Source organism: Sanguibacter sp. TS_SC_8 (assembly GCF_055361235.1).
This window is the reverse complement of the sequence record NZ_CM143955.1, coordinates 2,568,805-2,625,552: the sequence shown is the minus strand read 5'-3', so window position 1 is coordinate 2,625,552 and position 56,748 is coordinate 2,568,805. Positions and strand designations below refer to the sequence as shown.

Below are 56,748 nucleotides of genomic sequence, written 5' to 3'. Positions count from 1 at the left end.
GCCAGCCGGGTGTTGCGCGCGACGTCGGCGGCCAGGCTGGGGCCCACCCCGAGCGTCTCGAGCGCGGTGCGGCGGGCGCTGACCCGGGCGAGGGCGCGCAGCACGGTGGTCCGGTGCCGGGTGAGGGAGGGCGCGCTCAGCGCCGCCAGGTCGACGGGGCTGCCGGAGGTCGCGGGGGTCTTGCCTTCGGACGGGGGCAGCAGGATGAGCACCGGAACAGTGTAGGTGGCGCCCTTGCAGGCATCAGCGCGCGACGGGTAGGTTCGTCCCCCATGGGCCAGTTCAAGGTGTATGCCAGGCGGTCAGAGTGGATCGACCGGCGGGAGGCGCTGAGCGACCAGCTGCACGCTGCCCTGGTCAGTGCGTGGCAGTTCCCCCAGGAGAAGCGCTTCCAGCGCTTCCTGTGGATGGACGACGACGACCTGGTCGCCCCCCAGCGTGGCCCGGGCTACCTCGTGGTGGAGCTCGTGGCCTTCAGCGGCCGGTCGCCCGAGGCCAAGCGTGAGCTCATCCGGGAGGTCTTCACCCGGGTGTGCGGAACCTTCGACCTGCCGGTCGCCGACCTCGAGCTGGTGATCCTGGAGAGCCCGCGGATGAACTGGGGGATCCGCGGCGTGAGCGGGGACGAGCTGACGCTGGGGTACACCGTCACCGTGTGAGGGTCGCCGGACGGCGAGAGAGGCCGCGGGCCCGGACTGGGATGTCCGGCCCCGCGGCCTCCGTCGCCGCTTCCGGGCGGTGCCGCCCTACGGCATGTCGTTCCCGGCCTCGCGGCGCCGACGGGCCACCAGGACCGTGCCCGCCGCCAGGAGCAGCGTCGCGGTCAGCGCGACCGCGAGCACGTTCGAGCCGGTCTCGCTGAGCCGTTCGGCCCCGCCGGTCCGGGGAAGGGCCGGTGCGGTCACACCGGTGACACCGGTCACCGTGGTGACGGGGACCGATGGTGCCTGACCAGGTACCTGACCGGGCGCCTGACCGGGCACCTGACCAGGTGCCTGACCGACCGGGGGGACCGCCGGGGGAACGGTCGGCTCTTCCGGGACGGTGGGAACCACGACCGGGATCTCGACGAGGGCCGCCAGGGCGCCGGTGACCAGCATGATCGCGGCGTCGACGTCGCCCTGGCCGGCGCGGGAGCCGGCCAGGACCACGTCGGCGGTCTCAAGAGCGAGGTCGAGGCCGGCCAACGACGCGGAGGTGTACAGCGCGCGGTCGACAGCCCGAGCGCTGGTGACGGCGGCCTGCAGCGCCGCCGTGTCGGCGGCGACACCCTCGACCCGGGTGAGCCGGAGGTCGTCGAGGTTGCCCCAGGCCCCCGCGCTCAGCGTGTAGGCCGCGTTGATCGTGACGATGCCGTCGTCGCCGACGACCACGTCACCTGTCACGGCGGTCGAGTAGACCTGCCACCCGCCGAGCGTGATGGGCGTCGAGGAGACCACGCCGCCGCTCGTGGCGCTCAGCGTCAGCTGGTCGGTCGCCCCGACCGATCCGCCCTGGCTCGTGGCGGAGAGCCGGTAGGTGCCGGCCGGCACCCCGGTGAGGGTCTGTGCCACAGCGAAGGAGTAGCCGGTCGCGGACCAGAACTTCAGCGCCCTGGCGCCGTCGGAGGCGTCGGAGTCGGCAGTCACGGCCGCGCCGGTCCCGGTGATCGTCCACATGGACAGGTCGGCGTCCTCGAAGCTGGGGTTGCGCACGGGGTTGACGGCCACGACGGTGACGGTCGCGGTGACCGGCAGGTCGCCGACGGTCGTGCCGGTGATCGTGTAGGTGCCGGGTCCGCGGATCCAGTCCACGGAGCTGCGCCACGTGACCGGGTGCGCCTCGACGGCTCCGTCGTTGTAGGTGACGCCGACGGTGCCCGGGAGGGTGACCGGCGCGCCGTCGGGCACGGTGAGGGTGACCGTCTCGATGCTCGTGACCTCGCGCGGCGCGATCGCGCCGGTCCGGGCGTAGGCGAAGACGTTGAGCGACTCGAGCGGGTTCCCGGCGAAGTCGAACATCGCCTGGTTGTCCCACGCGGATCCCCCGTACCACTGCCCGGCGTCGACCGGGTCGTACTCCGCCGCGAAGCTGGAGGCCCAGCCGGAGCCGTCCCGCTCCCACAGGAGCTTGTTCTCCTCGAGCTGGCTCGGTGTGCCGACCGGGAGCCAGGCGGGCTCCCAGTAGAAGACGCCGAGGCCGGCGGGGCCGACGTCGGCGACCGCCTCCATGACGTCACGCACCGCGGTCGCCTGCCCCTGGACCGAGGACGGGTACTGGGTGAAGCCCGACGTCGGCTTGATGACGTTCTCGTGGCCGTCACCGTCGGCGAGGGTGTAGTTCCAGGACGTCTCGGCGACCATCACCAGCTTGTCGTAGTCGGTCGCCACCTGCGTCAGGACCGTGGTGAGGTTGTCCAGCGACCCGTGCCAGAAGGGGTAGTACGAGCTCGCGAAGACGTCGTAGTCGACCCCGTAGGTCTCGAGGCTGCCCGCGATCGAGGCGTAGGAGCCGGCCCGCTCGGGGTTGGTGAAGTGGACGGCGACGAGGGCGTCGGGGTAGACCGCGCGTACGGCGCGGCTGCCGGCGTCGAAGATCTGGGCCATGTTCGCGAAGCCGGTCACCCCGGCGACGCCGTTGTTCGTCTCGTTGCCGACCTGGACCATGCCCACGTCGACTCCGGCGTCCTTGAGCTGGGTGAGGGAGTCCGCTGTGTACGCCTGCGTCGCGGTCGCCTTCTCCGCGACGGTCATCGCGGACCAGTCCTTGGGGGCCTTCTGCTTGCCCGGGTCGGCCCAGAAGTCGGAGTAGTGGAAGTCCACGAGCAGCTTCATGCCGTGGGCGGTGGCGCGCGTGCCGATCGCGACGGCCGCGGCGATGTCGTTGTCGCCCCCGCCGTAGCCGTTGCCGGCGGCGTCGACGGGGTCGTTCCAGACCCGGACCCGCACGTAGTTGACGTCGGCCGCAGCGAGGACGTCGAAGATGTCCGCGGTCTGGCCGGCGAAGTCGCGGTAGGTGACCCCGCTCTCCTCGAGGGCGAGGATCGAGGAGATGTCCATGCCGTTGATGAAGTCGGCGGGCAGGTTGTCGATCTTGTCGACGACGATCCCTGCGTCGACCGGTTCGGTGGGGTCGGCGGCCAGGGCCGGTGTGGTGAGCAGGGGAGTGAGGAGCACTGCGGCGGCAGCTGCCGCCGCCGTCAGCCTCAGGGGGAGGCGTCGTCGTGCTGGGAGCATCAGGTCGGTTCCTCTCGAGCGTCTTTGTTCGAAGGTGAGCTGGGGGTGATGGTTGTGGACTGTACACGCTCCCAGTCCTCTATGACGAGAAGAATGAGTGAGGAGAACGGCTCTGGGGGGTCGGGTGTCGGACGGCTCAGTCCGACACTGTGCACGCGCACAGTCTTGCTCGGCGAACTGCACACAGTGTCCCGGAGCGTGGAGGTGGCCGCGGGGCTGCCCGGGGCGCGACGACTGAGGCGTGCGACTCAGGTGCGTATCGTGCGGATCGCGGCTAGTGCACCCGGCCGAGGGCGATCGCCGCGTACATGAGCGCCGCCACGGTCTCGCCGTCGGTGATCGTGCCGTCCTTGACGAGGTCGAGCGCCGCGGCCCACGGCACGCGGCGCAGGCCCACGATGCCTTCCTCGGCCTGCTCGTGCGGAGCGTGGGACTCACGCAGACCGCGCGCCAGGAACACGTGCTCGGGGGCGTGGCACACGCCGTTGAGCGTGAACATGTCACCGATCCGTTCCCAGGAGTCCGCGACCAGCCCGGTCTCCTCGCGCAGCTCGCGCTGCGCCGCGAGGAGCAGGTCCTCCCCGTCCGAGCCGCCCGCCGGGACCTCGAGGGACACCGCGCCCGTCGTGTACCGCTCGACCTCGACCAGCACCACCTCGCCCGCCTCGGTGACCGGGACGATGAAGACGGCCGGGTGGCGGATCTCGACCACCCCGTAGATCCCGTCGGACCCGTCGGGGCGCACGACGGAGTCCTCGCGGACGCGGATCCAGGGGTTCTCGTACCTGGTCGTGGAGCCGAGCGTGGTCCAGGAGCTCATGGTGCCTGTCTCGTCGAAGGGAGGTGGGCCGTGCCGGGGTGGTCCCGGGACGGTGCGGCGACGGTCTCCCGGTCGGCCAGGGTGACCTCGAGCGTCACGCGCCGGGCCCCGGTGCCGGCGGTGCCGGCCGGGTCACCCGGGTCACCCGGGTCACTCGGGTCGGCCGGCTCGGCGATGAGCGCCAGCAGGATCTCGACGCTCGCTCGTGCCTTTCCTGGGACGTCCTGGTGGATCGTCGTGAGGGTGGGGGTGACGTGCCGGCACTCGGCCAGATCGTCGAAACCGATGATAGACATCGCGTCCGGGACGTGCCAGCCACGGTCACCGAGGCCCTTGAGCAGCCCGATCCCGATGATGTCGGCCGTCGTGAACACGGCGGTCGGAGGCTCGGGCATCGTCACGAGGTGTCCGGCCAGCGCGTGGCCGCCCTCGAAGGTCGTCGCGCACTCCAGGACGAGTGCGGGGTCCAGCTGGCACCCTCCGTCCCGCAGCCCGTCGAGGAATCCGTCGTACCGGTGCCGGACGACCCCGTCCTCGACGAGGGGCGGCCCGACGAAGGCGATGCGGGCGTGCCCGTCCTGCGTCAGCCGCTGCGCGGCGAGGTAGCCGCCCCGGGCGTCGTCGATCCCGACGGTGTGGACGTGGGGGGAGCGGGAGTGGCTGTCGACGAACACCATGGGGATGCCGGAGCGCGCCCGGAGCTCGTCGGCCTGGTGCCCGAGGGTTCCCAGGAAGATCGCTCCGTCGACGTTCCAGGTGCGCAGGTTCGCGGCGGTGCTCATGACGTCGATCGCGGCATGGATCATGAGGTACCTGCCCGACGCGCTCACCCGGCGTTCCACCTCGCCGATGAACACCGAGTCGTGCGGGTTGGACAGGGCCGGCGTCCCCTCGGCGGCCTCGTGGTAGACGAGGGCGACGATGCCCGAGCTCTTGGCGGACAGGGCGCGTGCCGAGGCGTTGGGCACGTAGCCCAGGCGGGTGGCGATCTCCTGGATCCGGTCGATCGTGGCGGGCGAGACCCTGCTCCGGCGGCCGTTGATGACGTTGGAGACGGTCATGATGCTGACGCCTGCCTCGGCGGCCACGTCACGCAGCGTCGTCATGGGTTCTCGTCTCTCGTGTGCTGTCCGACCGGGGTGGTGCCCCAGTCGCTGCCTGCATTGTGCCATCATAGGTTTAGCGCTAAAGCAGTCAGACCACGACGGAGGAGCGACGCATGACCCAGGAACCCGCCATGACGACCGGTGCCGCAGACGCGCGTGCGGTCGTCGAGGGCCCGAACTTCCGCATCACGGTGCTCACCAGCCGGCTCCTGCGGATCGAGCACAGCATCGACGGTGTGTTCGAGGACCGCCCGACCCAGCTCGTCCGTCGTCGACGCTTCGACGTCCCGGCGTTCACCGTGCGCGACGGCGCGGACCAGCTCGAGCTGTGGACCGACCACCTCCACGTGCGCTACGACAAGGGCCCGTTCAGCGCGTCGGGCTTGTCGATCTCCATGCGGCAGCGGGCCCAGGACGCTCACTTCACGACGTGGACCTACGGCGACTCCGCCTGGGGGAGCGGGACCTTCCCGACGAACCTCGGGGGGACCGCGCGCACCCTCGACGACGTCGACGGCGCCACCGACCTGGAGCCCGGGCTGCTCTCCAAGGACGGGTACTCCGTCGTCGACGACTCGGCCAGCCTGGCGCTGGGCGAGGACGGGCGGCCGGCACCGAGACCGCGCGCGGAAGACCTCTACTTCTTCGGCTACGGTCGCGACTTCGACGCTGCGCTTACCGACTTCTTCCGGCTGACCGGGCCGAGCCCGATGCTTCCCCGCTGGACCCTGGGGAACTGGTGGAGCAGGTTCCACTCCTACACGGCCGACGACTACCTCGACCTGATGGACCGGTTCACCGACTCCGGGATCCCGTTCTCGGTCGCCGTCGTCGACATGGACTGGCACGTCGTCGAGATCGACCCCGCCCTCGGCACGGGCTGGACCGGGTACTCCTGGAACCGCGAGCTGTTCCCGGACCCGGAGGCGTTCCTGGCCGCCCTGCACGAGCGCAACCTGCGGGTCTCCCTCAACGTGCACCCGGCGGACGGGGTCCGGCGCCACGAGGACGCCTACCCCGCCATGGCGCAGGCGCTCGGCCTCGACCCGGATGCCGGGACCGCGATCGCCTTCGACATCAGCTCGACGGCCTTCACCGACGCCTACCTGCGCCACCTGCACCACCCGCACGAGGCCCTCGGCGTGGACTTCTGGTGGCTGGACTGGCAGTCGGGCCATCACAGCCGGATGCCAGGGCTCGATCCGCTGTGGGCGCTCAACGACATCCACTACCGCGACTCGGGACGGTCGGGTGAGCGACCGCTCACCTTCTCCCGCTACGCGGGCCTGGGCAGCCACCGCACCCCGATCGGCTTCTCCGGGGACACCGTGGCGACGTGGGAGTCCCTCGCCTTCCAGCCCTACTTCACCTCCACGGCGGCCAACGTCGGCTACTTCTGGTGGAGTCACGACATCGGCGGGCACTTCGGAGGTGCCCGGGACGACGAGCTGTCGACCCGGTGGTACCAGTTCGGGGTGTTCTCCCCGATCAGCCGCCTGCACTCGTCGAAGAGCCCCTTCGGCTCCAAGGAGCCGTGGCGGTTCACCCATGACGCCGAGCAGACGATGACCAGCTTCCTCAGGCTGCGCCACCAGCTCGTGCCCTACCTCTACACGGCGATGTGGCGCTCGCACACCGACGGCGTCGGTCCGGTCCGCCCGATGTACCACGACCACCCGCGCGAGCCGCGCGCCTACCAGACGCCCGACCAGTACCTCTTCGGCGCCGACCTGCTCGTCGCACCGGTGCTCACCCCGATCGACGACCGGACCCGGCTGGCCGCGACCCCGGTCTGGTTGCCGCAGGGCTCCTGGTACGACTTCTTCACCGGACGCCGGTACGCCGGCGGCCAGGACCTCCTCGTGCACCGGAGCATCGAGGAGATGCCGGTCTTCGCGCGGGCCGGGTCGATCGTCCCCCTGGCGGCGGACACGATGGCCGACGCCGGTGCGAACCCGGCGGCGCTCGTCCTGCGGGTCTTCCCCGGGGCCGACGGCTCGTGCCGGCTCGTCGAGGACGACGGCCGCGGGGCCCCGACGGTCCAGGACGCCTGGGAGACCCTCATCAGCCAGTCCTGGGGACGTGCGGACCGTGCGGGACTCGTCGACGGCGTGCTGTCGATCACTGCACCCTCGGGGGTCGGGGGGTTGGTGCTGCGACAGGTGAGCGTCGAGATCATGGGCGCCGCGGCGGTCGGTGCGGCCGCCCTGCGTCGATCCGCTGACGGCGCCGCTGACGCCGTCACGGTGCACCCGGCGCCCGGCGACGGCCGGGTCGTCATCGACCTGGGGGCTGTCGACCTCTCCCGTGGGGTCTCGCTCGAGCTGTCCGGGGTGGGTCCGGCGTCCGAGCCGCTCGCCGAGGCCGTCCATCCGATCATCGACGCCGCGCAGATCCCCTACGACGTCAAGAACGCCGTCATGGACGTGACCGGGAGGGTGTCCGGGACTCGGCTCGTTGCCGCGCTGCACGCGCTGGACCTGCCCGGCAACCTCTTCGGGGCGCTCGTCGAGCAGGTGGCGATCCACCCGGTCGGGGACGTGGCAGGGGCCTGACGCTGTACGCTGGGGACTGCGGATGAGTTGGCTAGACGGCCGCGTCAGGGCCTCGGCCCTGCCGAGGAACGTCCGGGCTCCACAGGGCAAGGTGGTGGGTAACGCCCACCCGGGGTGACCCGCGGGACAGTGCCACAGAAAACAGACCGCCGGAGCGCTTGCGCATCCGGTAAGGGTGAAACGGTGGTGTAAGAGACCACCAGCGTGCCGGGTGACCGGCGCGGCTAGGTAAACCCCACCTGGAGCAAGGTCAGACAGAGTGTGTTCGAGGGCTGCTCGCCCGAGCACTTGGGTAGACCGCTGGAGGCGTGCGGCAACGTACGTCGTAGATGGATGGTCGTCGCCCGCGCGTGGGTAACTGCGCGCGGGAACAGAACCCGGCGTACCGGCCAGCTCATCCGCACCCACCCTCGTCGCTGGTCACGGCTGTGTCGTGACTCAGCCACGACGATTGAACAGGCAACTAAAGTATGGCCTTGGTCAAGATATTGCCAAGGATGTCGACTGCTGCCTAGACTCGGCCGGAGAGGCGCGGCGGGTCGACCCATCTCAGGGTGTGCGCTCGGGGGCGCGCCTCACAGCACGAGAGTGCGAGAGCGGAGTGGCATGGACGAGCTGAGCACAACTGCAAGTGGCATCCGGCTGCAGGAAGAGCCGACCTGTTCCGTCGTCGACGTGTGGGGTGAGGTCGACGGAGCGCTCCGGCCCGAGGCGAGCGCCGCCTTGGCCAGCGCCCTCGACCGTGACCTGCCGGTGATCATCGACACCTCGCGAGTGACCTTCATCGACTCCACCGGGATCGCCTTCCTCGTCCAGCTCTACACGATCGGCCGGGAGGAGGGTCTCGCAGTCACCCTGCGCAACCCGCCCGCCGTGGTCAGCGACGTCCTGGCGATGCTCGGTGTGGACGACTTCCCCGTCCTGCACGACGTGGTCCCTGCCTCGTAGCGCTGGACCACGTCGTCGCAGGACAAGGTCGTCTCTGGGCGGCTCGCGCTTCAGTGGGGCGGATCCGTGGGGCGGGTCAGTGCACCTGCGCCGCCAGGGCCGCTGCGCCGACGATGCCCGCCGCGTTGCGCAGCGTCGCCGGGATGATCCGTGCGTTGAGGTCCAGCAGCGGCAGGAACTTCTCGTGGTTCTTGCTCACCCCGCCGCCGACGACGATGAGGTCGGGGGAGAAGAGCAGCTCGATGGTCTCGAAGTAGCGCTGCAGGCGCTTGGCCCACTGCGCCCAGCTGAGGTCCTCCCGGGAGCGGGCACTGTCCGCGGCCTGGCTCTCGGCGTCGAACCCGTCGATCTGCAGGTGACCGAGCTCGGTGTTGGGGACCAGGTGCCCGTCGACGAGCAGCGCGCTGCCGATGCCCGTACCGAGCGTGGCGACGAACACGACCCCGTCCACGTCCTTGGCCGCGCCGTACGTCGCCTCGCCGACACCGGCTGCGTCGGCGTCGTTCACCCCGACCGCCCTGCGGCCCAGCGCAGCGGAGACCACCTTGTCGAGGTTCACCCCGGCCCAGGACTGGTCGAGGTTGGCGATCGAGGGAACCACCCCGTGCAGGATCGGGGCCGGGAAGGCCACCCCGACCGGGGTGTTGGAGGGCAGGTCGAAGGTGGCGACGAGCTCGGCGATGACCGCCGTGACCGCCTCCGGCGTCGACCCCTCGGGGGTGGGGATGCGCAGCCTGTCGGCGGCGAACTCGCCGGTGCGCAGGTCGACGGGAGCACCCTTGATCCCGCTGCCTCCGACGTCGATGCCAAAGGCGTAGTGGTTCTTCTTGCGATCGTGGTTGCTCATGGCAGGGTCAAGATCTCCGCTCCGGTTTCGGTGACGACAAGGGTGTGCTCGAACTGCGCCGTGCGGCGCCCGTCCGCGGTCACGACGGTCCAGCCGTCGTCCCACGTCGTCCAGTCATAGGTGCCCAGGGTGAGCATCGGCTCGATGGTGAACACCATGCCGGGCAGGATCACGGTGTCATAGTTCGGTGCGGCGTCGTAGTGCGGGATGACCAGGCCGGAGTGGAAGGCCTCCCCGACGCCGTGCCCGGTGTAGTCACGGACCGTCCCGTAGCCGAAACGGTCGGCGTACTTCTCGATGACCCGGCCGATGACGTTGACCTCACGGCCCGGCTTGACGGCCTTGATCGCCCGGGCCAGTGCCTCACGGGTGCGCTCGATCAGGAGGGCCGACTCCTCGTCGAGCTCGCCGACGCCGAAGGTCGCGTTGTTGTCGCCGTGCACGCCCCCGATGAAGGCGGTGATGTCGATGTTGACGATGTCGCCGTCGAGCAGGACGGTGGTGTCCGGGATGCCGTGGCAGATGACCTCGTTGATCGAGGTGCACAAGGACTTGGGGAATCCGCGGTACCCCAGCGTCGAGGGGTAGGCGCCGTGGTCGAGCAGGAACTCGTGCCCGATCCGGTCCAGCGCGTCGGTCGTCACACCCGGGGCGACCTGGCGGCCGACCTCGGCCAGTGCCTGGGCGGCGATCCTCGAGGCCACCCGGATCCGTTCGAGCACCTCGGGCTCGACGACGTCACGGCCCTCGTAGGGCGTGGGGCCCTTCTTGCCGACGTACTCGGGCCGGGGGATCGAGGCCGGGACGGGCAGGACCGGGCTGACGATCCCCGGGGTGAGGGGTGGGGCAGATGCTGAAGCCATACCCGCAGTCTACGGACTCGCCGCGGAGGTCACGGTCGCCAGGCGCCCGAGCTCACCGTGACCGTGGAACGATGGCTGGGAACGTCGCGCGGTCCGCGCCGCGGCACAGGGTCGAGGAGGAGCCACATGGCCGGGGAGTTCTACTTCAACACCAAGACCGGCGAGGTCGAGGTCGGCAAGCCGTCGAGCTGGAGCCACCGGATGGGCCCCTACCCCACCCGCGAGGCGGCCGAACGCGCCCTGCAGACGGCGCACGTGCGCACCGAGGCCTGGGACGAGGAGAGCGCCGCCGACGACGATGCCGACGACGCCTGACCCAGCGGCTGCTAGCGCTCGTACTGGTGCTCGGCGGCCGGGAAGGTCTGTGCCTGGACCTCGGTGACGTAGGCCTGCGCGGCGCCGGCGAGGGCCGCCCCGACCTGGCCGAACTGCTTGGCGAACCGCGGCGACCAGTCGCCCATCCCGGCCATGTCGGTCCAGACGAGGACCTGGCCGTCGACCTCGGCGCCGGCGCCGATGCCGATCGTGGGGATCCGCAGGATCTCCGTCGCCCGGGCCGCGACCGGGGCCGGGACCATCTCGAGCACGACAGCGACCGCTCCGGCCTCCTGCAGGGCGAGGGCGTCCTCGCAGAGCCGCTCGGCCGCCTCGTCGGTGCGGCCCTGGATGCGCTTGCCGCCGAGCATGTTCTCCGACTGCGGGGTGAAGCCGAGGTGCCCGAACACCGGGATGCCTGCCTGGGTCAGCAGCTCCACGTGCCGGGCGATCCGGGCCCCGCCCTCCATCTTGACCGCCTGGACGCCGGCCTCCTTGAACATCCGCACGGCGCTCGCGAACGCCAGCTCGGGGGAGGACTCGTAGGAGCCGAAGGGCAGGTCGGCGACGACCATCGAGTGCTTGGCGACGCGGGCCACCGAGCGGGCGGCGACCACCATCTCGTCCAGCGTGACCGGGATGGTGTTCTCGTAGCCGAGGACGTTGTCCCCCATCGAGTCGCCCACCAGGAGCATGTCCACCCCGGCGGCGTCGAAGATCCGCCCGGTGATCGTGTCGTAGGCGGTGAGCATCGTCAGCTTGCGCCCGGCCACCTTGTGCTCGATGAGGTGCTGCACCCGGAACCGCTTGCGCGGGGCCGCGCCCGGGGTGCCCGGCGTGGTGGAGGACGGCTGCGAACCGGGGATGGACTGCTGAACCATGGTGTGTGCCTCTATCGCGGGTCGGGTTCCGGGATGGTCGGTGGGTGCGACGACGGTCAGGGCCGGGGCTCGCGCCACCGGGAGGTGATCGGGATGCGTCGGTCCCGCCCGAACGCGAGGGCGGTGACCTTCGGCCCGAGCGGGTACTGGCGCCGCTTCCATTCTGCCCGGTCCACGAGGGTGACCACCTTGTCCACGACGTCGGCGTCGAACCCGCGGGCCAGCAGCTCCGCGCGGCCCTCGGCGTTCTCGATGTAGGCGTCGAGGACCTCGTCGAGCAGGTCGTAGGGCGGCAGGGAGTCCTGGTCGACCTGCCCCGGGCGGAGCTCGGCCGAGGGCGGCTTGGTGATCGAGCTCTCCGGGATGGGGGGCAGCTCACCGCGGTCGATCGCGGCGTTGTTGCGCCACCGGGACAGCGCCCACACGAGGGACTTGTCGACGTCCTTGAGCGGGGCGTATCCGCCGACGGCGTCGCCGTAGATGGTCGAGTACCCCACCGCGAGCTCGGACTTGTTGCCGGTGGCCAGCACGAGGTGACCCTCGGCGTTGGACAGCCCCATGAGGATCATCCCGCGGACCCGCGCCTGCAGGTTCTCCGCTGCCACCCCCTCCAGGTGCAGCTCGCCCTGGAAGGCGTCGACCATGGGGGCGATCGCCTGCACGCGGTAGTCCGCGCCGATCCGCTTGGCGAGGTCGGCGGCGTCGTCCTTGGAGTGGTCGGAGGAGTAGACCGAGGGCATCGAGACGCCGTAGACGTTCGCGCCGCCGATCGCGTCCGCGCTGATCGCCGCGACCAGCGCGGAGTCGATCCCGCCGGACAGGCCGAGGACGACGGAGGTGAACCCGTTCTTGCGCACGTAGCCGGCCAGCCCGGTGACGATGGCCTGGTAGACCTCCTCGTGGGGGTCCAGCGCGGGGGCGAGCTCGCCGCGGTGGGCGGGAGCGTCGTCGTCGGCCAGGTCCCACACGAGCAGGTGCTCCACGAACTGCGGGGCGCTCGCCAGGACCGACCCGTCCACCCCGACGACGAACGACCCGCCGTCGAAGACGAGGTCGTCCTGGCCGCCGACCATGTTGACGTAGGCGACCGGGGCGTCGACCTCACCCGCGCGGCGCGCGGCGAGCTCGGTGCGCAGGTGGCCCTTGCCCTGCTCGAAGGGTGAGCCGTTGAGGACGAGCAGCAGGTCGACGTCGGCGGCGTCCATCTGCGCGACCGGGCCGCCGTCCTGCCAGATGTCCTCGCAGATGACGATGCCGATGTGGCGCCCGGACACCTCGATCACGCAGGGCTGGGAGCCGGGGGCGAAGATCCGGAACTCGTCGAAGACCCCGTAGTTGGGCAGGTGGTGCTTGCCGTAGACGGCGCGGACCTCGCCGCCGCTGAGCACCACGGCGTCGTTGGTCGGGCGCAGGCCCGGGCTGCTGGGGGAGGACTGGGGGGCCCCGACCGACCCGACCACGACGGTGAGGTCGCCGAGCCCGGCGGTGACCAGCGCGGCGGCGATCCGCGTGATCGCGTCCCGGGCCGCCCGCTGGAAGGACGCCCGCAGCGCCAGGTCCTCGATCGGGTAGCCGGTGATCGTCATCTCGGGGAAGGCCACGACGTGGGCGCCCGCGGCGGCCGCGCGGGTCGACCACGCGAGGATCGCCTGGGTGTTCTGTTCGATGTCGCCGACACAGGTGTCGACCTGCGCGAGCGCGATCCGGATGTCCATGCGTCTCACCCTATTGCCTGCCATGGAGACCGACGCCCGCCGTCGCTACAGTGGGGCGTTGCAAGGATGGATTCAGCTCAGGCGGACCCGACGTGCGTGCCGCACCCTGTGAGGGTGCGGCATCAGGCAGGATGTACTCATGGACAGGCAGCAAGAGTTCGTGCTCCGCACGGTCGAGGAGCGCGACATCCGCTTCATCCGTCTCTGGTTCACCGACGTGCTCGGGATGCTCAAGTCGGTCGCGATCGCGCCGGCTGAGCTCGAGTCGGCCTTCTCCGAGGGCATCGGCTTCGACGGCAGCGCCATCGAGGGGCTCACCCGCGTCTACGAGGCGGACATGATCGCCCGCCCGGACCCGACGACGTTCCAGATCCTGCCCTGGCGCGGCGAGACGCACGGCACCGCGCGGATGTTCTGCGACATCCTCACCCCCGACGGCGAGCCGTCCATCGCCGACTCCCGCAACGTGCTCAAGCGCGCGCTGGCCAAGGCCAGCGACCAGGGCTTCACCTTCTACACCCACCCCGAGGTCGAGTTCTACCTCTTCGAGCCGCCGACCAAGGACGGCCCGCTCGTGCCGATCGACCACGGCGGGTACTTCGACCACGTCGCCCGCACACAGGGGCACGACTTCCGCCGCGCCGCGATCACCATGCTCGAGTCGATGGGCATCTCGGTCGAGTTCTCCCACCACGAGGCCGGCCCCGGGCAGAACGAGATCGACCTGCGGTACGCGGACGCGCTGACCACCGCCGACAACCTCATGACCTTCCGCACGGTGATCAAGGAGGTCGCGCTCGAGCAGGGCGTGTTCGCCTCCTTCATGCCCAAGCCGCTCGCCGACCAGCCCGGGTCCGGGATGCACACGCACCTCTCGCTCTTCGAGGGCGACCGCAACGCCTTCCACGAGCCCGGCGCGCAGTACGAGCTGTCCAAGACCGGTCGCCAGTTCATCGCCGGGCTGCTCATGCACGCCGCCGAGATCACCGCGGTGACCAACCAGTACGTCAACTCCTACAAGCGGCTCTGGGGCGGCGCCGAGGCGCCGAGCTACATCTGCTGGGGGCACAACAACCGCTCCGCGCTGGTGCGCGTGCCGATGTACAAGCCCGGCAAGGGCAACTCGAGCCGCATCGAGTACCGCGCGCTGGACACCGCCGCGAACCCGTACCTGGCCTTCGCGCTCATGCTCGCGGCCGGCCTCAAGGGCATCGAGGAGGGCTACGAGCTGCCCGACGCGACGTCCGACGACGTGTGGGAGCTCACCGACGCCGAGCGCCGGGCGATGGGCATCAAGCCGCTGCCGCAGTCCCTCGACGACGCGATCGCGCTCATGGAGAAGTCCGAGCTGCTCGCCGAGACCCTCGGTGAGCACGTCTTCGACTTCTTCCTCAAGAACAAGCGCCAGGAGTGGGACGGGTACCGCTCGCAGGTCACCCCCTTCGAGATCAAGCGGCTCCTGCAGGTCCTCTGACGGTCACCGGACCGTCCCACGTCGCACGAACCGAGCTGGAGCAGCGCAACCATGGTGAGCACGAGCCGGACCACGTCGTTGACCGGCAGGCTGACCAGGGTGGGGTTCGCCGACGCCCGGCGAGCCGCGCAGCTGTGCACCGACTCCGACCTCGTCGCGGTCGTGGGGGAGGTCACCGAGGACTCCGGCCTCGTCGTCGCGCTCGGCGACGCCGCGGACCCGGACCTGGCGCTGCTCGCCCTCGTGCGGCTGTGCTCGGCCCTGCTGTCGGAGGACTCGAGCGAGGCCGTCCGGCGCGGTGAGGTGGTCGCCCGGTGCCTGAACAGCACGATCTGGGACGGTGACGAGGCGGGGGTGCTCGCCCGGCGCCGGCTCGTGGCCGTCCTCGGCGCCTCGATCGCGCTGGGGGACGAGCTGGTGCGCCACCCCGAGCTCGTCGACGTCGTCGCCGACCCCACCTCGGCGGTGGGGGTCGACGCGCGGGCGGTGCGGGCGGAGATGCTGGCGGCTGTGGGAGCCGACGCCGACGCCGCCGTGCCGGTCGCCTCCGCCGTCGGCCCCGAGGTGACCGACGCGCTGCGCCGGGCCTACCGGCGCCGGTTGCTGCGGATCGCCGCCACCGACCTCACCTCGCCCCAGCCGTTGTCGATCCTGCCGGCCGTGGCCGCAGCCCTGGCCGACCTCGCGGCAGGCGCCCTCGAAGGCGCCCTCGCGGTGGCCCGTGCCGAGCTGGACGACCATGGCTGTGGTGTCCGCCTCGCCGTGATGGGCATGGGCAAGTGCGGGGGACGCGAGCTCAACTACGTCAGCGACGTCGACGTCATCTACGTCGCCGAACCGGTCGAGGGGTTCACCGAGGACTACTCCTCCACGGTCGGCGCGCGCCTCGCTGCGGGGCTGACCCGGGTGTGCGGGGGCCCCAGCGGGGAGCCCGCGTTGTGGCCGGTCGACGCCGCGCTGCGTCCCGAGGGCAAGAACGGCCCGCTCGTGCGGACCCTGGCCAGCCACGTCTCCTACTACGAGCGCTGGGCGAAGACCTGGGAGTTCCAGGCGCTGCTCAAGGCCCGCCTGGTGGCCGGGGACGCCGACCTGGCGCGCGCCTACGTCGAGGCCATCACACCGATGGTGTGGTCGGCGGTGACCCGGGCGAACTTCGTCGAGGACTCCCAGGCGATGCGCCGCCGCGTCGAGGAGCACGTGCCGGCCGCCGAGGCGGACCGCCAGCTCAAGCTCGGCAAGGGCGGGCTGCGCGACGTCGAGTTCACCGTCCAGCTGCTGCAGCTCGTGCACGGCCGCTCCGACCCTTCGATCCAGAGCTCGAACACCCTGACCGCCCTCGCGGCGCTGGCCAGCGCCGGGTACGTCGGCCGCGAGCACGCCGCCCAGCTGGCCGTGTGCTACCGGTTCCTGCGGGTCCTCGAGCACCGGATCCAGCTGTTCCACCTGCGCCGCACCCACCTCATGCCGACCGCCGACGACGACCTGCGCCGGCTGGCCCGGTCGGCCGGGCTGCGCCTGGACGGGCCCGAGGGCCTGCTCGCGCGCTGGCGGACGGTCCGCCGCGACGTGCGGACCCTGCACGAGGAGCTGTTCTACCGCCCGCTGCTGCCGGCGACCGCCCAGCTCTCGGCCGAGGAGGCGAGCCTGGCTCCCGCGGCAGCTCAGGCGCGCCTCGCGGCGATCGGCTACCGCGACCCGGCCGGGTCGATGCGGCACATCGCCGCGCTGACCGACGGGGTGAGCCGGCGCGCGGCGATCCAGCGCCAGCTGCTGCCGGTCATGCTCGGGTGGTTCGCCGAGGGGTCGGACCCCGACTCCGGGCTGCTGGCCTTCCGGCGGCTCTCCGACGAGCTGGGCACCACCCACTGGTACCTCAAGCTGCTGCGCGACTCCGGCTCGGCGGCCTACCGGCTCGCGTCGTTGCTCTCGACGTCGAAGTACGTCGCGGAGGCGCTGGGCCGCTCGCCCGAGTCGGTCAAGTGGCTCGCCGACGAAGCAGATCTGCGCCCGCGGGGGCTGGCCCGGCTGCTGACGGAGTCGGACGCCTTCCTCACCCGCGCGGACGACCCGCAACGGGCCATCACGGTGCTGCGCGCGCTGCGCCGCCGCGAGCTGGCCCGGATCGCCTGCGCGGAGCTGCTCGAGGTGAGCGACCCGAGCGAGTCCGCCCCGAGCATCTCCGACGCTGCGGACGCCCTGCTCATCGGCGGGCTGCGGATCGCCCGGCAGGTCGTGTGCGACGAGATGGCGATCTCCCGCGACGCGGCGCCGGCGACGATGTCCGTCATCGCCATGGGCCGGCTCGGTGGGCGCGAGGCCGGCTACGGCTCGGACGCCGACGTCATGTTCGTCTACACCCGCGCCCACGGGGCCGACGACGCGACGGCGCAGACCTACGCGAAGAACGTCGCCCAGCGCATGCGTGCACTGCTCGGGGGAGCCAACGAGGAACCTCCCCTCCAGGTGGACGCCGACCTGCGGCCCGAGGGCCGCAACGGACCGCTCGTGCGGTCCTTCGACTCTTACGCGGAGTACTACGGACGCTGGTCGGCCGCCTGGGAGAGCCAGGCTCTGCTGCGGGCGCGTCCGGCCGCCGGCGACCCGGCGCTCGGTGCCGCGTTCGTCGACCTCATCGCACCGCTGCGCTACCCGGAGGGGGGGATCGACGCCGCGACGGTGCGGGAGATCCGCCGGATCAAGGCCCGCGTGGAGGCCGAACGGCTGCCGCGCGGGGTGGACCCGACGCGGCACCTCAAGCTGGGCCGTGGGGCGATCAGCGACGTCGAGTGGACCGTCCAGCTGCTCCAGCTCCAGCACGGCTCCGCCGTCCCGGGGCTGCGCACCACGGAGACGCTCACCGGGCTGCGCGCCGCCAGCGAGGCCGAGCTCATCACCGCCGACGACGCCGAGGTCCTCAGTGCGGCCTGGCAGCTGTCCTCGAACCTGCGCGACGCCCTCGTGCTGTGGTCAGGGCGGATCGGTGGGGCGGCGGCCGACGTGCTGCCCTCCGACCACCTGGCCCTGCGTGGGCTCGCCCGCGCCCTGCACTACCCGGGCACCGGCGGAGACCTCGAGGAGGAGTACCTGCGCACCGCCCGCCGGGCACGCCTGGTCATGGAGCGCCTCTTCTACGGCGAGGACGACGCCTGACGCTCCTCCGACACCGGACGACTCCCCACACCCGTCCCAGGGTGCCCCCGTTCCGCTGAGTGCGGCTGATAGGCTGCCCAAACCGGACACCGGACAGCCTTTCGACCGCACTCAGCGGGTCGCCGGGGGCGGTTGGGGTTTCGGATTCGGTCGATGCGTCCGACGGGGGAGAACGATGAATCACGATGGGTCTGCAGGTCTGGTCAAGCCGAACTCCTTGGTGACCGTCCCGCTGGAGACTTCGGCCTCAGCGGCGGCGGCCCGGGCCGCCCGCCCGTCGCCGCTGCGCCAGGTGTGGTTCTGGTGCTACGTCCTCACCGCGCTGTGCGCGGTGGCCTTCGGGGCCTTCGCCATCCACGAGGGGTTCGCCTCCGACGCCGAGTTGCGGGGCGCGAGGTGGACCTCAGGGCTGACGGTGACGCTGGTCGCCGGGCTGGTCTTCGCCGTCGTCGGTGTGGTTGCCCAGCGCCGCGCCACCCGCGCCGCCCACCGCTGAGGCGTCCGCCGCCCCCTCCCCACCCGCTGAGTGCGGTCAAACGGCTGCCCACAACGGACATCGGGCAGCCGTTTGACCGCACTCAGCGGAGGTTGTCAGGGGGTGGTGGGCGCGGTCCTCGGCTCTGGGGGTGTGTCGTTCGCGTCCTCGCCGTCGGCGTCGTCGGGCTGCTGCGACTTGGGGTCACGCAGCATGTGGGAGTCGACGAGCTCGTGGCGGCGCATGTACGTCGTGGCGACCGCCTGGATCGTGGCGGCGATGGGCAGGGACAGGAACGCGCCGATGGCGCCGAACACCGCCCCGAAGGCGAGCACCGTGACGAAGGCGACCGCCGGGTTCATCTGCAAGGCTCTGGCCGAGACCTTGGGGGAGAACCACAGGTTCTCGACCTGCTGGTAGGCGACGATGAACGCGAGGACGAGGAGCGCCTTCTTCGGCCCGTCCGTGGTCAGCGCGAACACGATCGGCAGCGCACCGCCGATGTAGGTGCCGATGGTCGGGACGAACTGGGAGACCACGCCGGTGAACAGCGCGAGCGGCAGCGCGTAGGGGATCTGGATGATGGTGAGGAAGATCCCGGTGAACAGGCTCGCCATGGCCGCCAGGATCACCCGGGAGTTGATGTAGTCGGAGATCTTCCGCTGGGTGATCTCCCAGAGCTTGAGCACCTCGTTCTGGTTCCGCGGGCTGAGCCACCCGCAGATCGACGCACGGAACTTCGGCCCGGCCGCGGCCAGGTAGTAGGCGACGAGCAGGATCGTGGTGAAGGCGAACAGCGCCGAGATGACCGATGTACCGATCGCCAGCGCACGGCTGGCCACCTCGTTGCCCCAGTCCTGGATGAGCTGGGCCTGCAGGTCCGCCATCTCAGGGACCTCGACCGTGAACTGCTCCTCGATCAGTGTCGCCACGGACTCGTACGTCCTGGGCAGGGAGGTGATGAGCTCCCCGGCCTGCTCGACGAAGATCTGGCCGAACAGCGCGAGCACCGCGATCCCGGCGGCCAGCAGGCCGAAGAGCACGACGGCGGTCGCCCCGCCGCGCTTCCAGCCGTGCTTGACCAGCCAGACGATCATCGGCTCCATCGCCAGGGCGAGGAACAGCGCGATGATGAGGTTGACGAACAGTGCGGTGAGGGACCCCATCGCCCGCCAGACGAAGATCGCGGCGAAGACGGTGAGCACGGTCAGCAGCAGCGCGCGCGGGAACCACCGCGGCGGGCGCGCGGAGTCGAAGGTCGCGGTGCGCGACGTCGGTATCATCGCCCGAGACTATTCGAGGCCGCGCACACGCACCGACAGGCACGTCACGCAGCCCTCAAGCTTCTCGAACTCGGAGATGTCGACCGTGACGACGTCGTACCCGAGGTCGCTGAGCAGCGCGGCGGTCGCCGGCGCCGAGGCCGACATGAGCAGCGACGCCCCGCCCAGGCACACCACGGCCGTGCCGTGCGGCTCGGGGACCGGCAGGAACCGGGGGAAGACCGAGGGGTCGTCGACGAAGTCGGGGTACCCGATGACCGTGCCGTCGGGCAGCGCGGTCACGGCGGTCTTGAGGTGCAGCACGGTGGTCACCGGCACGGCCACCACCTGGGCGCCGAGCGGGCTGAGGATCGCGCGGAGCTGGCGCACACCCTCGGCGTTGGTGCGGCCACCGCGCCCCACGTAGACCGTCGAGCCGACCTTGAGGACGTCGCCGCCGTCGAGGGTCCCCGGCTCGCGGATCTCGTTGAGCGAGCACCCCAGGTCCTCCACGACCGAGCGGGTGCCGGCCGTCTCGGGGCGCCGGGAGAGCGCACCCGGGTGGGTGGACACGGCCACGTTGGCGTACATGACGACGGAGTCCTCGATGAAGACCGCGTCGGGGCAGTCGTCGGCCGGCTGCACCTCGATCGTGGTCCAGCCGTGGGCATTGAGAACGCCCACGTACGCCTCCCACTGCGCGACGGCGCGCTCGAGATCGACCGGGACGGGTTCGATGTGCTCGACGAGCCCCTCGGGCAGGCGCGGACCAGGACGACGGACGAGTGCGATGGAGGACATGGCGCAAGTCTAGGGCTGGGAACGGTGACGTGGCAGGACGATGACGGGCACCGTCGCGGCGCGCAGCAGCTTGGTGGCGGTGGACCCCAGAAACACCTTCGTCAGCGCGGACTCCGACGACGACCCCATGAGGAGCACGTCCCCGGCCAGCCACCCCAGGTCGGCGACGGCGTGGTCCCAGCTGGGTCCGCTCACCACGACGGACTCCTCGACCGGTGCGGTGTCCGGACGGCCGGCGAGCTCGGCGACGGCGCGGCGCTGGCCGGTCTCGGCCTGCTCCCGCCACGCGTCGAGCACGGAGTCCTCGATGTCGAAGCCCATCTCCGGCGGGAACATCGTCTTGCGCCGGATGGCGAAGGTCACCATCCGCAGCCTCGCCCCGGTGCGGTGCGCCATCCGGGCGCCGGCGGCCAGCACCTCGGCGCTGGACGGGCCCGAGTCCACCGCGACGGTCACCCGGGTCAGGCGGTCGAGCCCGCCGCAGGTGAACCCGCGCGGCGCGATCGCCACGGGGACGGGGGAGGAGTGCAGCACGCGGTCGGCCACCGAGCCGACCGCGATCCGCCCGCGCACCCCGGCCTCGCTCGAGCCGAGCACGAGGACGCTTGCGGCGTGCTCGGTCGCCGCCTCGTGCAGGGCGGGCGGGACCGACCGGGCCAGGCGGACGTCGTCGGCGGCCGAGACGCCGGTGGGCAGCAGGGAGCGGGCGGTGGCCAGGAAGGACGTGGCCGCCTGCCGCTGGGCGGCGGCGTGGGCCGGCGTCGGGCCGGTCCAGCGGTGCTGGAGCACCCCGCACACCACGAGGTCGGTCCCCAGGGAGCGGGCGAGCAGTCCGCCCAGGGCGAGCGCGCCACGGTCGCTGGTGTCCAGCGCCTGCCCGACGACGATGGTCATGACGTCTCCTGCGGGGTGTGGGCGGCGAGGGTCTCCAGGACGGAGTGCTTGATGGACCAGCTGAAGTAGAAGACGAGCGCGGCGCCGGTCCAGATGACGAAGGCGACGAGGGTGACCGGGTCGAGCCCCGTGATCACGTAGACGCAGGCGAGGATCGACAGGACGGGGGTGACCGGGTAACCGGGGACCTTGAAGCCGCGGGGGAGGTCGGGCGCGGTGTGGCGCAGCACCATGACACCGACCGAGACCAGCGAGAACGCGACCAGCGTGCCGATCGAGGTGAGGTCGGCGAGGATGCCGAGCGGGACGACCCCGGCGAGGATGCCCACGACCACCCCGACGATGATCGTGTTGGTCATCGGCGTCTGGGTGCGGCGGTCGATCCGGGCGAAGGTCTGGGGGACGAGGCCGTCACGGCCCATCGCGAAGAGGATGCGGGTCTGGCCGTAGAGGCAGATGAGGGTGACCGAGAAGATCGAGATGACTGCGCCGGCGGCCAGCACCAGCCCGGGCCAGGGGGAGCCGGTGAGGTTCTCCAGGATCGTGGCCAGGCCCGCCTTCTGGCCCTCGAACTCGCCCCACGGCTGTGCTCCCACCGCGGCGACGGCCACGAGCAGGTAGACGACGGTGACCACGGCGAGGGACGCCATGAGGGCGATCGGGATCGACTTCTTGGGGTTGTGCACCTCTTCGCCGGCGGTCGCGATCGCGTCGAGACCGATGAAGGAAAAGAAGATCGAGCCGGTCGCGATGGACACCCCGGCGAAGCCGAAGGGCGCGAACTGGGAGAAGTGGTCGGCCTGGAAGCCGGTCAGCCCGACCGCGACGAACAGCACGAGCACGCTGACCTTGATGATCACCATGATCGAGTTGGCGCGCGCCGACTCGCTCGCCCCGCGCAGCAGCAGCAGGACGCACAGGGCGACGAGGATCATCGCGGGCAGGTTGATCACGCCGCCGCTGTCCGGGGCGAGGGACAGTGCCTCGGGGAACTGCCACCCGAGGGTCCCTTCGAGGAGCAGGTTGAGGTACTCCGACCAGCCGACGGCCACCGCGGCCGCCGAGACCCCGTACTCCAGGACCAGGCACGCGCCGACGACGAAGGCGACGGCCTCCCCGAGGGTCGCGTAGGAGTAGGAGTAGGACGAGCCCGACGACGGGATGGTCGAGGCGAGCTCGGCGTAGCACAGCACGGTGAGCCCGGCCACGATCGCGGCGAGCAGGAAGGACGTGATGACCGCCGGGCCGGCTTCGGGGACCGCCTCGGAGAGGATGAAGAAGATCCCGGTGCCGATCGTCCCGCCGACCCCGATCATCGTCAGCTGGAAGGTCGAGATCGACCGTCGCAGGTGACCCTGGGGGGTGGGGCCGGTGCCGGGAGCGTCTGCGCCGGTGAGGGTGTCGGCGGGGAGGCTCTTGCGGAGCATCCGGTGCACGAGGGTGTCGGTCATGAGAGTCGTGGCTCCGAGGGTGGGCGGTGGCCGTAGGGATCGCCCGGGGCCAGTGGCCATCGTATCGGTGCGCGCCGGCCGGTCGACGGGACCACGGGCGGTCCTCGACGCCGCGGTTGATCCCGGACGTGCCCTACCGGGTCACGGACGGGGTCGGCCGGTCCTCGGAACCCTCCTGATGCGGCGTCGCGTACCCCGCGGAGAGTTTCGTCGTGGGTGCTGTTGCGACTTGCTGATCGTGGACGAGGGTGGGTGCGGGTCGGCGTGCGCGGTTGGCGACGGCGGCCCCGAAGGCGACGACGACCCACCCGGCGACGACGTCGATGATCCAGTGGTTGCCGGTGCCGACCACGATGACCGCGGTGATGCCCGCATAGCCGACGGCGAGGTACCCGACCCATCGAGGGGCGCAGACCCACACCGCGATCGCGACCCACAGCGCCCACCCGGCGTGCATCGAGGGGAACGCGGCGAGCTCGTTCGCGATCCCGCCCAGCCCGCCGTCGGGCCCGTGCGCGGCCCCCCACCAGCCCGCCGACGCGGTCTCGGCCAGCACGTCGTGGAACGGAGGCCCGAGCAGCCGGGGCGGGGCCGTGGGGAGCAGCAGGTACAGGACGAGCGCGACGGAGGTCGCCAGGACGAGCGCGTTGCGCAGGGCTGCGTACTGCGTCTGGCGTCGGAAGTAGATCCAGAGCAGCACACCGCCGGTGACCAGGAAGTGGAGCGAGGCGTACCAGAAGCTCATGGTGAGCGCCAGCCACCCGTTCTCCGAGACGAGATGACTGAACCCGGCCTCGATGTCGAGGTGCCAGGCCGCCTCGAGGCGCCGGAGCTGGTCGGCGACCTGAGCCGCCCCGGCGAAGGAGTCGTCGGCCAGGGACCGGGTCAGGCTGTACATCGCATAGAGGCCGGCGAGCAGCGCGACCTCACGCAGCCCACGCACGAGGCGGAGACTGAGCAACGGGCTCGCGATGGTCGAGATGACCGTATGGCCGTGCGAACCCGGGTATGTCACTGGCAGGCCTTTCGCGTGGTGGGTACCGTTCGGGCACCCGCAGAGTCCTGAACAGGCTACTCGCTCCGGGGGGCTCCGGCCCTCGGGCGGCCCGAGGCCTCCCAGGCCACCGTGGGTGCCTGGTGCGACCGTGCACAATGTCGGTCATGGATGAAGCTCCGCAGACGCCGCAGGCCCTGACCTCACCCGAGCTCGCCGTCGCCCGCGCGTCCGACGACGACTGGGCCGCCATCCGCGAGCTGCGCCTCGCTGCTCTGGCGGACTCGCCCTCAGCCTTCGGGTCGACGGTGAGCCGGGAGCGGGAGTTCGGTGAGAGCCGCTGGCGGGGCTGGGCGACCTCGGCTGCGGTGTTCGTCGCCACCGGGGACGGGGAGCCGTGCGGCATGGCCGTGGGTGTCCCGGGGGACACCGGCGAGGAGCGCATGCTCGTCGCGGTGTGGGTCCAGCCGCAGTGGCGTGGTCGGGGGGCGGCCGGGCTGCTGCTCGAGAGCGTGGAGCAGTGGGCGCGCGGTGAGGGTGCGGGGCACATCCGGCTGTGGCTCACCCGGGGCAACGGTGCTGCTCGCCGCCTCTACGAGGGTCGCGGCTACGTCGACACCGGTCAGGTCAAGGCGCTCCCGAGCGCCCCCGAGATGCTCGAGGACGAGATGGTGCTCGCCCTGTCCGCGTGACGGCGAGGCCTGACGCTGCCGCCGGCCGGTCAGCGCGTCGGGTGCGCGAGCCCAGCTTCGAAGGCGAACACCACCAGCTGGGCACGGTCGCGGGCACCCGTCTTGAGCATCGCCCGGTTGACGTGCGTCTTGGCCGTCGCCGGGCTGATGAAGAGCCGCGACCCGATCTCGATGTTGGACAGTCCGGCGGCCACGAGCGTGGTGATCTCACGCTCACGGTCGGTGAGCTCGGACATGCCGGGCACGAGGCGGGGAGGTTGGGGGGCGGGCTCCTTGACGACGCGCTCGATGAGCGACCGGGTCGCGGCCGGTGAGAGCAGCTGCTCACCCTCGGCGACGGTGCGGATCGCCTCGATCAGGGCCGCCGGGTCGACTCCCTTGCCGAGGAAGCCGCTGGCCCCGGCTCGCAGGGCCGCCACGACCAGCTCGTCGGTCTCGAAGGTGGTGAGGATGAGCACCTTGACGCCTGCGAGCGACTCGTCGGCGCAGATGCGCCGGGTCGCCTCGATGCCGTCCATCCCTGGCATGCGGATGTCCATGAGGACCAGATCGGCCTGGGTCGACCGCGCCTGGGAGACGGCTGCGGCGCCGTCCGGCGCCTCACCGACGACGGTGATGCCGGGCACTGAGTCGAGCAGCAGGCGGAAGGTCCCACGCAGCAGGGCCTGGTCGTCGGCGAGCAGGACGCGGATGGTCATGTGCGGATTCCTTCGTCGGTGATGGTGGGGAGAGCGTGAGCTCGGGGGTCGCACCAGGTGGGGAGCGTGGTGACCACTTCGAACCGTCCGTCCGAGACCGGGCCGGCGCGCAGCTGGCCACCGGCGGCGAGGGCACGTTCGCGCATCCCGATCAGTCCGTGGCCGGTGCCCGGCGGGCTCCGCCGCTCCCCGGTGGGCAGGGCGAGGTTGACCACGCGGATCCGCACTCCCGACGCCGACCACGCCAGCAAGACCTCGACCGGCATCCCCGGTGCGTGCTTCGCCGCGTTGGTCAGGGCCTCCTGCACGATGCGGTAGGCGGCGAGGTCCGCATGCTGGTCGAGGGTCCCTGGCGGGCCTGACGCGCGGACGTCGACCTGTGCGCCCGTGGACCGGTGGGACCCGACGAGCTCGTCGAGGGCCGCGATCCCGGGAACGGGGCGCATGGCTGCGTCGGGGTCGCCGTCGCCGTCGCTGTCGCCTGCGTCCGTGTCGGCGTTCCGCAGCAGCCCGATCGTCGCTCTCAGCTCGTCGATCGCTCGGCTGGTGTGCCGGGTGATGTCGCGCAGCGCCTCCGCGGCGGCCTGCGGCTGGGTCTGCAGGAGGTATTCGGCGACCCCGGCCTGAGCGTTGACGAGGGTGAGGTTGTGTGCGAGGACGTCGTGCAGCTCCCGGGCGATCCGCAGGCGCTCGCCGACGACGGCCTCCTGCATCTCCCGTTCCTGCTGACGGGCGAGCCGCTCGCGCCCGTCGCGCCGGCCGGCCACCCACGTCCCGATCGCCGCCGCGGTCACCACGAGGTAGAAGACGACAAGATCGGTCAGTGCCGTGACCTGGCCGTGCGAGAGGAACCCGGCCAGCATGAGCACGCCGCCCGCGGCGCACCCCGCGATCCAGCCGACCGGTCGGGGCGTGCGCGCGGCGACCGTGTAGGCCGCGAGCATCGTCGCCAGGGGCGCCGGCTGATAGGCGCCCATCCCCTCGGTGACCTGAGCCAGGGTGTCGGGGACGGCCAGGAAGGTGAGGATGCAGACCTCGATGACGACGACGCACGCCAGCACGAGCGTGGGCCGCAGGGTCCGGAACGCGAGAGCCGCCCACGCTGCCAGCATCAGGGCGATCAACCCCATACCCGGCGTGACGGCGGTACCCGTGCGGATCGTGGCAGTGGTCACCATCGACGCCAGCGCGAAGAACGTCACGAGCCAGGTGCGCCAGGTGGGACGGCTCCGGAGTTCCGTCGCGACGAGCGCCCGCACGCGCTCGGCCAGGTCGCGGCGACGGGCCGAGACCCAGGAGGACAGTGTCACGCAGCACCTTTCGCCAGTTCACAGAATACGCACCACTGTCGCAGGCGTCGGTGCGGGTGTCGTCCACCGCCCGCGGTCACTCGTGTACCGCACCTGCGGTATCACGGGTGGCCCCGATGCCGCGCTCACCCCACCCGTCAGGTCAGGCGCTGCAGGCCGGCACGTGTCGGAGCGAAGCCGCACGAGCGGTAGAAGGCCTCGAAGCGAGGCTCGTGGTCGACGTGCAGCCACTCGCATCCTGCCTGGCGAACCTGGTCGCGCAGCCGGCGGACGAGCTCCGCCCCGATCCCGCGGCGTTGGTGGTCGGGGCGGACGGCAGTGTCCAGCAGGAAGGCATGGCTGCCGCCGTCCCAGCACGCGTGGATGAACCCGCACAGCTCTCCGTCGGCATACGCGCACACCCAGCCGACGCTGTGGGCCTGCAGCCGAGCCGACCACGGGACGGTGTCGCCCGACGTCGACCCGGTGAAGGCGAGGTCGTGGACCCGGCTCAGTTCGTCGTCGTCGACCGGTCCGCGGTCGACGTAGCGGATGGACATGGGGGTGCTCAGCGCACCCGGAGCGCGGCGGCGTCGAGCAGGTCGGCCGTCCGGGCCGTCGTCCCGCCGGCGCTCGACCACTCGAGGTGCGCCTCGGCGGTCCCGAGATCGACGCTCAGCATCGCGCGGTGCTCTCCGTTGGCCCAGGACAGCGTCAGATGCCCCGGGTCGGTCGGAGTCTCGACGGCGAAGACCCCGTCGAAGGCGGGGTGCTGGTTGCGCAACCGCATGAGCTCGAGCAACGCGGCGACCACGGGCCGCTGGGTCGCGGAGTCGATCTCCTCCCGCGTGAAGTAGTGCCGGTTGATGTCGCGGCCCACGCCGGTCTGGGCCAGCAGGGCGGTGTCGTTGTCTCCGGCGAGCGCGCCGACGTAGTACACCTGGGGGATTCCCGGGGTGAAGAACTGGATGGCCCGGGCCGCCAGGTACCGGCGGTCGTCGCAGCCGAGGGCTGCGTAGTAGGTGCTGTTCACCTGGTAGACGTCGAGGTTCGACGCCGCGTACCCGGTTGCCTGCCGGCTCTGGCCGCCGGTGCGCTCGTGGATGCCCTCGACGAGGGCGTCGATCTGCTCCGGGGTGAGCAGTCCGGGGCGGTCGGGGGCGGTCTGGTCCGGCCCGACGTCGATCACGCCGATCCCGTCGTGGGTGTCCAGGACGGTGACGGAGTTGGCCGGCCGGATCCCGAGCCAGCGGCGCAGCGGCTCGCCGTCGCCGGTCGTCAGGGCGTGCAGCACGAGCGGGGGGAGCGCGAAGTCGTACACGCGGTCGACGCGTCGTCCGATCTCGATCTGACGCTGGTAGTAGGAGTGGACCTCGACGAGGACGTCGAGGCCGAGATTGCGGGCCTGCTGGGTGAACCCGTCGATGAAGTCGAAGGTCTCGGGGGTCATGAAGCTCGTCGTGCCCGGGGTCTTGACGGCGTAGCCGACGGCATCGAGACGCACGAGCGTCACGTCGGCCCGGGCGAGCGTCTCCAGGACGGAGGTCAGGTAGCCGCGGCCGACGGCGCTCGTGACGTCGATGTCCATCTGCTGGGAGGTGAAGGTCGTCCACGCCAGGTGCTTGCGCCCGCCGAGCACGACCGGGGTGAACGGCAGCCCCGGGCGCGGGCGGTACGTGGCGGTGAGGTCGTCCTCGGTCGCACCGCTCGGGTACACGTCGGCGAAGGTGAGGAACATCGAGGCGTAGGGCGAGCTGTCGCCGCGGCGGACCACGTCCCGGAACTGCGGGGAGTCGACGGAGACGTGGTTGACGATGACATCGACCACCGTGTCCCGGGCACGTCCGAGCGCGCGGACGTCGTCCCAGGTCCCCAGGCGCGGGTCGACGGCTGTGTGGTCCACCGGGTCGAACCCCGCGTCGGCGCCGTCGTAGGGGGTGAAGAAGGGGAGGAGGTGGACACCACCGACGGCGTCGCCGAACACCTCCTCCACAATGCGACTGGTGCCGGCGAGGTCGCGGCCGAGGCGGTCCGCGTAGGTGATCAGCTGGATCTGGTTGCGCACGGGTGGTCCTTCCGTTCGGGCGACTCCGCCACGGGGGTCACGTTCCCAGTCTCGGCCATGGCCGGCGTCTGGTCCATGCAGCCGGAGGATGGTCTGGCGCTCCTACCTGGCACAACAATGACGCACTGGTCACTACAAGGGGTAGATTCCCGGCTAAGTGCGTGTATGCCGAGAAAGGTAGACCGATGAGTGAAGTGGATGACGGCTCCCGCAAGCAGGAGCACGAGGAGAGGGTGGGCATGGGGTTCGGGGCGATGCCCGGGATGAACCAGATGCCGATCAACCCGTCCTTCCGAGACCTCGACGCTCCAGGAGGTGTGCCGACGGTCAAGCCGTGGTGGATCACGCTCACCACGGTCGTCGTGGGGATAGGTGTCGTGGCGTTCATCATCTTGAGATGAGCGGCGGAGACGACGGCGAGCGCGCCTCCCAGGGTCTCGGGTGCGGGTGCCGACGACGCGTGACCAGAGTCTCAGCACGTCAGGAAGTGGCACGAGACTTCAGTCGTCCCGCTGATCGCGGGGGGCAGGCCGCAGAGGGCGGCCTTGTGTGAAACATGCCCGAAACACTCCGTCGCCTTTCAGGTAACAGGGGCCTCCTACCATGCCGGAAGCGAACCTCGACGATAGAAAGCTGGACCATGACTGCCAACGACGTCCGAAGCCACGCGATCACCGAGGTGCTCAACCGCACCACTGTGGAGACCGCGGAGACCCGCCCGCTGAGTGAGATCTGGGCGATCGACGTCTTCAACCTGGCGAAGATGGAGGAGGCGCTGTCCAAGAACGCCTTCAAGGCCGTGAAGAAGACCGTCAAGACCGGCGAGCCTCTCGACTCGGCCACGGCCGACATCGTCGCCGCCGCGATGAAGGACTGGGCGATGGGCAAGGGGGCGAAGTTCTTCTCGCACGTGTTCTACCCGCTCACCAACATCACGGCCGAGAAGCACGACGGGTTCATCGTCACGAACCCGGACGGCCACGCGATCACCGAGTTCACCGGCAGCCTGCTGATCAAGGGCGAGCCCGACGGTTCCTCGTTCCCCAACGGCTCCCTGCGCATGACCAACGCCGCACGCGGCTACACCGCCTGGGACCCGACCAGCCCGGCGTACATCATGTGGACCGCCAACGGCGCGACCCTGATGATCCCGTCGGTGTTCATGTCGTGGACCGGTGAGTCCCTCGACAAGAAGATCCCGCTGCTCCGCTCCATCGCCGCCATGGACGCATCCGCCCGCCGCGTGCTCACCCTGATGGGCGAGACCGACATCGCGCCGCTCAACGCGAGCTGTGGCGCCGAGCAGGAGTACTTCCTGGTCGACCAGCACTTCGCCGTCGCGCGTCCCGACCTGTTGCTCTCCGGCAGGACCCTCTTCGGGGCGCCCCCGGCCAAGGGGCAGGAGTTCGACGACCACTACTTCGGGGCGATCCCCGAGCGCGTGCAGGTCTTCATGCAGGCCTTTGAGGAGAAGCTCTACCGCCTCGGGATCCCGGCCAAGACCCACCACAACGAGGTCGCCCCCGGCCAGTTCGAGATCGCGCCGTACTACGAGGCTGCCAACGTCGCCGCTGACCACCAGCAGCTGCTGATGACCGTGATGAAGGCAACTGCCGCTGAGCACGGGTTCCTCTGCCTCCTGCACGAGAAGCCGTTCGCGGGAATCAACGGCTCGGGCAAGCACGTCAACTGGTCGGTGGCGAACTCCACCCAGGGCAACCTGCTCGACCCCGGGACCTCACCGGAGCACAACCTCAACTTCCTGCTCTTCTGCGGTGCCGTCATCCGCGGCGTGCACAAGTTCGGCCCGCTGCTCCGCGCCGTCATCGCTACCGCCTCCAACGACCACCGTCTGGGTGCCAACGAGGCCCCGCCGGCAATTCTGTCGGTCTATCTCGGAGACCAGCTCGAGGGCGTCTTCAACGACATCAAGGCCGGCAAGATCTCGGTCTCCTCCGACGGCGGCATGATGGACCTCGGCCTGTCGCAGATCCTCAACTTCCAGCGCGACCCGGGTGACCGCAACCGCACCTCACCCTTCGCCTTCACCGGCAACCGGTTCGAGTTCCGCGCCGTCGGTTCCTCGCAGTCGGTCTCGGGTCCGCTGACCGCGCTGAACACCATCCTGGCCGATTCCCTCGAGTGGGTCGGCGACCAGCTCGAGGTCCAGCTCGAGGCCGGCAAGACCCGTCCGGAGGCTGTCGCGATCGTCATCAAGGAGCTCATGGAGCTCCACAGCGACGCCGTCTTCGGCGGGGACGGCTACTCCTCCGAGTGGCACGAGGCCGCCGTCACGGAGCGCGGCCTGCGCAACCTGCCGACCAGCGCTGAAGCCCTCCCGGTCTTCACCGAGCCCGACATCATCGCGCTGTTCGAGAAGACCAGGGTCTTGTCCGCCATCGAGCTCAACGCTCGCTACGAGGTGTACGCCGAGCAGTACATCAACTCGATCGCGGTCGAGGCCAGGCTCGTCATCGACCTGGCCAAGACGGTCATCTACCCGGCCGCGCTCAAGTACGCCGCAGATCTCGCGAGCACCTACGCCGTCGCCAACGAGGTGGGTGTGTCCTTCGACACGACCCAGGTCAAGGTCATCGCCGAGAACGCGAACCTGCTGCTGTCGACGGTCGCCTCGCTGAGCTCCGAGCTCGAACGCCACGACTTCGCCGACACCAAGGCTCACATGCTGCACTCGGCGACCTCCCTCCGTGGCCTCATGGACACCGCCCGCGGCTACGCGGACACTCTCGAGACCGAGGTGGACGACGCCGCCTGGCCGCTGCCGAAGTACCGCGAGATGCTCTTCATCAAGTGATGCCGTAGCGCATCGGGGCGTCGCCGAGGAGCCGCCATGGGGAGGGTTCGGTAGTCAGCCCTGATCGGTGGGCACGATCCACGGCTCGCTGATCGATGCGCGGTGGGGCCGGGTGACGGCTCGCGGACCCCCACCCAACCGGCGATTGAGGAGATGTTGACGACGTCGCCCACCTCGCGCAGGAGTCCTTGGCCGCGGCGATCAGGTGCAGTGGGGCGGCACGGGCCACGGAAAGCAGCCCCATCTAGCTGATGGCGACCATGCGCTCCATTGGCCGACCTCTCCGTCGGCAAAGGTCCCAGGTCTTTGCTCCGGCGTCGTGGGTACGCGACGCGGAGTTCTGATCACGAAACTGCGGCGATTCACGATTGTCAAGGAAAGGTACGTTCTCTCTATCCCGCTACCTAATTACGAGATCACGGACACCTGCTAACTGGGCGCACACGCGATCTCATCGGTCCCGGTCCCGGTCTCCCGATCGTAGTTCTCTGCAGAGTCGATGACGGCCGCAAACTCCTCATTGGTGACCACCCGCAACCCAAACTCCTCTGCCTTGTCTCGCAGGGCCTGGTCGCCAGTCACGACGACCCATTCCTTGGGGTCCAGGTACTGACTGTCCTGGTCCTGACCGTCCAGCGCGCAGGCGACAACCAAGGGGTCGGCATTGCCATGGTTTGCGTAAAGGTCGATGAGTCGCGTGTCGCTGGCAGGAACGGTCGCCATCACCCTCATGAGCCACACGAGGACGGGCTGCGTCGTCGGGTATATGTTGTTGCGCAGCACGTCGATGTCGGGGAAGCCCTTTGATTCGTGAAGCACCTCACCCGGGATGAGGGCGTTATCACGAAAGAACACGCTGGCCCGCCTATGTCTCCTCAGCTGACTCAGAGAGTTTGTGTCGACGACGTACTTCTGCCCGAAACCGTTCACCCAACTGCCCTCCTGAGATTGCTGATCTGGTGGGGCTTGAGATGGTTCAGGCAGACGGTGCGGCAGAACTCGCCTGGCGAGATGCCTTTCATGTCCAAGACATGAAGCATGCGCTTCGAAAACTCCCGCCCGTTGTACTTCCGAACGGCGTTCTCGGGAAGGATTTTGTTGCGGGGACCCGCTTTCGGGAATTGGCCGAACTCGATCCGTAGTTCGTCGAGGTGGGAGCGGGCGGTCTCCCCGCTGATGATTCCAAGACGCATTGCGCGCACGGTGACTGCACTGGCGGTGACCTGGAACTCGTCAGAAGCAGCCTTCATGTCGTCGAGCGACGATGGGCTGATCGCGTTGATCTGGTGCGCAGGCATGAGCATAGCGCCAGCGATGTCGAATTCGCGTCCATAGTCGGTCTCCGCTCTGCCGCCGTCCCATGTCATTGGTGCGAAGATCCTGCGTGCGATTAGCACTGTCATCAGGGCTAGCGTGAAGATCGTCCGGCCCACCGGCTCTTGGTGGTCGCCGTGGTCGCCTCCAGCGAGGAAGATGAAGGGAACCTGATTGTCCCTGACAGTCATGCCGCTGAAGCTCACGTGGGTGAGGCGCTGCGGCATGTAGTGTTGGACGCTGCGAGAGACCAGAATCTGATTCGTCTCCAGGCGCTCGACCATAAGTTCGAGCGCACCGTTCTTCTTCCGGCAGGCCCGCATTTCCTCGTGAGAGAGTCCAATGGCTTCCATGAGCCTGGCTGCGTCCGCTTCAACTGATAGGCCCGGCTTGCGCAGAATTCCGACAATCTTGTTCCTCACAAGTGAGGTGTCGTGCTTTTTGAGCAACTCCTGCTTGCGAATCAGATCCTTCACGACCAACTCCACGTCGCGCAGCTCCACCCTAGCGCGGGAGCCGATAGAGAACGTGTCCTTGCTGACCCCTGCGAGGAGTTTTTGGATCTTCGTGGCCACCTGCGCCTCCACCATAGGGAGGGGTGCGAAGAACAGAGAATAGGGGAGGTCTCCCTTGCGGCAAAGACTGACCAGGTCATCGAACTTGATTTTGCCCGATTCGAGTGCGTGCTCATATGCCTTGTAGGTGCCCGCCACGGAGTTCTCGAGGAGAGTTGTGAACACGGCCTGGTCGATCGGCATGACAGCGCCGTTGAGGATCACGTCTATCGTCATTGCGCACCAGCACGACCCGCGGCGCGGTCTATCGTCGACCAGGCCACCCACAAGTCCTCGCGACGATGCCAGGCATGGTGGGTTCCGGTGAGCCCGTAGTCAACGTGGGTGGCCTCGACCAAGCCGAGGGCCTTCAGCGCGTCGACCTTTGCGGTGAAGTCTAGCGATGCGGTCGAGACCAGCGCATTTCCGATCTTCATGGCCCAAGTGTAGTGATTGACTCCTAGAACCGACCGCCGACCCGGCCGCTCACATCGAAGATTCGGTCGGTGAGGTCGGTGAGGTCGGTGAGGTCGGGGATGACGGCGCTCAGCGGATTTCCCGGACCAGCCCTGTCGCCGAGCCCGCCGCGAATGAGGACCACATCAAGTCCAAGCCAGTCGCAGGGCTTGATGGCGGCAGGCTTTGCCGTCCTCGCCCAGGCAGACGACCGATTCGTCGTCGTGGACACCGGGCCCGGCGGCCGCACCACTTGCTCCCCGACCTCGCAGGCGCCCACCGCCGCGAAGTCGTCCGCCAACTGGGCACCGACGATGCGATCCTCACGGCCACCCACGAGCCCCTTCAAGCCCCCTGCCGACCCGAGATCCTCGTGGTCCCCCTGCCGAGGCAACCGCGGTCCGACGCGAGCGCCTTCTAGTGCGAACTTGGACGGGCACGGATCGACCCGTGGGCCTGGGCCGTCACCCAGTCGCTTAATGGAACCGACTTGACGTGCCCGCTGCTGCGCCCGGCCCCGCGGGGGAGTCGCCGCACCTGCGCCAGCCAAGTACAGCCGGGCGGTGGTGAGGCGGCGAGGCGGAACGGTGCGGAGAAGCTGGGTGCGGCTGTCGCGGTTCGTGTAGCCGGTTGCCGATGCGCAGGGCGCGAGCGAGGTGCTCGACGGTCCACGGCGGGTCGGGTGGCTTGACTGGAGGCAGGGGCCCTGCCCGTAGCTGCATGCCCGGAGTCCGCGGCAGTCGGCGCTGGGTGCCGTGGTAAGAGCGAAGCACCCCGCCCGCCACAAAGGGCGGCCGGGGTGCCATCACTGCAGATCAACTACTCACGGCGCATGCCGCGACCAGCAACGATCACATGTCGTAGTAGAGACGAAGAGGCTCCCAGGGGCTGACAAAAGGCCAGGTCAGCGCGCTGCCTCGCGAAGGAGCGGTGGGTGTTGTGCATCTGCCATGCATCTCCTCGGCGTCGTGAGGTGGACCGGTTTGGCAAGTTGGTGGCACGTGGATTCCTCTCTCGCCTCTAGTTTGCACGCTACGCCGTTCAGAACGGTCTCGATAGTGGGCGAACTGGACCTGACCTGAGGCTTCGGCGGGCGCTCCGAGGGGTGCCGATCGTCCGAGGTGGAATGTAAAGGTTCGTTTACATCCCGAAGTGCTTGGGTTCCTTTACATTGCAGGCGGGAAGTGTGCCGGTTTGGGATCCGGTCAATTGAGCAGTCGCCTCCGGCGAGGAAGATGAAGGGAACTTGGTCGTGCCGGACGGTCATGCCACTGAAATCTACGTGGGTGAGGCGCTGCGGGATGTAGTGCTGGACCCTGCGAGAGACAAGGACTTGGTTGGCCTCCAGGCGCTTGATCATCGTTCAAGTGAGTTCTCCTTCTTCCGGCACGCCCGCATTTCCTCGTGCGAGAGCCCAATGGCTGCCATGAGCCTGGCTGCGTCCACGTCCGGCGAAGTGCCCGGCTTGCGCAGAATCCCCGACAGCCGCGCCATGCATCCGCCCAGCCGGACTTTGGGGCGGCTACGCAAACGGACCCCGTGCGCGCCCACTGGTTAGTTCGGTCAGGGCGGTGGCCGCCACCGTCAACGGGATGCGCTCTTGCTCTAGACGCCGAGGTCCTACGTGCCCCTCGCTGCAGAGTTGGTGGTACATCTCCTGCTCAGGCGTGGTCAGGTGTGCCACCTCCTTGGGCGCTCGCGGCGAGATCGTGCGCCCGTCTTTGTCCAGCATGGTGCCGTACCGCACGTACCGCGTCCACGTGCTGCGGTCCATCAGCATCGACGTGACCTCAAGGCCGCGGGCGCGGAGTCGGTCGAGGATCTCGAACCCGTCAGCGTCGAGGTCACCCCAGTACACGACGAGATCGGCTGCCGCGATGAAGCTCACGTCGGCCAGGAGCACCGAAGCGCTCCCACCGCCCTCGACCGAGATCGCGCTGGGCGTCTGGGGGAAGAACAGGGCGGTGTCCTTATTCTCGGAGATGATCACCACCCGCGGTTCGTACGCCGGCGCTACCCGGTCGCCGAGAGTCACGCTGTCGTGCCGGCGCCCGCCTGCCAGGAGGTGCTGCGGGTCGAGGTAGGTGAAGTGGGCGCGGGGCGGGTGCGGCGCGGCGAGCTCTATCGCTTCCAGGCCGGCCAGGCTGGCCACGATGCGCTTGTGCCGTTGGAGCCACTTCGCGTCGGTGCCCTCGAGGGGCACCTGCCGGGGTGTCAGGGCCGAGATGTCGCCAGCTGTCGCGAACCACTGTCCGGCGTTGACTGCTACGTCGAACGCCACGTCGTTCAGGTCCCGCGCTTGCTTGAGTGCCACGGCGAGCAGCGCGGAGTCGCCCAGGTGGGGGAAGTGGGCCGTGAGCGCTGCAGCGCGTTCGCGGGTGGTCCGCACGGCTGCCGGCCACGGGGAGCCGCAGATGCGTGCAGCGGTGTCCAGGTCGGGCAGCTCAACGTGGGTGATGATCGTCGCCTGCAGGCCGCGGTCGACCTTGCGGTTCGCGAACCGCAACTGCACGTCCTGCTCGCGCGCCCACCGGCGCCACGCGTCCACGCGCAGGGGCACCGCGGCGAAGTTCACTGCTAGTGCCTCCGCCTGCCACTGCCCCAGCGCATAGCTAGTGGTCCACGCCTTGGTGCCGGCCACATACGCGGCCAGGTGCTGGGTCAGCTTCCCCGCCACCGTGGTGAGAAGGTCGGGTGGGTCCTGCTTCACGGCGTGTCCTCTCCTGCACCAGGCGGGGTGCGGTCTACGTCGGTGAGGTGCGTCAGGAACGACTCGTTGCTCACGTGGTTCTTGGTGATGGAGACCAACGCGCGCATGTGCGGCTCGAGCGCGGAGACCTTGTCGGTGGGCGCGCCGACGACTAGTTGGAAGCCGAGCCCCAACCACGCCTTCACAGCACGGCCGGAGAACTCCGCGTCGGCCTTGATGAACGCCTCGTCGAGGAACACCGGCGCGAACTGCGGACGGTCCCGGAGCTGGTCTCCCAGTCGGTACCGCAGTGCAGCGCCCACGATGAACGCGATGAGCTCCTGCGTCTCGCCGCCACTCTTGCCGCCCAGGGAGTCGAAGATGGACTCGACTCCCTCGCCGTCCAGGCATTGCGCCGTGACGTGCACGTGACGGCGCACGTCGAGGAGGTGCTCGCGATTGGCGACGTTGAGGTCCACGCGGGGGTCGTTGGGGGAGCGCACCAACGCCATGAACTGCTTCAGCTCCTCGAAGCGTTCCCGCATCTGCTCCAGGTCCAGGTCCCTCGTCGCCCCAGAAGACAGGGCGGAGAGCTGGCGGCGGAAGTCCAGGACCGTAGCGTCCGGAGTTGGTCGCAGGTCGATGTAGAGCCGGCGGTTCAGCGGCCCGAAGGGCAGCTTGTGCAGGATCCGGTTGATCGGGTCCAGGCGTGCGTTGATGTCGACGATCGCTTCGGTCATCGCCTGGGTCAGGGGCACCAGGTCCTCTCCGCTCCACCGCAGTAGGCGATCGCGCCACTCCTGGCTGCGGGCGGCGAGCCCCGTGGCCTGGATCTCGTCGTAGATCTCCAGGTAGTCCCCGACGCCGTCAACCGTGGTTCCCAGGTTCGGGTCGTAGTGCGCCCGCTGGTAGGAGACGAGGATCGCCTGGATCTCACCGGTTGCCACCTCCAGTGCCGCGCTGGCGGCGCCCTGCTCGGTCTTCAACTTCTCACGGAGCATCTTCCGGTTCACTGGCCAGTCGGAGAGGCTCTGCCGCGTCTCAGTGGTCGTTGCCTCATTCCACCAAGCCTCCAGGCGCGCCAGAGGCTTAGCGTCGATTTCACCGACTTCCTCGTGCCCAATATGTGCCTTCGTCAGCTGATCAGTGCGCGTCACGAGCTTCTTCCACTCCGTGGCCAGCAGCTCGCGCTGCGTCTCCAGTCCGCCGGCAACCTTGGTGCGCTCCTGGAGTTCCCGCTCTGCTTCGCCCAGGCGCTCCTTCAGCGCAGCCAGGGCATCATCTGCGGTCAGGAGGTTCTCGCGGTCGGTGCGCAGGGAGGTGAGTAGGGTGTCGCTGCCCCGCACGTCGACGTCCTGGAACGAGCCTTGGACGATGGCGTCGTGCGCGGAAGTGAGGTGGCGCAGGGACTGCTGTTCGCCCGTCACGGCGTCATACGCGTGCCTGGCTGCGGTTCGCTCGAGTTCGGCCGCGGCGAGGTCGGCTTCGAGTTCAGCGACGGCGCCGGTGTTGTCGAAGCCGATGATGTTGCGGTCCTTGGCGCTGCGGCCGTGGGCATAGCGGTTCCCGTTGCGGCTCTGCCCCGAGAGCGAGACGCGCATTCCCTGGCCTTGCAGGTCCTCAGCGGTCTCCACGCACAACGCGTTGAGCTTTGGCGAGCTCACACGCTGGGAGACCCACCCGGCGAACTTGCTTTCGGCGACCTCAAGCTTGCCGGCCACGGACGCAGGATTCTGTTTGGGTGCCCTCGGCAGGTCGACCGGGACGGCGTCGAATCCCATGCGGGTGGTCCAGGGCATGCGGTCCACGGTCGCCGACACCTCGCGGATGCGGTCCTGGGGCACCACCATCCGCGACGTCACTCCTCCCAGCGTGACCTCGATCGCGGTGCGCCAACGCTCCTGCGACGCGGGGATGTCCAAGAGCTCTGCGACGAACGGCAGGTCCTCCCGCGTCATTCCCGTCGCTTCGCAGACCTGCATGCGCTGACGGTCCAGCGACGCAGGCACGCGCCCCGGGCGGGCCTTGGCGTCCTTGAGCTCCTTCTCCAGGTCCTCCTGGCGGTTCCGCGCGTTGACAGCGTCTGCTGCCAGCGGGCCAAACCGCTCCTGCAGGGCGGCTTCCTTCGCCTCCGCCTGTTCCAGGAACTCCGTGCCGGCGGTGACCAGGGCGCTGTACGCGTCTGTGTCGAGCGCGGCGATGTCCGTGTTCAGCGGGGAGGTCTTCGCGATGAGCGTCGCGAGGCGTCCCTCTTGCCGGGCGCGCTCCTGTTCGGCCGCTGCGATGCTCTGGTCGAGCTGGGCGATGCGATCGCCACCGCCAGCGTTGTAGGCGGTCAGCGCGTCACGTTGGGCGACGGTGGCCTCGTCGACCTGCGCTACGGCGACGCGCAGCTCTAGGGCGGTGGCAGTGGTCCTCTGCATGGCGATGGTCTCGGCGTCGGTGACCATCGCGGCCTCTTGGGCGGTCTCCCACACGGTCAGGGGACTGAGGCCGATGGCGTCCAGACCGATGGCGGAGACTTGCTCGAGGGTGCTTTGCGCGACCAGGAGGCGTTCGTGGTGGCCGGGGAGGGGGCTCAGACGCTGTGCCTTGTCCTGCTCGGTGACCATCCGCTGGTAGGTGCCGTCGAGCTCGTCGAAGTGAGCCAACGCCTGGTCTGCTGCGACGAATGTCGAGGGCTCTTCCAGCACCATGGACTTGTAGAGGTCGTCGACGGTGCTGATCTGCCGGCCGGCTTGGATGCGCGCCAAGAGCTTCAGGGCTGTCTTGCCGTCTCCTCCGGTGCCGATGCCGAGCCGCTTGCAGAACTTCTCTGCGAACTCGCCGTAGCCCTTGTGCGCCGTCAGCGAGGGGAACGCGGACTCGAGCTCATTCGGCTGGAAGCGGTTGTTCGCGAGAGGGATAACCGCTTCCAGGTCCAGGACTCGCTCCATGGTCACCAGGCGCTTGACGATCGCCACATCTGACGTCGCAGACGCAGGGACATAGTAGAGGCGCGCGACGCTGAATCGGCGGCCGCCGTCGTCGATGAACTGGCCGACGATCCCACCCCAGGTGGGTTCCTTGTGCCCGCGGGTGACCTTCGCCTTGGACTGGCGGGACTCGTCGGTGGTGGTATCGATTTGCCCGCGCAGGTACGACAACAGCGATCGCTGTTCTTGGCCACGGGCACGTCCGCCGCCGGCGTCGTTGGAGGCGCCGTTGAACGCGGTCGTGCCGGGCATCATCAGCGCGAGGTATGCGTCGAGCAGCGTCGACTTCCCTGTCCCAGACTGCCCCGAAAGCAGCGTCGACTCTCGGTCGACGCGCAGGGTGTTGATGCTCGAAAATCCGCCCCAGTTGGCGACCTGCAACGTCTCCAGGCGCCACTGGGAAGTGCTGGCCACGTCGGTGATGTCCAGGCCTGGCAAGACGTCAAGTGCAGTCACAGCAGTTCTCCTTTGTCAGTGCCGGCCTCGTCCAGACTGGCGGGCGTGTCATCTTGGTCGGCTGGTTGCCCGTCGGTAGTCACCCACGCCAGCAGCGTGTCCAGGCGCTCCAACGGAAGGAGCGCCTCGAGCGCGCGGTCGATCTCGAAGGTGTCGTCCGTCTTGCGCCCGCGCAGCAGACCGCTGGTGTGAAGAGCGCCGATCGCGTTGCTTGCAGCGGTCTTGTCGCTGGAGCGATTGGTCGCGTTGGCGGGGCGCAGCATGTCGACGTAGGCGAGCATGTCGCTGCGCTCGACGAAGTGCCGAGTCTGCCCGTCTGCAAGACCTTGTCGCAGCCTGCGCCGCAAGTACACGAGCAGGACCGTCTCCTCCCGGCCCCATGCCCGGTCATGCAGGAGGGTGGGGAACTTGCTGGTTCCCGCGGCAGGCGCCTGGCGTTTGAACGCGACCTTGCGCTCGCTGTCGACGTGCAGTTCGAGGTAGAGCTCGTTGAGCCGCTTGGTGATATCGGTGCGGTTGGCGAGCAGTGCCTTCCACTCGGCCGGGTGCCTGGAGTCGGAGATGAACTCCCACTTGACCAACGCGATGAGCGCCCGACGGGCTGCAGGGCCAAGGTCCCCGGTATCCCCGTCGAACTGCTGGGACCCGGGCAGGTCGCTGGCTATCCCCGCGTCCCCGGGCAGGAAGCCGTCCGGGCTGTCGTCGTCGAGGTCGAGGTCGAGGTCGAGGTCGCTGTCGTCAACGAGGGGCTCATCGATGCCGGGCTGGGCAGTGAATTGGCTCATTCGCTCTCTCGTTTCATCTCGTCTTCAAGGTCTTCCAGCAAGTCGTTCAGCTTCGACGAGGGCCCAGGGGAGGCCTTGGGCGCCCCGACCGCGAACGTGGGGACTTCCCAGGTGCGCCGCGCACCGTCAGGGCGCAGGGTCTCCACGTGCTCGAAGGCGTCAACTCGACCTACGAGCGCACTGTCGGTGGCCACCTGCACCGCGCCCAGGAGGTCAGCGGGTCGCCGGGACGGGTCCGGGAGCTGAGCGAAGGCACTGGCCAACGTCGCGCCCGGGGCGGTGCGCCACAGGCCTTCCAGGTGGGCGCGCAACGCCGGCATGTCCGGTCCGCCGAGAGCGCGCAGCTGCGCGAGCGTCATCGGTTCGGGCGCTGACGACTGCGACCGCGCCATCGGCTTGAGCGCGAGGTCGTCGGCGGGGTCGTACAGCCGCTCGCGCAGGTGCTTGACCTGGGGACGCAACGGCAGCAGCTCCAGGTCAACACGCGTGCGTGACCCGGTCCGCTCCAGCCAAGGGGCGAACGACGCCTCGAGGTCACGGAGGACGTTTTCGAGGTGGTGGTCGTTCTCTGTGTTGTGCGTCTGGATGTTCTGCTGCAGGACCGCGGTCACCTGTCGGCGGTGTGTGATGACAGTGGAGATCCCAGAGGTCAGTGTCCGCGCGATGCCTGACAGTTCAGCCCGGTCGTCGTCGTTGAGGATGTCCTCGGCCGTGGGGTGCTCCAGGAGACCCTTGAGGTCCTGCGAGAGCCGCTCGAGCATGTCTTGGTCACGCAGCAGCTCCAACGCACCTTGGAACGCCCGGCCCGGGGCGGTGTCCATCAGATGGTCCGCCTGGTCCAGATAGTCGCCGACCAGTTCGCCCGCCGTGCTCCCAGCGCTGCGGAACTTCGTCAGGAGCGCGCTGCGTTGACTGACGAAGGACTCACGGACGCGTTGGAAGTCACGGGGGAGGTCAGCAATGAGCGTCAAGATCTCCATGAAGCCGTTGAGCATGTAGTCCGGGGACACCGCAGGCAGAGGCTCATCAGAATGCAGGACCGCCAGCCGCGCTTCAATCTCCGCCTTCTCTCGCTCAAGAGCTTCGATGCGCGCCGGGCGCGAAGGGTGCGCATCCGCATTGAGGGTGCGCACCGCCTGGACGATGTTGGAAATGCGATGCCCGCTCAAGGACGTTCGCTCACGCGTAAGACCATTCACCGTCCCCTGCGCCGACTGGGCAGCAGACGTAAGGGAGTAGAACTCCCCGCCGCCGTCATCGACGTCACGCACAAGCCATTGGCGTTGCCGCCAACTTGCACACAGCTCCTTGCTGCTCTTGTCAGGGACCTTTTCCGCGAACTCAGTCGCCCGCAACTCCCCGAGCATCTCTTCGACAAGTCCGTGCATCCTGTCCACCGGAACAGTGCGAACCTCACGCGGAAAGCACGCAGCGAAGATCGCAGTGGTGACCTGGGCATCGCGCTGGTGCAGCATCGTGAGAGTTGGGTCAGCAAAGGCCGTGCCCGCCCGCGCCATCGCGCCAACGATCGCGCTCACCGGCGCACCTGCACAGAATGCCGGCGCGCTCGTGGCGCCGCGGGGTGTTGCCTGATCATGCGTGCGTCTCCTCCAGCCGGCCCATGTCCGGTGTTTGTATATTCGCCAGGATGAGAATGGCACGTGGGGCTGACACAACGCCCGCCTCGGCCTGCGCTTTCGCGTTGTTGAGATCTGCGCAAACGGCCCAGAGCTGCACCTTGCGGCCCAGTCGGTGGGGGTGCTGCGTCCCTCTCGTGAACCCCGACTACGGAGCACGGTCCAGGCCGTACATCACGACCGGGCTTCGGTCTCGGCATCCGACTTACCCTTCAAGGTCTGGTGCGTACGCGTTGATGAGTGTGCGGGCGAGCTGCTCGCCTCGAACGGCCAGCGCGTCCAGGTTGTCGGCAGTCATCGCGGCGAAGTTTGTTGGGTAGGCGCGCACCCTGCTCTGTGGGACCAAGTCAGCCGGGGGTGCGGGAAGTCGGTCGTCGCGGGTCCCGAGATAGACATGAAGGAACCCCTTGAGCTCGGCATTTTGACCTGCCTGGTGGATCCGGCCACGGGCGGCGTCTTGAGACTTCGTGTGCGTGATGTCGAAACTCTGCGCGAGCCGGCCCGCCATGAAGCGAGCGGTCCTCCGGTCGCTCCGACCTCTGCCGGCGTCGACGGCGATGATGTAGTCGAGGTCGTAGACGTGCTGGCTGTACCTCGACGAGCGCCCGGGCAACACAGGAGCGAGCCCGAGATTGTCGTAGACACCACCGTCGGTCATCACGACAGCACGCCTGTACTTGGCACCGTCTGCCCCCCGGAAATCGTACTCACGGCGGAGCGCTGGAAGCAGAGCAGGGAACGCCGCCGACGCCGCCACCGCCTCTGCGACAGTCACCTCGTCGACAATCTGCCCATACGCGGAGCAGGAACTCACAGAGCTTCCGAACCTCACCGCGTTCCCCGAGGCCATGTCGGTGGCTGAGATCACCGTGTTCAGCCTCTGGTGAGTGACGTCCGAGACGTTCCTCTGGCCAAAGTCGCGAGCGCCGAGTGCCTCGACCAGCGCGTCCGTCCGTGAGTAGGAACGCCGACGCTCTGGCCCTAGCGCACGCAGAGCGCTCGTTGACGCACGCAACGCTGCTCGAGGGGACAACGCCCGACGGACGAGTTCGACCTGTAGCCCCTGACGGAGCAGGCTCACGACGGTATCGTCGAACTCGTCGAACGGCTCAGGTCCGTAGGCCCACATCGCGGTGAGGAGGCTGCCTCCGCTGATTCCGGAGACGACGTCTACGTGGCGGAGCAGGTCCCGATCATGAAGGGCCCGGAGGCACCCGAGGCCGAAGGCGGTAGCCCGAAATCCTCCGCCTGACAGTGCGAGGCCGATTTTCGGGGTCACTGGTTTCCGCCTCGGGGTGCGCGGTATGAATACCCTCCGGGAAACCATACGACCGCTGGATCGAGGTATGGCGCGGTCTTGGCGCCCTCGGGTCGCCGGGCGGCCGCGCGACTGACGACGCAGGCGTAGATGTCCGGCGGTATCCCGTCGTCGACCCATCGTCGCCATGTTGCGTTGTCACCACCGAGGATCAGCATCGTCGCCCGGCGGCCCGTCCCGTCGGGGGCGACGATGTCGGCCATGCCTGCTTCGTCGGTTGGGCTGGGCCAGGCGTGTCCGTAGGGGTGCGTGTGCCACATACCGATGAACCCGACCCGGTCGGCCGTGGACTTCCGGGTCTTCGCGACTATCTCTTGCGTCCCGTCCGTGCCGTGGTCGAAGTAGGCGGCCGAGAGGTGGCTGTCGGGGGAGGGGCCTGTGGCGGCGTCGACGTAAACGGTGTGCGTGGCATCGTCGATGCTGCCGAGAAGCATCCCTCCTGTCTCGACCCCGGCACCGCGTACCCGGTGTCCACGGCGTACTTCCGTGCGCATCTCGGCTAGCGCGCGAGCGCTGACACGGACCTCGTGCTCTCCGGTCTGGTCGGTCTGGACGAGATCTTCCTGCCAGGCCAGTGGTGCGGGCCGCACTCCCGTAGCGCCGGGTGTCAGGTCGTATCCGACGGCTACCATCCGCGGGCCTTCCGATGAGGAGACGGCCGTGATCGCAGCGGCGAATAGAGCCGACGCCAGAGCCGTAGCGTCTGTGGCCGATCCGGTGAATGTGGGGGACGAGCAGCCGGGCTCGGGGAAGAACAGTTCGGTCCTGGGCGGGTTGGGAAAGAGGTCGTCAGCGACCGTTTTCCATCCGGGTGGCGGGTTGGTCTCCGTGTCGATGGCGAGCCGGCGGAGGATGTCGTGGCCGCTCCCGGTCGCACCGCGCCTGGCGACAGTCGCGACGCCACGCTGGGCGGTGTGTCCGAACAGTGCGGTGATGGTTGTCGGCCATCGGTCGCGAACGGCGGCGCGCACAGCCTCGATGCGAGTCCGCACTCCGATGTCCGCCGTCGCGTCGACGATCAGGTCGTAGCCGAGCAGCGGGTCTGGGTCTGCAAGCGTTGCGGTGGTGACGTTCTGGCGGTCGTGGGTGACCGAAAGGTCGTGGCGGATCTTGGACAGTCGCTGCGCCAGGATCTCGGCCTTGCCATATCCGACATTCGCGTCGTCGTACGGCTGACGCACCAGGATTCCAGGCGTGATGATGCCCTTGTCGACGACGTGGAGCATCGAAACGCCGGCGCGGACGCAATGCTCGGCGATCGGCGCTCCGAGTGCTCCGGCTCCGAGGACCAGCACTTTCTTCCCCGAGAGCCACTGGGCGGGCGACCCCGAGTCGCGTCGACGGGTGACCTCAGGTCGAGCTTCGTGCACCACCATCCACCGGACCTTTGCGAATCCAAGCCAGTCGTCGGCGAGCTCTCTCACGCCAGCGGCGAGCTCGGCCTGCTCCACTGGGTCGACTCGGTCAAGAAGGCTAGTGATCTTGCTCCCCAGGTCGTCGAGGTGCCAAGCTGTGATGTGGGCGAGCGGGCGTCCGGGCTCGACCCGGCGGCCGGGGGTTCCGAGCAGCATCATCGCCGGGATGGACTCGTCACTGTCTGGGTCAGCGCCGGAGAACTTGTTGACCCGACGCGCATTGACGAGTGCGCGAAGGAGCTCCTCTCTCGAACATCCACGTTCATCCAGCGCAGCCGAGAGTTCCTCAGCAGTGTTGGGGTACTCCATGTCGAGGGTGTCGCTGATGAGCACCAACGGTGCGGCGAACAGAACCTGACCATGTTCATCGTGGGCATGCAGTTCATCGGCGAGATGCCGTTGGAGGACAGTCTCTTCGGTCAGCCACTCGAGAACATCGATGCGGCTGCCGCGCTTGGCGCACCACGCATACACGAGCCGGGTCCGCTTCGTGTGGTGTTCGGACCACGGCGCGAGGTCTCCGAGATCCGGGCGGATGACCACCCATCCGTTTTGGTAGGAGGCGTATGCGACGGGAGGGTGCAGTGGCTGGCCGTCCGGGTCGAGCTCTCCAGTGGCCGCCCGCTGGAGCCAGAGGTTGAGGCGCGAGATCAGTCCGCGCATACCGTCCGCGGGGTTCCACTCCACTGTGGGAGCTGCGTACAGGCACAGATGACCGCCCCACTGCACGTGCGGCGTCCCCGCCCAGCGACGGTGCGCAACCTCCACGCTCGGGTGTACGTACGGGAACGACGGGTCGACGAGGATCTCGAACCGCTCGCGATTGCGGACGCGAATGCCTGCGCCCGAGGTCGAGATCCCTGAGGTGTCGAGCGACACGGTGAACGTGACCCGCCCGGACTCGTCGGAGGTCTCGCTCAGCAGTTCGACGGCACCGCCGCTGACCTCCGCGAGCCCGGTGAGCTGGCGGCGTGCCAGCTCACTCAACGTCCGAACCCGACTGGGGTTGCCGGTGCGCTAGCTCCTCCACGGTCCGCCGCGACCGCCACATCGACGCGCTCCGGGCCAGTCGCCCGTGTTGACTCCGCCCGTGCAGCCGGTAGTGCTTTGGCCACCGCGACGGCGGAGGCGGTGACTGCTGCGAACCGGTGTCCGATGGCCATCAGGTTCAGCTCTGTCGCGGCCTCCTGCGCCGCATTCTTGACGAGGTCGCCGCGGAGGATGCGGGCACCGGCTGCATCGACACCGAACACGACAGGCATCGGGGCGCCCTCGTCGACCCAGGACATTGTGCAGATCACTTCGTCGACGAGTTCGGCGTACCGATCAGCGGCCATCTTGTGCGGAGGGTTGTGTCCGTCGACGTCCACGTCGGGGAACACGCCGCTGCTGCACACGACTGTGGCGCCGGGACGCGCATGTCGCTCGAAAGCGTTGAGCACGTCGTACTGGAGAACCTCCTCGCCATCGGCGTCCCTCTCGTACATCACCTTCTTGGAGCAATGGTGGGGGGCCAGCAGAACGTCCCACTGCAAGTACTGCGTTCGCTCGTAGTACTCGCTGTAGTCGAAGATCTTCATGATCGTGTCGTGCGCCAGGTCGCCGAACAGCAGCACCTTCCCGTCAACGCCGGTCTCGTCAGTAAGAGTGACCTGCATCGACAACGAAGTGTCGTTCCGTGCGGCGGCAGCGTCGTCCTTGAATGGGGCGTGGATGAATGCTTCGAACATGCCTGTGCGGTCGAAACCGTCCAGGAACGTCAACGACTGCCCTGGCCATGCCAGGTACTCGTCGGGCAGCTCGTCGTACGCGTGCGAACTGTGATCGGCGTCGTACCCGACCACGCGGATCCGGTCACCACTCTCCGGCGTGAGCCCCTTGCCCACAGCGACCATGGTCGCTTCGATGCGTCGTTCTGACTCCTCACGGAACGCGATCGCGTCCTTGCACAGCTCCGGGGCATCCTCGTCGTTGTACTCCCGCCACAGCCGCGGCGTCGACCACAACTCGCCGATCCGCACCTGGGCAAGCAGATCCGCAAAGCCGAGGCAGTGGTCCTTGTCGGCGTGCGTGAGCACGAACGTTGAAAGGTAGGGCATCCCGTCTACGACGGGAAGCGCTTCAACCAGCCGGTCCACGACCGCGACCTCCGGCTCGGCGTCGTCATCCGCCTTCGCCATATCGTGCAGATCGACCTGCAACACGACCAGGTCGTCGACGACTACCGTCGCGCTGTCACCGGTACCCACAGGCCAGAACACCACGCCACGGGCTGGGAGACCCTCAGACTCACTCATGCGACACCTTCCAGAGAGTTGGCTAGAACACGCTGAGCAGAGCCTAGATGCACCCACTGACATCCAACGTGAGGCGCGTCACCACCCGACTCGGGTCGCTAGAGTGCCTCTATGAACGAGTCGTGGGCGCGCGCGCAGTTGGCCAAGTTCCAAGAGACCTTGAGGGTTCAGTACACCCCACCCCCGGCTTACATGATGAGTACAGGCTCATGGCGTTTCGTACATCCGCTTGAGCAGGTTCAGCGAGAGGCGCAGACGGCAGAAAAGATCCTCGATCGCATTACTCCGACCTGGCGTTCCCTGCCATTTGACGACGACCTGCCGTGGAACCTCCACATGGTTGCGACCATCCGGGCACTCGCCGAGCTCGATGCGGCTGATGACGTTCGGCTGCACTTGGGTGAGGATGCGCCGGACTTGTCAGCAGCATCGTTGCACCCTTGGATTTGGGAGAGCTGCAGGTCATTGTGGGCGACCGGACACCTTCGCGAGGCGGTAACGGTAGCCGCTCGAGCCCTCAACGGCCAGGTGCAGTCCAAGGTGAATCGACGTGACGCCTCCGAGTGGAAGCTCATTGCGGATGTCTTCTCTGTCAAACCGCCGGAGGCCGGCAGGCCACGGCTTCGATTGATGGACGATGACGCGAGCGACACGTTCCGAAACCTCCACGAGGGCGCAGGCTTCTTCGCGAGGGGACTATTTCAAGCCATTCGGAATCCCGCCAACCACGACGAGCTTCCAGAACTTCCAGAGAACGAAGCGCTCGAGCAGTTGGCAGGAGGGACTGCTGCACGAATAGGTGACACCCCACTTGTGGTGCCTGTGGGCACTGCTGGGAGGATGTTGACCATGCCTAAAGCTCACCCCAAGGAGTTCCGCGACGACGTCGTGGCGATCGCCCGGCGCGGCGAGGCTCCGATCGCCCAGATCGCCAAGGACTTCGGAATCTCCGACTCGTGCCTGCGCAACTGGCTCCAAGCCGCGGACGTCGAGGCCGGCAAGCGCCCCGGCGTGACCGCGTCGGAGTCGGCCGAGCTGCGTGAAGCCAAGAAACGTGTCCGACTGCTCGAGCAGGAGAACGAGGTACTGCGCCGCGCGGCGGCGTACTTCGCCCAGGCGCATCTGCCGGGAAAATGAGCTACCCGCTCGTGACAGAGCTCGCCGGTGACGGGATCCCCGTCGCGGTGACGTGCCGGGTCCTCAAGCTCTCCAGAGCGCCGTACTACCGCTGGCTCGCGGCGCCGGTCACCGCCCTGGAACTACGTCAGGCCTACCTGGCGAACGCCCTCTTCGACGCCCACCGCGACGACCCGGAGTTCGGGCACCGCCTCCTGGCCGACGAAGCTAGCCTGGCCGGGCAGCGGGCGTGCGACCGGACCGTCTGGGCGATCTGCTCAGCCAACGGCTGGTGGAGCGCGTTCGGGAAGAAGCGCGGGAAGAACGGCAAGAAGCCGGGTCCGCCAGCCCACGACGACCTCGTCGAGCGCAAGTTCACCGCCAGCGGCCCCAACGAGCTGTGGCTGACTGATATCACCGAGCACGCCACCGGTGAGGGCAAGGTCTACCTCTGCGCGATCAAGGACGTCTACTCCAACCGGATCGTGGGTTACTCCATCAGCGACCGCATGGAAGCCTCTCTCGCGGTCGATGCCCTGCGCTCCGCGGTCCAGCGTCGGGGCGGTGACGTGGCCGGCTGCGTGGTGCACAGCGACCGCGGCAGCCAGTTCCGATCCCGGAAGTTCCTGCGCGAACTCACCCGCCACCACCTCATCGGATCCATGGGTCAGGTCGCCTCAGCCGGTGACAACGCAGCCATGGAATCCTTCTTCGCCTTGCTGCAGAAGAACGTCCCCGGCCGGCACCGCTGGACCACCCGGACCGAGCTGCGACTGGCGATCATCACCTGGATCGAACGCACCTACCACCGCCGCCGCAGGCAAGCCCGTCTCGGCCGGTTGACCCCCATCGAATACGAAGCCATCATGACCACTCAGGTCGCACTCGCCGCCTGAGACGAACTGTCACCTATTCGTGCAGCAGTCCCCTTGGTAAGGGCGCAGGCGTTTGGCGCGGAGGGAGCACGAGCCGTGACGACGCCGCGCTCGGGGTGATCGACATCGACAGGGATGACGGCCTTCCGGCCGCTGCCCGGACTGGTCGGCGACGAGCGCCAGTGACACCGAGGGGCACCCAGGCGAGCACGCACCGTTTCGCGAAGTCGACCCGGGCCTCGGTGACCAGGGGATCGGCGTCTGTCGTGGACCTGTGCCGGTGCTGGTTGCCAACAGTCCTGCAAGGTCAGGTCAGGCCGCCGCGCGCAGGGCGAGTGCGGCGGCGGCGACGTGCTCGGCGCCGGTGCGGTAGTACCTGGCCTGCACGACGCTGAGGTTCTCCCAGCCACCGATGGCCATGAGCGCGCCTTCGGGCAGGTGGAAGTGGTCGATCATGTCGCGAGCGAAGCGGTGGCGTAGGGAGTGCCACGTGCGGTGCATCTGCGTGACCTGTACTGCCTGGCGGGTGCTGGTGCCGCGGCGGGTGCGTTCCTCGGTGATGGTGACGTAGGCCCAGCCGGCGGCCTTCATAGCTGGAACGATGCACTTGGTGATCAGGCTGGACGGCCACCACATGCCGCCGGCGGGGGCGGGGAAGAGCAGCCCGTCCGGGTTGGTCCCGGCGGCCTGCTCGGCGCGGGCCTGGTCCGCGCGCTTCATCAGGGCGTCATCGAGCGGGTAGCCGTCGCGGGTGCGGGGGCTGACCGGGACGACGCGGCGTTTGCGGTGCTTGGGGTCGCAGCGGCGCCCGGGCAGGCTGGACCACTGCCAGTCCACGCGCACGTAGAGCGTGCCGTCGTCGCCGCGCTCCAGGTCGCCGTGGCTGAGCTGGAACTGTTCGCCTTCGCGCAGGCCCGTGCCCACTGCGGTGTGCACCGCGAGCTCTCCCCAGCGGAACCGGTCCTGCAGTGCACTGGCCAGGGTGAGCACCTCGGCCCGGGGGGGGCAGTCTTCCTCCCCGACGTAGTCAGCGGCCTGGCCCTGGCGCCGGGCCAGGCGCGGTCGGGCCGGGCGTGGGGTGGGCTGAGCGTAGCGGGGCGCGCGGGCGGAGGCGTTGGTGGCTGGCAGCAGGGCGACCTGCTCCGGGGTGAGTGCGCCCTGCTCCTCGCACCAGCGCAGGAAGGTGCGCACGACGGACGTCATCTGGTGGACGCCGGAGTCGGTGCCGCAGGCGGTGCGCATGTGGTCGATGACCTTCCGGTCCAGGGACCACGCCGGCAGAGCGGCGACGTCCTGGACGGCCCGGCACAGGCTCTGGCGGACCTGGGCGTGCTGGGTGGGTTGCCAGTCCTTACCGGTGAGGCGGCCCTGCGGGGTGCGCCGGCGTCGGCGCGGGGTGGAGACGTACGCGGCGGCGAGGTCGCCCAGGGTGCGGTGGCCAGCTTCGCCATGCTGGCGGGACAGGTCGGTGTCGAGGGTCTGGGCCAGCGCGAGGGCGGCGGCCGGGTCGCGGCCGGCGCTGCGCTGGCGGCGGTGGCCGTCGGGGTCGGTGAACGTGAGGCGGAAGTACGCGCGGGCGGGGGTCGGGGGGTACAAGGTGACGCGCCCGGCTCCCACCAGGCGCCCGGGAGCAGTCATCGGGCTCGCCCCCCGGTGGTGGGCAGGGCGTGGATCGCGGCCCAGGCCGCCGCAACAGGATCCGATGGAGGGGCAGGGGCCGACAGGCCGCGTGGGGTGGCGGCGGGCGGCGCGGAAGACATGGCGGCCGCGCCTGGGCGCAGCCGGGGCGGCTGTGGCGACGCCGGGGAGGCGGTTGGCGCCGCGGGCGCCTCAGCGGCGCGTGGCACGGCGGTGGGCGGCGCGGTGGCGCGGTCGGCGAAGTGGGTCAGCACGTGCTCGCGGACCCAGTACAGCCGGGCGGTGGGGGAGGCGGTGAGGCGGAACGGGGTGGGGAAGCCGGCTGCGGTGATCGCGGTGCGGGTGGCCCGCTCGCCCAGACGCAGCGCGCGGGCCAGGTGCTCGATCGTCCACAGCGGGTCGGTGAGCTCGACCGGGGGCAGGGGCGTGACGCGTGGGTGCATGCCCGGCACCGTCCGGGTGGGGCTCCCGCGGGGCAGTCGCCGCACCGTGCTGTGGCAAACCTGTGGCAAAAGCGAAGCACCCCGGCCGCCACAAGGGGCGGCCGGGGTGCCATCACTGCAGGTCAGCGGCTCACGGCTGGTGCCGTGACCGGCGACGATCACATGTCGTAGTACAGCGCGAACTCGTGCGGGTGCGGGCGCAGGCGGATCGGGTCGATCTCCTGGGTGCGCTTGTAGTCGATCCACGTCTCGATGAGGTCGGGGGTGAAGACGTCCCCGACGGTGAGGAAGTCGTGGTCGGCCTCGAGGGCGGAGAGGGCCTCCTCGAGGGAGGCCGGGACCTGCTGGATCGCGGCGTGCTCCTCGGGGGGGAGCTCGTAGAGGTCCTTGTCGACCGGCTCCGGGGGCTCGATCCGGTTCTTGATCCCGTCGATGCCGGCGAGGAGCTGGGCCGAGAACGCGAGGTAGGGGTTCGCCGTCGGGTCCGGCACGCGGAACTCGATGCGCTTGGCCTTGGGGTTGTTCCCGGTGACCGGGATACGGATGCACGCAGAACGGTTGCGGGCGGAGTAGACGAGGTTGACCGGGGCCTCGTAGCCCGGGACCAGACGGTGGTAGGAGTTCACCGACGGGTTGGTGAAGGCGAGCAGCGCGGGGGCGTGCTTGAGCAGGCCACCGATGTACCAGCGCGCCATGTCGGAGAGCCCGCCGTAGCCCTTCTCGTCGTAGAACAGCGGCACGCCGTCCTTCCACAGGGACTGGTGGGAGTGCATGCCCGAGCCGTTGTCGCCGAAGAGCGGCTTCGGCATGAAGGTGGCCGACTTGCCGGCTTCCCAGGCGACGTTCTTGATGACGTACTTGAACTTCATGAGGTCGTCCGCAGCGGCGGTCAGCGTCGAGAAGCGGTAGTTGATCTCCTGCTGGCCGGCGGTGCCCACCTCGTGGTGCGCGCGCTCGACGTCGAGGCCGACCTGACCGAGGACCGCGCACATCTCGTCGCGCAGGTCAGCCATCTGGTCGTTGGGGGAGACGGGGAAGTAGCCACCCTTGTACGGCGTCTTGTAGCCGAGGTTGCCGCCCTCTTCCTCGCGGCCGGAGTTCCAGGCCGCTTCCTTGGAGTCGAGGAAGTAGTAGCTCGAGTGCTGGTTCGTCTGGTAGCGGACGCTGTCGAAGATGTAGAACTCGGCCTCGGGGGCGAAGAACGCCGTGTCGGCGATGCCCGTGCTGCGCAGGTAGGCCTCGGCCTTGAACGCTACGTTGCGGGGGTCGCGGGAGTAGGCCTCGTCGGTGAACGGGTCGACGATCGAGAAGTTCACGATGAGCGTCTTGCGCTTGCGGAACGGGTCGATGTACGCGGTCGTGACGTCCGGGATGAGCTTCATGTCGGACTCGTGGATGGCCTGGAATCCGCGGATCGAGGATCCGTCGAACATCATGCCGTCGGTGAAGGCTGAAGCTTCGAACTGCGAGATGGGGATGTTGAAGTGCTGCATCACACCCGGCAGATCGCAGAACCGGACGTCGACGAACTCGACGCTCTCGTCCTGGGTGAAGGCGATTGCCTCCTCGGCGTTCTTGAACATCCGCTACTCCTTGGTCGGTGTCGCCCTAGTCCCGGGCACTGTCAAATCTAGAGGGGCCGGGTTTCCCACCGGTGTTCCCCATGTTTCGTCGATGTTACGAAGCACGTCCGGGTGTGACGTTCTGATGTCGGGACGCGCCATGACTAGCCTCGACCATACTGCGATGGACGCCCCCGGGGCACGTATTGTTGACGGGTGGCATCACGTGACGAGGTTGGATCCTGGCTCGAAGGCGCACCTCAGGGGGGTGGCAGCTACCGCGGGCAGCGGCTCGGGCTGCCCGCCCGCGGCCCGGGGTCGTTCGCTCCGACGGGTCGGCGGATCGCGGCGCTGGCCTTCGACTGGCTGATCGCCAGCGTGGTGAGCTTCGCGTTCTTCGACTATCACCCGATGGCCACCCTGGCCATCTTCGCGGTGGAGACCTTCGTGCTCGTCTCGAGCCTGGGGTACACGATCGGCCACCGGATCTTCGGTCTCCGCGTCCGTCCCGAGGCCGGCGGCGTCCCCGTGGTCGGCCTCCTTCGCGGGGCGATCCGCACCGTCCTGCTGTGCCTGGTCATCCCGGCCGTCATCTGGGACGGCGACGGCCGCGGCATGCACGACCGCGCGGCCAGCACGGTCATCGTCCGGCTCTGACCCCGGGCTTGCGCCACACGAGCGAGTAGCGCCAGTAGAGCCGACGTCGGATCACCGCTCCGGGCGTGATCGTCGACGCCGCACGACGCAGCTCGTCGTGGGTCTCCTCGGGCTCGGCGACGGGCGCTCCGTGCTCCCACAGCGAGGGGTGACGCCGGCTGCTGAGCAGGATGCCGAGCAGGCGCGCGAGGTCCCAGGCGGCATCCACGGGCTGGGTGGACCGGCGGGTGAGACCGACGACCAGGAGGCTCCCGCCGGGCGCGGTGAGCTCGGCGAGGCGGCTGAGGCCGGCCTCGAGACCGAGGTGGTGCAGCGCCGCGTAGCAGGTCACCAGATCGAAGCGGGCGCCCAGATCCAGGTCCATGACGTCGCCCAGCAGGTATCCCACGGTCTCGGACGGGCGCGCGGCCGTCGCCAGGTCGATCTGGTCGGCGTCCACGTCGACGCCGACGACCCTGGAGACCCCGGCCGCGTGCAGCTGGCGCGTCAGCAGCCCTTCCCCGCACCCGACGTCCAGGGCGGAGCGGGTCGTGGGCGTCACGAGCCGCAGCGCGTCGGGGTGGTAGTGGGTGTTGTGGTTCCAGAGCGGGTCGTCACGGCGCGGGGACATAGGCAGATACTAGTCGAAAACGCTATTGCCGTCGATAACGCACAAGTCCCCCCGGTCGTGAGCGACCGGAGGGACTGCGGGGGAGTCGGGTCAGCGCATGCCCTTGCGATCGGGGCGGGCACGGTTGGGGTCGACGCCCTTGGGGATCGGCATCCGCATCCGGCCCAGCGCCGTGAGGCGCTTGCCGACCTCGCCGACCTCAGCCTTGGTGAGCTTGGGCTTGAGCTTCTGCACGTGGCGGGCGAGCTTGGCGACGGGCACCTGGCCCTCCTCCTTGCCACACTGCACGACGACGACCGGGACGCCCGAGAGCACCCGGTTGAGCTTGCGCTGCTCCGCCTCGATGAGCTTCTTCACCCGGGTGGGCGGACCCTCGGTGACGAGCAGGACGCCGGCCCGGCCGAGGCCGCGGAACACGAGGTCCTGGGTCTTGGGGTCCACGGCCACGGGCTCGTCGTCGAAGGACCAGCCGCGGCGGATCGTGCCGAGCGCGGCCCGGGAGGCACCTGGCTGACCCTCGATGGTGGCGTACTGGGCCTTCTCGGCGCGGCGGGCGAGGATGAACATGGCACCGAGCAGACCGAAGGGCAGGCCGATGATTGTCATGTAGATGACCTGGCCCCAGATGAGGCCGATGCCGACCGCCACGACCATGATCGCCGCGAAGACGGCGAGCATGAACCACGGGACCTTGCGGTCCCTCTCGTAGGTCATCTTGTAGGCCTGGAAGACCTGGTGATACCAGCGGGTCTTCTTCGGCTTCTTCTGCTTGGGGGCGCCCTGAGCGCCGGTGGCAACGCCGGGGGCGGTTGCTTCACTGTTCTTGCGGGCCATGGTTCTCAGTCTACTGGGACGGATGAGGCAGGTCGGGGCAGGGCGCGCTCAGCGGGCGAGCAGCGTCTTGGCCTCCTGGCGAGAGCTCTTGGGTTCGGTGAGGTGGGCCAGCGCAGCCGGGACCTCGAGGCCGCGGCGCTTCATGGCCTGACCCCACAGGCGTCCGGCGCGGTAGGAGGAGCGGACCAGGGGACCGGCCATGACCCCGAGGAACCCGATGCGCTCGGCCTCGTCGGAGAGCTCGACGAACTCCTCGGGCCGCACCCACCGGGACACCGGGTGGTGGCGCAGCGAGGGGCGCAGGTACTGGGTGATGGTGATGAGGTCGCAGCCGGCGTCGTGCATGTCTTGCAGCGTCTCCTTGGCCTCCTCGATCGTCTCGCCCATGCCCAGGATGATGTTCGACTTGGTGACCAGGCCCGCCTCGCGGGCCCGGGTCAGCACCGAGAGCGACCGGTCGTAGCGGAAGCCCGGGCGGACCTCCTTGAAGATCCGCGGCACGGTCTCGAGGTTGTGCGCAAGGACCTCGGGGCGGGACTCGTTGACCACGTCGAGGAGCTCGGGGATCGCGTTGAAGTCCGGGATGAGGAGCTCGACGCCGGTGCCCGGGTTGAGCGCGTGGATCTGGCGGACGGTCTCGGCGTAGAGCCACGCCCCGCCGTCGGGCAGGTCGTCGCGCGCGACGCCGGTGATGGTGGAGTAGCGCAGGCCCATCGCCAGGACGGACTCCCCGACCCGGCGCGGCTCGTCCGCGTCGAAGTCGGCGGGCTTGCCGGTGTCGATCTGGCAGAAGTCGCAGCGCCGCGTGCACTGGTCGCCGCCGATGAGGAAGGTGGCCTCGCGGTCCTCCCAGCACTCGAAGATGTTGGGGCACCCTGCCTCTTCGCAGACGGTGTGCAGCCCCTCCTTCTTCACCAGGCCCTTGAGCTCGGTGTACTCCGGACCCATGGTGGCCCGGGTCTTGATCCACTCGGGCTTCTTCTCGATGGGGGTCGTACTGTTGCGGGCCTCGACCCGCAGCATGCGCCGGCCTTCGGGTGCGATCGTCACGGGAGTCTCCCAGGGGTAAAAGTTTCGGTCAGCCTACGCGAGCATGGTGGCAGGCCGGGTGATCTGACCGGTCTGTGAACGTGACGTGGGCGACAGCGCGGCGAGCCGGTCGGTGAGGTGAGCGCGCAGCATCGGTGCGGCGTCGGTGATCGTGAACGGGCGGCCGAGCTCGGCAGCGAGCGTCGTGACGTCCGCGTCGGAGATCCCGCACGGCACGATGGTCGCGTAGTGGGTGAGGTCCGGGTCGCAGTTGAGGGCCAGTCCGTGCATCGTCACCCCGCGGGCCACCCGCACCCCGATCGCGCAGACCTTGCGCTCGCGCCGGTGCGCCGTCGCGGGGAACCACACCCCGGAGCGGCCCTCGACGCGGGTGGCCCGCAGGCCGAGGTCGGCGCACAGGTCGATGACGGCCGCCTCGAGCGCCCGGACATAGACGACGACGTCGATCGGGTCGGGCAGGTGGATGATCGGGTAGGCGACGAGCTGCCCGGGGCCGTGCCAGGTGATCTTGCCGCCGCGGTCGACGTCGATGACCGGCAGCCCGTCGGTGGGGCGCTCGGCCGCGTGGGTGCGCCGGCCTGCGGTGTAGACGGAGTCGTGCTCGACGAGGAGCACGGTGTCGGGTCGGGCGCCGGCACTGACCTGCTCGTGGATCTCACGCTGCAGCGCCCACGTCTCGGCGTAGTCCGCCAGCGCCGTGCCGAGATCGAGTGACTGGAACTCCATCCGGTCAGGCTAACCC

At 69.1% G+C, this 56,748-nt stretch carries 48 protein-coding genes, 1 other RNA gene and 1 pseudogene (2 of these 50 cut by a window edge); 14 read left to right on the top strand and 36 right to left on the bottom strand.

Going from position 1 to position 56,748, the window contains the following annotated elements:
- Nucleotides 1-212 carry the start of a YaaA family protein gene (locus tag ACWA15_RS11930; protein ID WP_464055494.1) on the bottom strand. 565 nt of this gene lie to the left of the window's left edge, so only the first 212 of its 777 coding nucleotides appear in the window; the start codon lies at nt 210-212; its stop codon lies off the left edge, out of view.
- Between the two features lie 60 nt (nt 213-272).
- Between ACWA15_RS11930 and ACWA15_RS11925 the strand changes: the two genes are divergently transcribed.
- Nucleotides 273-659: a tautomerase family protein gene (locus ACWA15_RS11925; RefSeq protein ID WP_464055493.1), complete on the top strand. Its 387-nt coding sequence runs from the start codon at nt 273-275 to the stop codon at nt 657-659.
- Between the two features lie 87 nt (nt 660-746).
- On the opposite strand, the gene ACWA15_RS11920 is transcribed toward ACWA15_RS11925, so the two are convergent.
- From ACWA15_RS11920 to ACWA15_RS11910, 3 genes are all read right to left on the bottom strand, one after another.
- Complete coding sequence (locus tag ACWA15_RS11920) at nt 747-3,215, bottom strand: glycosyl hydrolase 53 family protein (protein WP_464055492.1); 2,469 nt, start codon at nt 3,213-3,215, stop codon at nt 747-749.
- A 274-nt stretch (nt 3,216-3,489) separates the two neighbouring features.
- The gene (locus ACWA15_RS11915; RefSeq protein ID WP_464055491.1) at nt 3,490-4,035 is read right to left on the bottom strand and encodes an NUDIX domain-containing protein; all 546 of its coding nucleotides are present in this window, start codon (nt 4,033-4,035) and stop codon (nt 3,490-3,492) included.
- Nucleotides 4,032-5,141, bottom strand: coding sequence for a LacI family DNA-binding transcriptional regulator (locus ACWA15_RS11910; protein WP_464055489.1), 1,110 nt, complete (start codon nt 5,139-5,141; stop codon nt 4,032-4,034). Before ACWA15_RS11910 ends, ACWA15_RS11915 begins: the two co-directional genes overlap by 4 nt.
- 113 nt (nt 5,142-5,254) lie before the next feature.
- Between ACWA15_RS11910 and ACWA15_RS11905 the strand changes: the two genes are divergently transcribed.
- The 3 genes from ACWA15_RS11905 to ACWA15_RS11895 all read left to right on the top strand — a co-directional run bounded on the left by ACWA15_RS11905 (nt 5,255) and on the right by ACWA15_RS11895 (nt 8,644).
- Nucleotides 5,255-7,696 (top strand): glycoside hydrolase family 31 protein, encoded by a 2,442-nt coding sequence (locus tag ACWA15_RS11905; protein ID WP_464055488.1) that lies wholly within the window; start codon nt 5,255-5,257, stop codon nt 7,694-7,696.
- A 23-nt stretch (nt 7,697-7,719) separates the two neighbouring features.
- Nucleotides 7,720-8,097, top strand: an RNA gene (gene rnpB, locus ACWA15_RS11900) — RNase P RNA component class A.
- 205 nt (nt 8,098-8,302) lie between these two features.
- Nucleotides 8,303-8,644: an STAS domain-containing protein gene (locus tag ACWA15_RS11895; RefSeq protein ID WP_464055487.1), complete on the top strand. Its 342-nt coding sequence runs from the start codon at nt 8,303-8,305 to the stop codon at nt 8,642-8,644.
- 76 nt (nt 8,645-8,720) lie between these two features.
- Here ACWA15_RS11895 and ppgK read toward each other — a convergent pair whose 3' ends face one another.
- Together ppgK and map are read right to left on the bottom strand one after the other, a co-directional pair.
- Nucleotides 8,721-9,491 (bottom strand): polyphosphate--glucose phosphotransferase, encoded by a 771-nt coding sequence (gene ppgK, locus ACWA15_RS11890; RefSeq protein WP_464055485.1) that lies wholly within the window; start codon nt 9,489-9,491, stop codon nt 8,721-8,723.
- A complete protein-coding gene (map, locus tag ACWA15_RS11885; protein ID WP_464055484.1) occupies nt 9,488-10,354 on the bottom strand; it encodes a type I methionyl aminopeptidase in 867 nt (288 codons plus the stop codon). Before map ends, ppgK begins: the two co-directional genes overlap by 4 nt.
- 126 nt (nt 10,355-10,480) lie before the next feature.
- Here map and ACWA15_RS11880 point away from each other — a divergent pair, with 126 nt between their 5' ends.
- The gene (locus tag ACWA15_RS11880; RefSeq protein ID WP_464055483.1) at nt 10,481-10,669 is read left to right on the top strand and encodes an SPOR domain-containing protein; all 189 of its coding nucleotides are present in this window, start codon (nt 10,481-10,483) and stop codon (nt 10,667-10,669) included.
- An 11-nt stretch (nt 10,670-10,680) separates the two neighbouring features.
- Here ACWA15_RS11880 and panB read toward each other — a convergent pair whose 3' ends face one another.
- Together panB and ACWA15_RS11870 are read right to left on the bottom strand one after the other, a co-directional pair.
- Nucleotides 10,681-11,550, bottom strand: a complete 870-nt coding sequence (panB, locus tag ACWA15_RS11875; RefSeq protein ID WP_464055482.1) for a 3-methyl-2-oxobutanoate hydroxymethyltransferase — start codon at nt 11,548-11,550, stop codon at nt 10,681-10,683.
- Between the two features lie 56 nt (nt 11,551-11,606).
- Nucleotides 11,607-13,265: an NAD+ synthase gene (locus tag ACWA15_RS11870; RefSeq protein ID WP_464055481.1), complete on the bottom strand. Its 1,659-nt coding sequence runs from the start codon at nt 13,263-13,265 to the stop codon at nt 11,607-11,609.
- Between the two features lie 139 nt (nt 13,266-13,404).
- Here ACWA15_RS11870 and ACWA15_RS11865 point away from each other — a divergent pair, with 139 nt between their 5' ends.
- From ACWA15_RS11865 to ACWA15_RS11855, 3 genes are all read left to right on the top strand, one after another.
- Nucleotides 13,405-14,739, top strand: coding sequence for a glutamine synthetase family protein (locus ACWA15_RS11865; RefSeq protein WP_464055479.1), 1,335 nt, complete (start codon nt 13,405-13,407; stop codon nt 14,737-14,739).
- A gap of 51 nt (nt 14,740-14,790) precedes the next feature.
- Nucleotides 14,791-17,889, top strand: coding sequence for a bifunctional [glutamine synthetase] adenylyltransferase/[glutamine synthetase]-adenylyl-L-tyrosine phosphorylase (locus tag ACWA15_RS11860; RefSeq protein WP_464055478.1), 3,099 nt, complete (start codon nt 14,791-14,793; stop codon nt 17,887-17,889).
- A gap of 175 nt (nt 17,890-18,064) precedes the next feature.
- Complete coding sequence (locus ACWA15_RS11855) at nt 18,065-18,385, top strand: hypothetical protein (RefSeq protein ID WP_464055477.1); 321 nt, start codon at nt 18,065-18,067, stop codon at nt 18,383-18,385.
- Between the two features lie 95 nt (nt 18,386-18,480).
- Here ACWA15_RS11855 and ACWA15_RS11850 read toward each other — a convergent pair whose 3' ends face one another.
- From ACWA15_RS11850 to ACWA15_RS11830, 5 genes are all read right to left on the bottom strand, one after another.
- Nucleotides 18,481-19,647 carry an AI-2E family transporter gene (locus tag ACWA15_RS11850; protein ID WP_464055476.1) on the bottom strand — a complete coding sequence of 389 codons (1,167 nt, stop codon included), beginning with the start codon at nt 19,645-19,647 and terminating at the stop codon, nt 18,481-18,483.
- Nucleotides 19,648-19,656: 9 nt separating this feature from the next.
- Nucleotides 19,657-20,427 (bottom strand): dimethylargininase, encoded by a 771-nt coding sequence (gene ddaH, locus ACWA15_RS11845; protein ID WP_464055474.1) that lies wholly within the window; start codon nt 20,425-20,427, stop codon nt 19,657-19,659.
- 9 nt (nt 20,428-20,436) lie between these two features.
- A complete protein-coding gene (locus ACWA15_RS11840; protein ID WP_464055473.1) occupies nt 20,437-21,321 on the bottom strand; it encodes a universal stress protein in 885 nt (294 codons plus the stop codon).
- Complete coding sequence (locus tag ACWA15_RS11835; protein WP_464055472.1) at nt 21,318-22,772, bottom strand: amino acid permease; 1,455 nt, start codon at nt 22,770-22,772, stop codon at nt 21,318-21,320. Before ACWA15_RS11835 ends, ACWA15_RS11840 begins: the two co-directional genes overlap by 4 nt.
- A gap of 133 nt (nt 22,773-22,905) precedes the next feature.
- Nucleotides 22,906-23,733 carry a phosphatase PAP2 family protein gene (locus ACWA15_RS11830; protein ID WP_464055470.1) on the bottom strand — a complete coding sequence of 276 codons (828 nt, stop codon included), beginning with the start codon at nt 23,731-23,733 and terminating at the stop codon, nt 22,906-22,908.
- A gap of 200 nt (nt 23,734-23,933) precedes the next feature.
- On the opposite strand from ACWA15_RS11830, the gene ACWA15_RS11825 reads away from it, so the two are divergent.
- Nucleotides 23,934-24,458, top strand: coding sequence for an N-acetyltransferase family protein (locus ACWA15_RS11825; protein ID WP_464055469.1), 525 nt, complete (start codon nt 23,934-23,936; stop codon nt 24,456-24,458).
- 29 nt (nt 24,459-24,487) lie between these two features.
- Here the strand turns inward: ACWA15_RS11825 and ACWA15_RS11820 are convergent, their stop codons facing one another.
- From ACWA15_RS11820 to gtfA, 4 genes are all read right to left on the bottom strand, one after another.
- Nucleotides 24,488-25,156 (bottom strand): response regulator transcription factor, encoded by a 669-nt coding sequence (locus tag ACWA15_RS11820; protein WP_464055467.1) that lies wholly within the window; start codon nt 25,154-25,156, stop codon nt 24,488-24,490.
- On the bottom strand, nt 25,153-26,466 hold the full coding sequence (locus ACWA15_RS11815) for a sensor histidine kinase (protein ID WP_464055466.1): 1,314 nt from the start codon (nt 26,464-26,466) through the stop codon (nt 25,153-25,155). The genes ACWA15_RS11820 and ACWA15_RS11815 overlap by 4 nt, the downstream gene beginning before the upstream one ends.
- A gap of 137 nt (nt 26,467-26,603) precedes the next feature.
- Nucleotides 26,604-27,005 (bottom strand): GNAT family N-acetyltransferase, encoded by a 402-nt coding sequence (locus ACWA15_RS11810; protein ID WP_464055464.1) that lies wholly within the window; start codon nt 27,003-27,005, stop codon nt 26,604-26,606.
- 8 nt (nt 27,006-27,013) lie between these two features.
- Nucleotides 27,014-28,510 (bottom strand): sucrose phosphorylase, encoded by a 1,497-nt coding sequence (gene gtfA / locus ACWA15_RS11805; RefSeq protein ID WP_464055462.1) that lies wholly within the window; start codon nt 28,508-28,510, stop codon nt 27,014-27,016.
- A 185-nt stretch (nt 28,511-28,695) separates the two neighbouring features.
- Here gtfA and ACWA15_RS11800 point away from each other — a divergent pair, with 185 nt between their 5' ends.
- Together ACWA15_RS11800 and ACWA15_RS11795 are read left to right on the top strand one after the other, a co-directional pair.
- Nucleotides 28,696-28,911 carry a hypothetical protein gene (locus ACWA15_RS11800; protein ID WP_464055461.1) on the top strand — a complete coding sequence of 72 codons (216 nt, stop codon included), beginning with the start codon at nt 28,696-28,698 and terminating at the stop codon, nt 28,909-28,911.
- Nucleotides 28,912-29,150: 239 nt separating this feature from the next.
- On the top strand, nt 29,151-31,325 hold the full coding sequence (locus tag ACWA15_RS11795; protein WP_464055459.1) for a glutamine synthetase III family protein: 2,175 nt from the start codon (nt 29,151-29,153) through the stop codon (nt 31,323-31,325).
- A 429-nt stretch (nt 31,326-31,754) separates the two neighbouring features.
- Here the strand turns inward: ACWA15_RS11795 and ACWA15_RS11790 are convergent, their stop codons facing one another.
- From ACWA15_RS11790 to ACWA15_RS11740, 11 genes are all read right to left on the bottom strand, one after another.
- Entirely contained in the window at nt 31,755-32,255 is a 501-nt protein-coding gene (locus tag ACWA15_RS11790; RefSeq protein WP_464055457.1) for a PIN domain-containing protein, read from the bottom strand.
- Nucleotides 32,252-33,418: a hypothetical protein gene (locus tag ACWA15_RS11785; RefSeq protein ID WP_464055455.1), complete on the bottom strand. Its 1,167-nt coding sequence runs from the start codon at nt 33,416-33,418 to the stop codon at nt 32,252-32,254. The genes ACWA15_RS11790 and ACWA15_RS11785 overlap by 4 nt, the downstream gene beginning before the upstream one ends.
- Before the next feature lie 8 nt (nt 33,419-33,426).
- Nucleotides 33,427-33,630, bottom strand: coding sequence for a hypothetical protein (locus tag ACWA15_RS11780; RefSeq protein ID WP_464055454.1), 204 nt, complete (start codon nt 33,628-33,630; stop codon nt 33,427-33,429).
- A 23-nt stretch (nt 33,631-33,653) separates the two neighbouring features.
- Complete coding sequence (locus ACWA15_RS11775; RefSeq protein WP_464055452.1) at nt 33,654-33,998, bottom strand: hypothetical protein; 345 nt, start codon at nt 33,996-33,998, stop codon at nt 33,654-33,656.
- Between the two features lie 1,173 nt (nt 33,999-35,171).
- Nucleotides 35,172-36,359 carry a Wadjet anti-phage system protein JetD domain-containing protein gene (locus tag ACWA15_RS11770; RefSeq protein ID WP_464055450.1) on the bottom strand — a complete coding sequence of 396 codons (1,188 nt, stop codon included), beginning with the start codon at nt 36,357-36,359 and terminating at the stop codon, nt 35,172-35,174.
- Complete coding sequence (locus tag ACWA15_RS11765; protein WP_464055449.1) at nt 36,356-39,769, bottom strand: ATP-binding protein; 3,414 nt, start codon at nt 39,767-39,769, stop codon at nt 36,356-36,358. The genes ACWA15_RS11770 and ACWA15_RS11765 overlap by 4 nt, the downstream gene beginning before the upstream one ends.
- A complete protein-coding gene (locus ACWA15_RS11760; RefSeq protein WP_464055448.1) occupies nt 39,766-40,554 on the bottom strand; it encodes a DUF4194 domain-containing protein in 789 nt (262 codons plus the stop codon). The genes ACWA15_RS11765 and ACWA15_RS11760 overlap by 4 nt, the downstream gene beginning before the upstream one ends.
- Nucleotides 40,551-42,092: a DUF3375 family protein gene (locus ACWA15_RS11755; protein WP_464055447.1), complete on the bottom strand. Its 1,542-nt coding sequence runs from the start codon at nt 42,090-42,092 to the stop codon at nt 40,551-40,553. The genes ACWA15_RS11760 and ACWA15_RS11755 overlap by 4 nt, the downstream gene beginning before the upstream one ends.
- A gap of 304 nt (nt 42,093-42,396) precedes the next feature.
- Complete coding sequence (locus tag ACWA15_RS11750) at nt 42,397-43,470, bottom strand: patatin-like phospholipase family protein (RefSeq protein ID WP_464055446.1); 1,074 nt, start codon at nt 43,468-43,470, stop codon at nt 42,397-42,399.
- Nucleotides 43,467-45,911: a ThiF family adenylyltransferase gene (locus ACWA15_RS11745; protein ID WP_464055445.1), complete on the bottom strand. Its 2,445-nt coding sequence runs from the start codon at nt 45,909-45,911 to the stop codon at nt 43,467-43,469. Before ACWA15_RS11745 ends, ACWA15_RS11750 begins: the two co-directional genes overlap by 4 nt.
- Entirely contained in the window at nt 45,908-47,221 is a 1,314-nt protein-coding gene (locus tag ACWA15_RS11740; RefSeq protein ID WP_464055443.1) for a ComEC/Rec2 family competence protein, read from the bottom strand. Before ACWA15_RS11740 ends, ACWA15_RS11745 begins: the two co-directional genes overlap by 4 nt.
- Nucleotides 47,222-47,332: 111 nt before the next feature.
- Here ACWA15_RS11740 and ACWA15_RS11735 point away from each other — a divergent pair.
- Nucleotides 47,333-47,938, top strand: a pseudogene (locus tag ACWA15_RS11735) (TIGR02391 family protein); the annotation flags it as partial.
- Between the two features lie 132 nt (nt 47,939-48,070).
- Nucleotides 48,071-49,233 (top strand): IS3 family transposase gene (locus ACWA15_RS11730; protein ID WP_464059491.1). Its coding sequence is split into 2 segments (ribosomal slippage): nt 48,071-48,349 and nt 48,352-49,233, totalling 1,161 coding nucleotides; the frame shifts between segments, so codons are not numbered across the junction.
- A 291-nt stretch (nt 49,234-49,524) separates the two neighbouring features.
- Here ACWA15_RS11730 and ACWA15_RS11725 read toward each other — a convergent pair.
- The 3 genes from ACWA15_RS11725 to glnA form a co-directional block, all read right to left on the bottom strand.
- Nucleotides 49,525-50,850 carry a hypothetical protein gene (locus tag ACWA15_RS11725; protein ID WP_464055442.1) on the bottom strand — a complete coding sequence of 442 codons (1,326 nt, stop codon included), beginning with the start codon at nt 50,848-50,850 and terminating at the stop codon, nt 49,525-49,527.
- Entirely contained in the window at nt 50,847-51,293 is a 447-nt protein-coding gene (locus ACWA15_RS11720) for a hypothetical protein (RefSeq protein WP_464055440.1), read from the bottom strand. Before ACWA15_RS11720 ends, ACWA15_RS11725 begins: the two co-directional genes overlap by 4 nt.
- Nucleotides 51,294-51,451: 158 nt before the next feature.
- Nucleotides 51,452-52,876 (bottom strand): type I glutamate--ammonia ligase, encoded by a 1,425-nt coding sequence (gene glnA, locus ACWA15_RS11715; protein WP_464055439.1) that lies wholly within the window; start codon nt 52,874-52,876, stop codon nt 51,452-51,454.
- Nucleotides 52,877-53,071: 195 nt separating this feature from the next.
- Between glnA and ACWA15_RS11710 the strand changes: the two genes are divergently transcribed.
- Nucleotides 53,072-53,512: an RDD family protein gene (locus tag ACWA15_RS11710; protein WP_464055437.1), complete on the top strand. Its 441-nt coding sequence runs from the start codon at nt 53,072-53,074 to the stop codon at nt 53,510-53,512.
- Here the strand turns inward: ACWA15_RS11710 and ACWA15_RS11705 are convergent.
- The 5 genes from ACWA15_RS11705 to ACWA15_RS11685 all read right to left on the bottom strand — a co-directional run.
- Nucleotides 53,496-54,122: a class I SAM-dependent methyltransferase gene (locus tag ACWA15_RS11705; protein ID WP_464055435.1), complete on the bottom strand. Its 627-nt coding sequence runs from the start codon at nt 54,120-54,122 to the stop codon at nt 53,496-53,498. The two genes, ACWA15_RS11710 and ACWA15_RS11705, sit on opposite strands and share 17 nt — an antisense overlap.
- A gap of 90 nt (nt 54,123-54,212) precedes the next feature.
- On the bottom strand, nt 54,213-54,956 hold the full coding sequence (locus ACWA15_RS11700) for a DUF4191 domain-containing protein (protein WP_464055434.1): 744 nt from the start codon (nt 54,954-54,956) through the stop codon (nt 54,213-54,215).
- 48 nt (nt 54,957-55,004) lie between these two features.
- Nucleotides 55,005-56,006, bottom strand: a complete 1,002-nt coding sequence (gene lipA, locus ACWA15_RS11695) for a lipoyl synthase (protein ID WP_464055433.1) — start codon at nt 56,004-56,006, stop codon at nt 55,005-55,007.
- Between the two features lie 33 nt (nt 56,007-56,039).
- A complete protein-coding gene (gene lipB / locus ACWA15_RS11690; protein WP_464055432.1) occupies nt 56,040-56,732 on the bottom strand; it encodes a lipoyl(octanoyl) transferase LipB in 693 nt (230 codons plus the stop codon).
- Nucleotides 56,733-56,736: 4 nt separating this feature from the next.
- Nucleotides 56,737-56,748, bottom strand: the end of a protein-coding gene (locus ACWA15_RS11685; RefSeq protein ID WP_464055430.1) for a MarR family winged helix-turn-helix transcriptional regulator. Its footprint extends 432 nt past the window's final position; only the last 12 of its 444 coding nucleotides appear in the window; the start codon falls outside the window, past its right edge; the stop codon is at nt 56,737-56,739.

Bases quoted from the DNA above. Each gene is read 5' to 3' on its own strand.
- ACWA15_RS11925 (WP_464055493.1), top strand. From the start codon at position 273: ATGGGCCAGTTCAAGGTGTATGCCAGGCGGTCAGAGTGGATCGACCGG.
- ACWA15_RS11920 (WP_464055492.1), bottom strand. From the start codon at position 3,215: ATGCTCCCAGCACGACGACGCCTCCCCCTGAGGCTGACGGCGGCGGCA.
- ACWA15_RS11915 (WP_464055491.1), bottom strand. From the start codon at position 4,035: ATGAGCTCCTGGACCACGCTCGGCTCCACGACCAGGTACGAGAACCCC.
- ACWA15_RS11910 (WP_464055489.1), bottom strand. From the start codon at position 5,141: ATGACGACGCTGCGTGACGTGGCCGCCGAGGCAGGCGTCAGCATCATG.
- ACWA15_RS11905 (WP_464055488.1), top strand. From the start codon at position 5,255: ATGACCCAGGAACCCGCCATGACGACCGGTGCCGCAGACGCGCGTGCG.
- ACWA15_RS11895 (WP_464055487.1), top strand. From the start codon at position 8,303: ATGGACGAGCTGAGCACAACTGCAAGTGGCATCCGGCTGCAGGAAGAG.
- ppgK (WP_464055485.1), bottom strand. From the start codon at position 9,491: ATGAGCAACCACGATCGCAAGAAGAACCACTACGCCTTTGGCATCGAC.
- map (WP_464055484.1), bottom strand. From the start codon at position 10,354: ATGGCTTCAGCATCTGCCCCACCCCTCACCCCGGGGATCGTCAGCCCG.
- ACWA15_RS11880 (WP_464055483.1), top strand. From the start codon at position 10,481: ATGGCCGGGGAGTTCTACTTCAACACCAAGACCGGCGAGGTCGAGGTC.
- panB (WP_464055482.1), bottom strand. From the start codon at position 11,550: ATGGTTCAGCAGTCCATCCCCGGTTCGCAGCCGTCCTCCACCACGCCG.
- ACWA15_RS11870 (WP_464055481.1), bottom strand. From the start codon at position 13,265: ATGGACATCCGGATCGCGCTCGCGCAGGTCGACACCTGTGTCGGCGAC.
- ACWA15_RS11865 (WP_464055479.1), top strand. From the start codon at position 13,405: ATGGACAGGCAGCAAGAGTTCGTGCTCCGCACGGTCGAGGAGCGCGAC.
- ACWA15_RS11860 (WP_464055478.1), top strand. From the start codon at position 14,791: ATGGTGAGCACGAGCCGGACCACGTCGTTGACCGGCAGGCTGACCAGG.
- ACWA15_RS11855 (WP_464055477.1), top strand. From the start codon at position 18,065: ATGAATCACGATGGGTCTGCAGGTCTGGTCAAGCCGAACTCCTTGGTG.
- ACWA15_RS11850 (WP_464055476.1), bottom strand. From the start codon at position 19,647: ATGATACCGACGTCGCGCACCGCGACCTTCGACTCCGCGCGCCCGCCG.
- ddaH (WP_464055474.1), bottom strand. From the start codon at position 20,427: ATGTCCTCCATCGCACTCGTCCGTCGTCCTGGTCCGCGCCTGCCCGAG.
- ACWA15_RS11840 (WP_464055473.1), bottom strand. From the start codon at position 21,321: ATGACCATCGTCGTCGGGCAGGCGCTGGACACCAGCGACCGTGGCGCG.
- ACWA15_RS11835 (WP_464055472.1), bottom strand. From the start codon at position 22,772: ATGACCGACACCCTCGTGCACCGGATGCTCCGCAAGAGCCTCCCCGCC.
- ACWA15_RS11825 (WP_464055469.1), top strand. From the start codon at position 23,934: ATGGATGAAGCTCCGCAGACGCCGCAGGCCCTGACCTCACCCGAGCTC.
- ACWA15_RS11820 (WP_464055467.1), bottom strand. From the start codon at position 25,156: ATGACCATCCGCGTCCTGCTCGCCGACGACCAGGCCCTGCTGCGTGGG.
- ACWA15_RS11810 (WP_464055464.1), bottom strand. From the start codon at position 27,005: ATGTCCATCCGCTACGTCGACCGCGGACCGGTCGACGACGACGAACTG.
- ACWA15_RS11800 (WP_464055461.1), top strand. From the start codon at position 28,696: ATGAGTGAAGTGGATGACGGCTCCCGCAAGCAGGAGCACGAGGAGAGG.
- ACWA15_RS11795 (WP_464055459.1), top strand. From the start codon at position 29,151: ATGACTGCCAACGACGTCCGAAGCCACGCGATCACCGAGGTGCTCAAC.
- ACWA15_RS11780 (WP_464055454.1), bottom strand. From the start codon at position 33,630: ATGAAGATCGGAAATGCGCTGGTCTCGACCGCATCGCTAGACTTCACC.
- ACWA15_RS11760 (WP_464055448.1), bottom strand. From the start codon at position 40,554: ATGAGCCAATTCACTGCCCAGCCCGGCATCGATGAGCCCCTCGTTGAC.
- ACWA15_RS11740 (WP_464055443.1), bottom strand. From the start codon at position 47,221: ATGAGTGAGTCTGAGGGTCTCCCAGCCCGTGGCGTGGTGTTCTGGCCT.
- ACWA15_RS11725 (WP_464055442.1), bottom strand. From the start codon at position 50,850: ATGACTGCTCCCGGGCGCCTGGTGGGAGCCGGGCGCGTCACCTTGTAC.
- ACWA15_RS11720 (WP_464055440.1), bottom strand. From the start codon at position 51,293: ATGCACCCACGCGTCACGCCCCTGCCCCCGGTCGAGCTCACCGACCCG.
- glnA (WP_464055439.1), bottom strand. From the start codon at position 52,876: ATGTTCAAGAACGCCGAGGAGGCAATCGCCTTCACCCAGGACGAGAGC.
- ACWA15_RS11705 (WP_464055435.1), bottom strand. From the start codon at position 54,122: ATGTCCCCGCGCCGTGACGACCCGCTCTGGAACCACAACACCCACTAC.
- ACWA15_RS11700 (WP_464055434.1), bottom strand. From the start codon at position 54,956: ATGGCCCGCAAGAACAGTGAAGCAACCGCCCCCGGCGTTGCCACCGGC.
- lipB (WP_464055432.1), bottom strand. From the start codon at position 56,732: ATGGAGTTCCAGTCACTCGATCTCGGCACGGCGCTGGCGGACTACGCC.